General features: G+C 61.8%; 57 protein-coding genes and 1 pseudogene (1 of these 58 running past the window's edge). 18 read left to right on the plus strand and 40 right to left on the minus strand.

Annotation, left to right across the window (positions count from 1 at the left end):
• A partial coding sequence (locus NKH12_RS15100) for a transposase (protein WP_352953857.1) occupies positions 1 to 329 on the plus strand: 329 nt, incomplete at its 5' end.
• 343 nt (positions 330 to 672) lie between these two features.
• Here NKH12_RS15100 and NKH12_RS15105 read toward each other — a convergent pair.
• Both NKH12_RS15105 and NKH12_RS15110 read right to left on the minus strand, forming a co-directional pair.
• The gene (locus tag NKH12_RS15105; RefSeq protein WP_352953858.1) at positions 673 to 3,855 is read right to left on the minus strand and encodes an efflux RND transporter permease subunit; all 3,183 of its coding nucleotides are present in this window, start codon (positions 3,853 to 3,855) and stop codon (positions 673 to 675) included.
• Positions 3,852 to 5,063, minus strand: a complete 1,212-nt coding sequence (locus NKH12_RS15110) for an efflux RND transporter periplasmic adaptor subunit (protein WP_352953859.1) — start codon at positions 5,061 to 5,063, stop codon at positions 3,852 to 3,854. Before NKH12_RS15110 ends, NKH12_RS15105 begins: the two co-directional genes overlap by 4 nt.
• Positions 5,064 to 6,038: 975 nt before the next feature.
• On the opposite strand from NKH12_RS15110, the gene NKH12_RS15115 reads away from it, so the two are divergent.
• On the plus strand, positions 6,039 to 7,544 hold the full coding sequence (locus NKH12_RS15115) for an Ig-like domain-containing protein (RefSeq protein WP_352953860.1): 1,506 nt from the start codon (positions 6,039 to 6,041) through the stop codon (positions 7,542 to 7,544).
• A 264-nt stretch (positions 7,545 to 7,808) separates the two neighbouring features.
• On the opposite strand, the gene NKH12_RS15120 is transcribed toward NKH12_RS15115, so the two are convergent.
• From NKH12_RS15120 to NKH12_RS15130, 3 genes are all read right to left on the minus strand, one after another.
• Complete coding sequence (locus NKH12_RS15120; protein ID WP_352953861.1) at positions 7,809 to 8,060, minus strand: DUF6074 family protein; 252 nt, start codon at positions 8,058 to 8,060, stop codon at positions 7,809 to 7,811.
• Positions 8,061 to 8,699: 639 nt separating this feature from the next.
• A complete protein-coding gene (locus tag NKH12_RS15125) occupies positions 8,700 to 9,116 on the minus strand; it encodes a GFA family protein (RefSeq protein ID WP_352953862.1) in 417 nt (138 codons plus the stop codon).
• A 24-nt stretch (positions 9,117 to 9,140) separates the two neighbouring features.
• Positions 9,141 to 9,617 (minus strand): SRPBCC family protein, encoded by a 477-nt coding sequence (locus NKH12_RS15130; protein ID WP_352953863.1) that lies wholly within the window; start codon positions 9,615 to 9,617, stop codon positions 9,141 to 9,143.
• Positions 9,618 to 9,722: 105 nt separating this feature from the next.
• On the opposite strand from NKH12_RS15130, the gene folP reads away from it, so the two are divergent.
• The gene (gene folP, locus NKH12_RS15135; protein ID WP_352953864.1) at positions 9,723 to 10,556 is read left to right on the plus strand and encodes a dihydropteroate synthase; all 834 of its coding nucleotides are present in this window, start codon (positions 9,723 to 9,725) and stop codon (positions 10,554 to 10,556) included.
• A gap of 94 nt (positions 10,557 to 10,650) precedes the next feature.
• On the opposite strand, the gene pqqE is transcribed toward folP, so the two are convergent.
• Genes pqqE through pqqB form a run of 4 tightly spaced genes read right to left on the minus strand, consistent with a single transcriptional unit; the run spans position 10,651 to position 13,755 of the window.
• A complete protein-coding gene (pqqE, locus tag NKH12_RS15140) occupies positions 10,651 to 11,772 on the minus strand; it encodes a pyrroloquinoline quinone biosynthesis protein PqqE (RefSeq protein ID WP_352953865.1) in 1,122 nt (373 codons plus the stop codon).
• Positions 11,769 to 12,065, minus strand: coding sequence for a pyrroloquinoline quinone biosynthesis peptide chaperone PqqD (gene pqqD, locus NKH12_RS15145; RefSeq protein WP_352953866.1), 297 nt, complete (start codon positions 12,063 to 12,065; stop codon positions 11,769 to 11,771). Before pqqD ends, pqqE begins: the two co-directional genes overlap by 4 nt.
• On the minus strand, positions 12,062 to 12,820 hold the full coding sequence (gene pqqC, locus NKH12_RS15150) for a pyrroloquinoline-quinone synthase PqqC (RefSeq protein ID WP_352953867.1): 759 nt from the start codon (positions 12,818 to 12,820) through the stop codon (positions 12,062 to 12,064). The genes pqqD and pqqC overlap by 4 nt, the downstream gene beginning before the upstream one ends.
• Complete coding sequence (pqqB, locus tag NKH12_RS15155; RefSeq protein ID WP_352953868.1) at positions 12,817 to 13,755, minus strand: pyrroloquinoline quinone biosynthesis protein PqqB; 939 nt, start codon at positions 13,753 to 13,755, stop codon at positions 12,817 to 12,819. The genes pqqC and pqqB overlap by 4 nt, the downstream gene beginning before the upstream one ends.
• A 220-nt stretch (positions 13,756 to 13,975) precedes the next feature.
• Between pqqB and NKH12_RS15160 the strand changes: the two genes are divergently transcribed.
• Positions 13,976 to 14,113, plus strand: coding sequence for a hypothetical protein (locus tag NKH12_RS15160; protein ID WP_352953869.1), 138 nt, complete (start codon positions 13,976 to 13,978; stop codon positions 14,111 to 14,113).
• A gap of 56 nt (positions 14,114 to 14,169) precedes the next feature.
• Here the strand turns inward: NKH12_RS15160 and NKH12_RS15165 are convergent, their stop codons facing one another.
• From NKH12_RS15165 to NKH12_RS15180, 4 genes are all read right to left on the minus strand, one after another.
• A complete protein-coding gene (locus NKH12_RS15165; protein ID WP_352953870.1) occupies positions 14,170 to 14,727 on the minus strand; it encodes a PQQ-dependent catabolism-associated CXXCW motif protein in 558 nt (185 codons plus the stop codon).
• 10 nt (positions 14,728 to 14,737) lie between these two features.
• Positions 14,738 to 15,601, minus strand: coding sequence for a quinoprotein dehydrogenase-associated putative ABC transporter substrate-binding protein (locus NKH12_RS15170; protein ID WP_352953871.1), 864 nt, complete (start codon positions 15,599 to 15,601; stop codon positions 14,738 to 14,740).
• 1 nt (position 15,602) lies between these two features.
• On the minus strand, positions 15,603 to 16,127 hold the full coding sequence (locus NKH12_RS15175) for a c-type cytochrome, methanol metabolism-related (RefSeq protein WP_352953872.1): 525 nt from the start codon (positions 16,125 to 16,127) through the stop codon (positions 15,603 to 15,605).
• A gap of 178 nt (positions 16,128 to 16,305) precedes the next feature.
• Positions 16,306 to 18,204: a methanol/ethanol family PQQ-dependent dehydrogenase gene (locus NKH12_RS15180; protein WP_352953873.1), complete on the minus strand. Its 1,899-nt coding sequence runs from the start codon at positions 18,202 to 18,204 to the stop codon at positions 16,306 to 16,308.
• A gap of 674 nt (positions 18,205 to 18,878) precedes the next feature.
• Here NKH12_RS15180 and NKH12_RS15185 point away from each other — a divergent pair.
• Positions 18,879 to 19,232 carry a hypothetical protein gene (locus NKH12_RS15185; RefSeq protein WP_352953874.1) on the plus strand — a complete coding sequence of 118 codons (354 nt, stop codon included), beginning with the start codon at positions 18,879 to 18,881 and terminating at the stop codon, positions 19,230 to 19,232.
• Between the two features lie 163 nt (positions 19,233 to 19,395).
• On the opposite strand, the gene NKH12_RS15190 is transcribed toward NKH12_RS15185, so the two are convergent.
• The 6 genes from NKH12_RS15190 to NKH12_RS15215 all read right to left on the minus strand — a co-directional run bounded on the left by NKH12_RS15190 (position 19,396) and on the right by NKH12_RS15215 (position 24,143).
• Positions 19,396 to 20,259 (minus strand): quinoprotein dehydrogenase-associated SoxYZ-like carrier, encoded by an 864-nt coding sequence (locus NKH12_RS15190; RefSeq protein WP_352953875.1) that lies wholly within the window; start codon positions 20,257 to 20,259, stop codon positions 19,396 to 19,398.
• Positions 20,260 to 20,379: 120 nt separating this feature from the next.
• Entirely contained in the window at positions 20,380 to 21,339 is a 960-nt protein-coding gene (locus NKH12_RS15195) for a quinoprotein relay system zinc metallohydrolase 2 (RefSeq protein ID WP_352953876.1), read from the minus strand.
• Positions 21,340 to 21,387: 48 nt separating this feature from the next.
• Positions 21,388 to 22,128, minus strand: coding sequence for an ABC transporter ATP-binding protein (locus tag NKH12_RS15200; protein ID WP_352953906.1), 741 nt, complete (start codon positions 22,126 to 22,128; stop codon positions 21,388 to 21,390).
• Positions 22,097 to 22,918, minus strand: a complete 822-nt coding sequence (locus tag NKH12_RS15205) for an ABC transporter permease (RefSeq protein WP_352953877.1) — start codon at positions 22,916 to 22,918, stop codon at positions 22,097 to 22,099. The genes NKH12_RS15200 and NKH12_RS15205 overlap by 32 nt, the downstream gene beginning before the upstream one ends.
• Positions 22,915 to 23,898, minus strand: a complete 984-nt coding sequence (locus tag NKH12_RS15210) for an ABC transporter substrate-binding protein (RefSeq protein WP_502910798.1) — start codon at positions 23,896 to 23,898, stop codon at positions 22,915 to 22,917. The genes NKH12_RS15205 and NKH12_RS15210 overlap by 4 nt, the downstream gene beginning before the upstream one ends.
• Before the next feature lie 35 nt (positions 23,899 to 23,933).
• Positions 23,934 to 24,143, minus strand: a complete 210-nt coding sequence (locus tag NKH12_RS15215) for a hypothetical protein (RefSeq protein WP_352953878.1) — start codon at positions 24,141 to 24,143, stop codon at positions 23,934 to 23,936.
• Positions 24,144 to 24,761: 618 nt separating this feature from the next.
• Between NKH12_RS15215 and NKH12_RS15220 the strand changes: the two genes are divergently transcribed.
• Complete coding sequence (locus NKH12_RS15220; RefSeq protein ID WP_352953879.1) at positions 24,762 to 25,142, plus strand: c-type cytochrome; 381 nt, start codon at positions 24,762 to 24,764, stop codon at positions 25,140 to 25,142.
• Positions 25,143 to 25,290: 148 nt separating this feature from the next.
• Here NKH12_RS15220 and gph read toward each other — a convergent pair whose 3' ends face one another.
• From gph to NKH12_RS15270, 10 genes are all read right to left on the minus strand, one after another.
• A complete protein-coding gene (gene gph, locus NKH12_RS15225; protein WP_352953880.1) occupies positions 25,291 to 25,992 on the minus strand; it encodes a phosphoglycolate phosphatase in 702 nt (233 codons plus the stop codon).
• A complete protein-coding gene (locus tag NKH12_RS15230; RefSeq protein WP_352953881.1) occupies positions 25,989 to 26,546 on the minus strand; it encodes a thioredoxin family protein in 558 nt (185 codons plus the stop codon). Before NKH12_RS15230 ends, gph begins: the two co-directional genes overlap by 4 nt.
• Positions 26,547 to 26,568: 22 nt before the next feature.
• The gene (gene rpe / locus NKH12_RS15235) at positions 26,569 to 27,255 is read right to left on the minus strand and encodes a ribulose-phosphate 3-epimerase (RefSeq protein WP_352953882.1); all 687 of its coding nucleotides are present in this window, start codon (positions 27,253 to 27,255) and stop codon (positions 26,569 to 26,571) included.
• 62 nt (positions 27,256 to 27,317) lie between these two features.
• Positions 27,318 to 28,256: a CbbX protein gene (cbbX, locus tag NKH12_RS15240; RefSeq protein WP_352953883.1), complete on the minus strand. Its 939-nt coding sequence runs from the start codon at positions 28,254 to 28,256 to the stop codon at positions 27,318 to 27,320.
• A gap of 8 nt (positions 28,257 to 28,264) precedes the next feature.
• A complete protein-coding gene (locus NKH12_RS15245; RefSeq protein ID WP_352953884.1) occupies positions 28,265 to 28,699 on the minus strand; it encodes a ribulose bisphosphate carboxylase small subunit in 435 nt (144 codons plus the stop codon).
• An 18-nt stretch (positions 28,700 to 28,717) separates the two neighbouring features.
• Positions 28,718 to 30,211 carry a ribulose-bisphosphate carboxylase large subunit gene (locus NKH12_RS15250; protein WP_502910799.1) on the minus strand — a complete coding sequence of 498 codons (1,494 nt, stop codon included), beginning with the start codon at positions 30,209 to 30,211 and terminating at the stop codon, positions 28,718 to 28,720.
• Between the two features lie 21 nt (positions 30,212 to 30,232).
• Positions 30,233 to 31,312: a class II fructose-bisphosphate aldolase gene (gene fba / locus NKH12_RS15255; protein ID WP_352953885.1), complete on the minus strand. Its 1,080-nt coding sequence runs from the start codon at positions 31,310 to 31,312 to the stop codon at positions 30,233 to 30,235.
• A 30-nt stretch (positions 31,313 to 31,342) separates the two neighbouring features.
• Positions 31,343 to 33,349, minus strand: a complete 2,007-nt coding sequence (tkt, locus tag NKH12_RS15260; RefSeq protein WP_352953886.1) for a transketolase — start codon at positions 33,347 to 33,349, stop codon at positions 31,343 to 31,345.
• 10 nt (positions 33,350 to 33,359) lie between these two features.
• Entirely contained in the window at positions 33,360 to 34,232 is an 873-nt protein-coding gene (locus NKH12_RS15265; protein ID WP_065010922.1) for a phosphoribulokinase, read from the minus strand.
• Between the two features lie 5 nt (positions 34,233 to 34,237).
• Positions 34,238 to 35,284, minus strand: a complete 1,047-nt coding sequence (locus NKH12_RS15270) for a class 1 fructose-bisphosphatase (RefSeq protein ID WP_352953887.1) — start codon at positions 35,282 to 35,284, stop codon at positions 34,238 to 34,240.
• Between the two features lie 123 nt (positions 35,285 to 35,407).
• On the opposite strand from NKH12_RS15270, the gene NKH12_RS15275 reads away from it, so the two are divergent.
• A complete protein-coding gene (locus NKH12_RS15275; protein WP_352953888.1) occupies positions 35,408 to 36,367 on the plus strand; it encodes a LysR family transcriptional regulator in 960 nt (319 codons plus the stop codon).
• 24 nt (positions 36,368 to 36,391) lie between these two features.
• On the opposite strand, the gene NKH12_RS15280 is transcribed toward NKH12_RS15275, so the two are convergent.
• Positions 36,392 to 36,850, minus strand: a complete 459-nt coding sequence (locus tag NKH12_RS15280; protein WP_352953889.1) for a nuclear transport factor 2 family protein — start codon at positions 36,848 to 36,850, stop codon at positions 36,392 to 36,394.
• Between the two features lie 121 nt (positions 36,851 to 36,971).
• Between NKH12_RS15280 and NKH12_RS15285 the strand changes: the two genes are divergently transcribed.
• From NKH12_RS15285 to NKH12_RS15295, 3 genes and pseudogenes are all read left to right on the plus strand, one after another.
• A complete protein-coding gene (locus tag NKH12_RS15285) occupies positions 36,972 to 37,550 on the plus strand; it encodes a TetR/AcrR family transcriptional regulator (RefSeq protein WP_352953890.1) in 579 nt (192 codons plus the stop codon).
• Positions 37,551 to 37,596: 46 nt separating this feature from the next.
• A pseudogene (locus tag NKH12_RS15290) lies at positions 37,597 to 38,401 on the plus strand (beta-ketoacyl synthase N-terminal-like domain-containing protein).
• Between the two features lie 267 nt (positions 38,402 to 38,668).
• Entirely contained in the window at positions 38,669 to 38,869 is a 201-nt protein-coding gene (locus NKH12_RS15295) for a hypothetical protein (protein WP_095518885.1), read from the plus strand.
• 27 nt (positions 38,870 to 38,896) lie between these two features.
• Here NKH12_RS15295 and NKH12_RS15300 read toward each other — a convergent pair whose 3' ends face one another.
• The 6 genes from NKH12_RS15300 to NKH12_RS15325 form a co-directional block, all read right to left on the minus strand.
• Positions 38,897 to 39,526 carry a hypothetical protein gene (locus NKH12_RS15300; RefSeq protein WP_352953891.1) on the minus strand — a complete coding sequence of 210 codons (630 nt, stop codon included), beginning with the start codon at positions 39,524 to 39,526 and terminating at the stop codon, positions 38,897 to 38,899.
• Positions 39,526 to 40,386, minus strand: a complete 861-nt coding sequence (locus tag NKH12_RS15305; protein ID WP_352953909.1) for a lanthanide ABC transporter permease protein PedC — start codon at positions 40,384 to 40,386, stop codon at positions 39,526 to 39,528. Before NKH12_RS15305 ends, NKH12_RS15300 begins: the two co-directional genes overlap by 1 nt.
• 11 nt (positions 40,387 to 40,397) lie before the next feature.
• A complete protein-coding gene (locus NKH12_RS15310) occupies positions 40,398 to 41,186 on the minus strand; it encodes a lanthanide ABC transporter ATP-binding protein PedB/LutE (RefSeq protein ID WP_352953892.1) in 789 nt (262 codons plus the stop codon).
• 101 nt (positions 41,187 to 41,287) lie between these two features.
• Entirely contained in the window at positions 41,288 to 41,782 is a 495-nt protein-coding gene (locus NKH12_RS15315) for a cupredoxin domain-containing protein (protein ID WP_352953893.1), read from the minus strand.
• A 38-nt stretch (positions 41,783 to 41,820) separates the two neighbouring features.
• On the minus strand, positions 41,821 to 42,747 hold the full coding sequence (locus NKH12_RS15320; RefSeq protein WP_352953910.1) for a YVTN family beta-propeller repeat protein: 927 nt from the start codon (positions 42,745 to 42,747) through the stop codon (positions 41,821 to 41,823).
• A gap of 66 nt (positions 42,748 to 42,813) precedes the next feature.
• Positions 42,814 to 44,064: a lanthanide ABC transporter ABC transporter substrate-binding protein PedA1 gene (locus tag NKH12_RS15325; protein ID WP_352953894.1), complete on the minus strand. Its 1,251-nt coding sequence runs from the start codon at positions 44,062 to 44,064 to the stop codon at positions 42,814 to 42,816.
• Between NKH12_RS15325 and NKH12_RS15330 the strand changes: the two genes are divergently transcribed.
• The 5 genes from NKH12_RS15330 to NKH12_RS15350 are packed head-to-tail and all read left to right on the plus strand — an operon-like array spanning position 44,042 to position 48,667.
• Positions 44,042 to 44,293, plus strand: coding sequence for a hypothetical protein (locus NKH12_RS15330; protein WP_352953895.1), 252 nt, complete (start codon positions 44,042 to 44,044; stop codon positions 44,291 to 44,293). The genes NKH12_RS15325 and NKH12_RS15330 overlap by 23 nt on opposite strands.
• Positions 44,290 to 46,131, plus strand: coding sequence for a (5-formylfuran-3-yl)methyl phosphate synthase (locus tag NKH12_RS15335; RefSeq protein ID WP_352953896.1), 1,842 nt, complete (start codon positions 44,290 to 44,292; stop codon positions 46,129 to 46,131). The genes NKH12_RS15330 and NKH12_RS15335 overlap by 4 nt, the downstream gene beginning before the upstream one ends.
• A gap of 3 nt (positions 46,132 to 46,134) precedes the next feature.
• Positions 46,135 to 46,686, plus strand: coding sequence for a flavoprotein (locus tag NKH12_RS15340; RefSeq protein WP_352953897.1), 552 nt, complete (start codon positions 46,135 to 46,137; stop codon positions 46,684 to 46,686).
• Positions 46,679 to 48,073 (plus strand): DUF6513 domain-containing protein, encoded by a 1,395-nt coding sequence (locus NKH12_RS15345; protein ID WP_352953898.1) that lies wholly within the window; start codon positions 46,679 to 46,681, stop codon positions 48,071 to 48,073. Before NKH12_RS15340 ends, NKH12_RS15345 begins: the two co-directional genes overlap by 8 nt.
• Positions 48,074 to 48,076: 3 nt before the next feature.
• A complete protein-coding gene (locus NKH12_RS15350; protein WP_352953899.1) occupies positions 48,077 to 48,667 on the plus strand; it encodes a DUF447 domain-containing protein in 591 nt (196 codons plus the stop codon).
• A gap of 182 nt (positions 48,668 to 48,849) precedes the next feature.
• Here the strand turns inward: NKH12_RS15350 and NKH12_RS15355 are convergent, their stop codons facing one another.
• The gene (locus tag NKH12_RS15355) at positions 48,850 to 49,434 is read right to left on the minus strand and encodes a GrpB family protein (protein ID WP_352953900.1); all 585 of its coding nucleotides are present in this window, start codon (positions 49,432 to 49,434) and stop codon (positions 48,850 to 48,852) included.
• 139 nt (positions 49,435 to 49,573) lie between these two features.
• Here NKH12_RS15355 and NKH12_RS15360 point away from each other — a divergent pair, with 139 nt between their 5' ends.
• Both NKH12_RS15360 and NKH12_RS15365 read left to right on the plus strand, forming a co-directional pair.
• A complete protein-coding gene (locus NKH12_RS15360) occupies positions 49,574 to 50,002 on the plus strand; it encodes a hypothetical protein (RefSeq protein ID WP_352953901.1) in 429 nt (142 codons plus the stop codon).
• A 157-nt stretch (positions 50,003 to 50,159) separates the two neighbouring features.
• A complete protein-coding gene (locus tag NKH12_RS15365; RefSeq protein ID WP_352953902.1) occupies positions 50,160 to 51,239 on the plus strand; it encodes a protein kinase domain-containing protein in 1,080 nt (359 codons plus the stop codon).
• Positions 51,240 to 51,485: 246 nt separating this feature from the next.
• Here NKH12_RS15365 and NKH12_RS15370 read toward each other — a convergent pair whose 3' ends face one another.
• Entirely contained in the window at positions 51,486 to 52,520 is a 1,035-nt protein-coding gene (locus NKH12_RS15370) for a hydantoinase/oxoprolinase family protein (RefSeq protein WP_352953903.1), read from the minus strand.
• A 52-nt stretch (positions 52,521 to 52,572) separates the two neighbouring features.
• Here NKH12_RS15370 and NKH12_RS15375 point away from each other — a divergent pair, with 52 nt between their 5' ends.
• Positions 52,573 to 53,271 carry a HisA/HisF-related TIM barrel protein gene (locus tag NKH12_RS15375; RefSeq protein ID WP_352953904.1) on the plus strand — a complete coding sequence of 233 codons (699 nt, stop codon included), beginning with the start codon at positions 52,573 to 52,575 and terminating at the stop codon, positions 53,269 to 53,271.
• A 251-nt stretch (positions 53,272 to 53,522) separates the two neighbouring features.
• Here NKH12_RS15375 and fae read toward each other — a convergent pair whose 3' ends face one another.
• Positions 53,523 to 54,029 (minus strand): formaldehyde-activating enzyme, encoded by a 507-nt coding sequence (gene fae / locus NKH12_RS15380; RefSeq protein ID WP_127205802.1) that lies wholly within the window; start codon positions 54,027 to 54,029, stop codon positions 53,523 to 53,525.
• 167 nt (positions 54,030 to 54,196) lie between these two features.
• Positions 54,197 to 54,767 carry the 3' portion of a triphosphoribosyl-dephospho-CoA synthase gene (locus NKH12_RS15385; RefSeq protein WP_352953905.1) on the minus strand. Its footprint extends 236 nt past the window's final position, so 571 of the gene's 807 nt are visible here — the last part of the coding sequence; the start codon falls outside the window, past its right edge; the stop codon is at positions 54,197 to 54,199.

Raw genomic sequence — 54,767 nt, forward strand, 5'->3', positions numbered from 1 at the left:
GCCGCGTTCTCGCCGACGCCGGCTATCGCGGCCACAACGCACCGGAGAGCCACAAGTTCAGGGTCTTCACCAGCGGCCAGAAACGCCGTGTCACCCCAGCCATCAAGCGCCAGATGCGCCGCCGCTCCGCGATCGAGCCGGTGATCGGCCACATCAAGGCTGAGCACCGGATGGGCCGCAACTATCTCGCCGGCAAGCAGGGCGATGCCGTCAACGCCATCCTGGCCGCCGCCGGCTACAACTTCTCCCTCCTGCTCAGGTGGCTGAAGCAATTTTTGTGGCTCTTGATCGCCGCGTTCCTGAACCGGCCGAAGCAGCTTGCCGCTTAGCGGTCAAGATTGTTCACGGTCGACTAATTTATGGCCGACGTCTTTCTAAAGTGGGCCACTTGAGCTCCGCTATACCCGCCGTATTCAGGTTGAATGTTGTCGCCTGACCACGATCCAAGGCAGGGGAAGCGGTCTTGCGCCTGTTTCTATCCTCTATTTTTGCTCCTGTTCGTCGGTCGGCCGACGACCCCAGCGGCGATCGGCTCGATGCGCGCTTTTCTACGTGATCCAGACGGCCTGGGCGTGGACGATGCGAAGCGAGCGATACGGCGCGCCGCTCGCGAGATCCAGGAACCCGCCGGTCCGGCTTCAGCCTGAACCCGGCGCCTCATCGGCTCGGCGTCTACTCGGCTGCGCCGCTCTCGGAAGCCAGGGTCGGGCCGGCTTCAGGCCGCCTGCGCCGGAATGTCCTGCGCAGAGCAACGTAGAAGACCGGCGTCAGGAAGAGGCCGAACAACGTCACGCCCAGCATGCCGGAGAACACGGCCGTGCCGAGCGATTGGCGCATTTCCGCGCCAGGCCCGCTGGCGATCACTAGCGGCACCACGCCCAGGATGAAGGCGAATGCCGTCATCAAGATCGGCCGCAGCCGCAGCCGGCAGGCCTCGACAGCCGCCTCGACGGCGTCAAGGCCGCGCTCCTCACCTTGGCGCGCGAATTCGACGATCAGGATCGCGTTTTTCGCCGCCAGGCCGATGAGCACGATCAGCCCGATCTGCACGAGGATGTTGTTGTCGAGACCGCGGAAGGCGACGCCCAAGAGTGCGGCCAGCACGCTGAGCGGGACGATAAGCACGATGGCGAAGGGTGTAATCCAGCTTTCGTATAGCGCGGCGAGCGCCAGAAAGACGAACAGAACCGACAGGCCGAAGATGAAGATCGCCGTGCTGCCGGTCTGTCGCTCCTGGAAGGCGAGTTCAGTCCATTCGAAGGAAGTGCCCTGCGGCAGCGATTCGGCTGCGATCCCCTCCATCAGGTCGAGCGCCGTGCCCGTGGCGACACCCGGCGCTGCATTGCCTTGAAGCGGCACGGAGACATACATGTTGTAGCGTTGCACGAGCGAGGGACCGGTGACGTCGCGGATCTCGACCAGTGTGCCGAGCGGCACCAGGTCGCCGGCCGCCGAGCGCACCTTCAGCTTCAATATGTCGTCGCGATCGATGCGGAAAGCCTGGTCGGCTTGCGCCCGCACTTGGTAGACGCGACCGAAGGCATTGAAATCGTTGACATAGGCGGTGCCTAGATTGATCGACAGCGTCTCGAAGATGTTGGGGATCGGCACGTTCAGCATGCGCGCCTTGTCGCGGTCGATCGCCAGGAAGAATTGCGGGCTGGAGGCCGAGAAGGTGGTGAAGACGCCCATCAACCCGGGCGTCTGGTTGGCCTTGCCGGCGATTTCGTTGGCCAGCGCCAGAATCGGCCGCATGTCGGCGCTGTTGCGCTCCTGGAGCATCATCTTGAAGCCGCCGGAGTTGCCGATGCCCCGCACTGGCGGCGGCGGCAGCGCGATGATGAAGGCCTCCTGGATGCTTTGCAGGCTGCCAAACAGCGTGCCGATGATCTTGTCGGAAGTATCGCCGCTCTCGAGCCGTTCCTCGAAGCTCTTGAATGGCGCGAAGATCACGCCGGAATTGCTGGCGTTGGTGAATGTCGCGCCGTTGAATCCTGCGAAGGCGACGGCGTTGGCGACACCCGGCGTCGCGCGGATGATATCCGACGCCTTCTGGATGATTGCGTCCGTTCGGGCGAGCGAAGAGCCTTCCGGCAATTGCACGACGACGATCGCATAACCCTGGTCCATGTTCGGGATGAAGCCGCGCGGCACCGTCTGCAGCATGTGATAGGTCGCGTAGAGCAGTCCTGCGAAGACGAGCAGCATGGCGGCAAGCGCCAGAGTCGTGCCGACCAGTCTGTGCACCAGCCACGCATAGCCTTCAGCCATCCTGTCGAACCCGTTGTTGAACCCGTTCGCCAGAGCGCGGCCGAACCTTGCCAGGAAGAAGTTCGAATGTTCCTCGATGTGCGGCTTGAAAAGCACGCCAGCGAGAGCCGGCGAAAGCGTCAGCGAGTTGAATGCGGAGATCGCGGTGGAGACCGCGATGGTGATGGCGAACTGCAGGTAGAACTGGCCGGAAATCCCGGGAATGAAAGCCGCCGGAACGAAGACGGAGATCAGCACCACCGAGATCGCGAGGACCGCGTTTCCCACTTCATCCATGGTCTTGTGCGCAGCGGCGCGCGGAGCGAGCCCCAGCCGGATGTTCCGCTCGATATTTTCCACAACCACGATGGCGTCGTCGACAACGATGCCGACCGCCAGCACCAGCCCGAACAGAGTGAGCATGTTGAGCGAGAAGCCGAAGGCTAGCAGCACGGCAAGCGTGCCGATCAGCGAGACCGGTATCGCCACGATCGGTACGATCGCCATGCGCCACGACTGCAGGAACACGATGATGACGATCACCACCAGCAGGATCGCCTCGGCGATGGTGACATAGACCTCGTTGATAGATTCGGCGATGAACTCGGTCGGATTGTAGATGATCTCGTAGGCCAGCCCATCCGGGAAATCCTCCGAAAGTGCCGCGATGGTCTCCTGGATTTCTTCCGCCGAGGCCAAGGCATTGGTGCCCGGCCGCTGGAAGATGCCGAGCGCCACCGCCGCCTTGTTGTTGAGATAGGAATTGGTGACGTAGTCCCTGGCGCCGAGCTCTATGCGCGCCACGTCCTGCAGGGAGATCAAGCGGCCGTCCTCGGTCGACTTGACTATGACGTAGCGGAAGTCGCGCGCGTCTTCGAAGCGCCCTTGCGTGGTGACCGTATACTGGAAGGCCGAGCCGTCGCCAATCGGCGGCGCGCCGATCGAGCCGCCCGACACCTGGACGTTCTGGTCGCGCAGCGCCTGGACCACGTCGCCTGCGGTCATGCCGTAGGCGGACAGCTTTTCCGGGTCGAGCCAGACGCGCAGCGAATATTCGCGCTCGCCGAAGATCTGCACGTCGCCGACGCCGTCCAGTCTCAGCAGGACGTCGCGCACGCGCGAACGCGCATAATTCGAGACGTAGAGCTGATCATAGGTGTCGTCGGGCGACAGCATATGGATGACCATCATCAGGTCGGGCGAACTTTTCGCCGTGGTGATACCGAGCCGGCGCACCTCTTCCGGCAGGCGCGCTTCGGCGATCGAGACGCGGTTCTGGACCAGCACCTGCGCCGCGTCGAGATCGGTGCCGGGGCGGAAGGTGATGGTGAGCGACATCGAGCCGTCGCCGGAGGAATAGGACGACATGTAGAGCATGTGCTCGACGCCGTTGATTTCCTGTTCGATCGGCGTCGCCACGGTCGCGGCGACCGTCTCGGCGTCGGCGCCCGGATAGGAGGCGCGCACCACGATGGTCGGTGGCGCGATTTCGGGATATTGCGCGACCGGAAGCTGCGTATAGGCGATACCGCCGACGAGCACGAGCACGATCGACAGCACCGCCGCGAAGATCGGGCGGTTGACGAAGAAATGGGCGAAGTTCATTGCGTCTGCCCTTCGGCTTCAACCTTGGGCGGCAATTTGGTCATCTCGGACTTGACGGTGACGCCCGGCCGCACGCGCACCAGCCCGTTGATTACCACGGTCTCTTCGCCGGTGAGGCCCTCGCGGATAACGCGATAGCCGTCGATGCGCGGGCCGGTGCGGACCGGCTTGGCCGAGACCAGGCCTGCCTCGTCGACAACGAAGACGATGCGGCGGTTCTGGTCGGCGCCGATCGCCTCGTCAGGCAGAAGCACGCCCGGATGCGGCAGCGAGCCGGGCACGTTGATGCGGCCGAACATGCCCGGCTGCAGCACGCCGTCCTTGTTGTCGAAGCGCGCCCTGGCCCGCATCGTGCCGGTAGCTTCGTCCAGACGGTTCTCGGCGAAGTCGAGTTTGCCCTTGAACGTCGCTTCATCACGGTCGGCGACACGGACGACAACATCGACGCCGCCGGCGCCCTCCTGCATGACGCCGCCGCGCTCGCGGGCGTCGCGCGCATAAGAGAAGTAGGTCCGCTCATCGATGTCGAAATAGAAGTTGATCGGGTCGATCGAGACGATGGTGGTCAGTACGGTCTGGTCGGCCTGCACCAGATTGCCCGGCGAGATGAGCCGGCGGTCGACCCGGCCGGAAAACGGCGCCTTGATCGCGGTGAATTCGAGATCGAGACTTGCGTTTTCAAGTGCCGCCTCCGCGCCGTCCAGTTGCGCTTGGGCAGCGAGATATTCGCGGCGGCGGTCGTCCAGTGTCGAAACCGGTATGTTGCCTTCGCGCGACAGGGTCTCGGCGCGCTCGAACTGCATCTTGCTGAATTCGACCAGGGTCTTGGCCGAGTCGACCTGCGCCTGCGCCTGGTTCAGCGCCGCCTTGAACGGACGCTGGTCGATGGTGAACAGGAGGTCGCCCTGCTTGACCAGCGTACCGTCCTGGAAATGGACCCGGTCGAGATAGCCGCCGACGCGGGAGCGCAGCGAAACCTGGTCGACGGCTTCGAAACGGCCGACGAACTCATCGTCCTCGACGATATCGCGCACCAGCGGCTTGGCTACCGTGACGACGGGCGCGGGAGGCGCTTCCTGCGCCTGTGCGGCCGGGGTCGCGAGCAAGCCGATCGCCGCGAAGGCCGCGGCGGCGAGCCATTTTTCAGGGACGTTTCTGCTGGAGGGGGCGGCCAGAGAATCGTGGCGGAGGCGTGCAGTGTGAACCATGGTTACCCCTCGTAATCGGCCCTTCATGCGAAGTCCGTAACATCTAGGCAGCGGGTGTGCCGCACAAATCAATTTTTTGAACTGACCACCACAACCGACAGCTTGCTATAGAACAAACATCGAACATCATCAACCTTGACAAGGAAGCTGCTAACCGGGGAGCGCGAACGCACATCTCGCGTTTATCCGCTGCGTAGGCATCGCCATGCGCTCGAGCTAAACGCGGATCTGACGAGCCATTGCGCATCCCGACGTGCGGCGGTTCTGTCGGGAGGAAAAGGGCCGCTCTCGCATAGAGGTCCGACCTGCTTCTCATTCTGCGGTTATAGGCGGCGATATAGGCTTCGATGAAATCGGCAGATTGGACATTTGCCACACTCCGAAAACGCTATTGCACCACCCGCATAGCACTGGGACGCGACAATCGCACGTCCGCTCGTCTCTCCTGCAGTTTGGAAAAAGATCGTCGACAAGCGGCGCATGTAGCGCGAACGAGGGTGAGGCCGAACCGGTCAAGCATCCTCCGGGCCCACCGTGGTTTTGTCAATTTTAACTCGGCAATCCGGTCCAGAAGTGCTTCGCTGCCCACCGGCTGCCCCGACGCCGACATTAAATTACGGTGACAGTGTGCACCATTTTCTTCTTCCCGGCCTGCCGCGCTTCCCGATTTCACGGTTTTCCGGTTTTGCTCGGCAATCTAGAAGTACTTCGCTGCCCACCAGCCGCACAGATGCCGAGATCGGCGGGAGCAGCAATGCAAGTCAAGTCATGGGTCCGATCTACACAGTGACGGCCGAGCAGACACAGCAAAAAGTGCACTGTCGTCGTAATTCCGCGCCCGAGCAACAGAATTAACCACCTTCGAAGAAGGCGAAGGGCGGTTGGGTTGTCACCCATCCGTCTCGCGTAACATGTTGCTGTTGGAATTGGGGACATCCGCAGCACGTCCAGGCGAAAAGGCAAGGAAGAGACAGGATGCCGACCTTAAGCAATGGCAGTGAACTTATCGTATGGAACGAATCCGAGAATCCCAATCCGACCCCTGACTCGGTCCTTTTCAGCATTACGGAAACAGACGGCGACGTAATCGGACCGATAGGCGCCAAGCCGGATTTCCCCTTCGGTGGGATCGAACTAGCTTCGGTCGATGTCTTCGACGGCTTCTTCACCATCACCAGCTTCACCCACGAGGGCAGGACCGAAACCTGGACGACAGTGGAAACGCAGGTCTTCGACAACGAAGGCAATTTTCTCCGCACCATATCCGACCAGGCGGCCTTCCAGTCGGTCCAGACCGTCTCGATCAGCGCCGACAGCCCAGACGACCTCACGGTGACATGGATCGGGGCGAACGAATATTTCGGCGGCGAAAACACCCAATACGGTCAGCACCAGATCATCTTGAAAGGGGGCGTGCTTCAGTCCGATACCTTCGTTAATCACGCGCCCACTGTTGCCGACCAGGACTTGTCGATTTCGCAGGCGCAATCGCTCGACGACGTCAAGTTCAGCGCGACAGATGCCGACTACGATCTCTTGAACTTTATCGTCTTGGACGGGCCGGACAGCAGCGCCCTGGAGCAGGAGACGAGATTCGACGGTAACTACTACCCGTTTCACCAGGGTCACTATGGCACTACCCTGCACTATCATGCGGATTTTCTGAGCGGAAACCTGTTCGACTACACACCGGAGGCCGGCTTCATCGGCACCGACAGCTTTACGGTTTACGCCACGGACGGCCAGGGCAACAGCAATGTGGCGACGATTACGATCACCGTCACTCCGCCGGCCGAAACCATTACCCTGACTGACGCCAAAAACATCGCGAGCTACGCAAGCCATGATCATGCGGTGCTCGTCGCCGCGCTGGGCGGGGACGACCGCATCAGCGGCACCCCGTTCAACGATACGCTCGACGGCGGTGCCGGCCACGACCAACTGTTCGGCGGCGCGGGCGCGGACGATATCATTGGAGGCGCGGGCACCGATTGGCTGAAGGGCGGCGCTGGCGATGACGAGATCAGCGGTGGTGAGGGCGCAGACGGCGTCCGCGGTGACACTGGCGACGACGTCCTCGACGGCGGCGCCGGCTCCGACGACATGCGAGGCGGTGCTGGCGACGACATCCTCAATGGCGGCGCCGGCCGCGACCGGCTGGCCGGCGAGGGGGGCAGGGATGTCTTCGTGTTCGACGCACTTGGGTCGGCGAACTACGACAGGATAGAAGACTTCAATGCGCTCGACGATGTGTTCTGGCTCGACAGTTCCGCATTCGTCGGGCTGTCGGCCGGCTCGCTTTCCGCTGCGGTTTTCGTCGTCGGCAAGCACGCCATCGATGACAACGACCACATTATTTACGACAAGCAGACCGGCGATCTGCTGTTCGATGTGGACGGGGCAGGAGGAGCGGCGACTGTCAAGTTTGCCGCCGTTGACCCGAGCACATTCATCACAGTGGACGACTTCTTCGTGTTATAGGCGCGCATGGTGGGGCGCAGCTACATGGACCGGGCGTGATCCGTCCATGCGCAGGATTTACCTCCCCATTGCGCAGGAAGGGGGGTCAGGGCTCATCCGAGCGTTCATGACCCGACTGGCTGGTCTCTGCATCGGTGAGGCATGATTTCGACGAACGCGGCTATCTTTCATCCGCATTGAGAAACCTTAATTTGACGAATGCAGTGGTGCTACGCTTGCGGAGCCCGGTGTCTCCACGCCGCAATTCATGGTCGTGAGCCGATGCTATTGTGCGAGTTTCGCCGCACTGCGGGTGGCTATATCGCCCAAGACAGCATGAAGAAGCGGTCCAACTTCCTGTTCGGCCAGCCCGGGTGCAATTCCTGATTCGGATAGTTGAACGAGAATTGCCTTGGCGGTGCTGCGCCAGAAGGCGTTCGCGTCCTCCCCGTTCTTGGATTCCAGGACCCGGGCGATCCCTTCGACCAATTTCCGCCGCCGATGCAGCGGAAATGCGCTTATGTTTGAATCGCACATCGATCACCTCACCCCTTCAGTTGCGCGAATAAGCATTGGCGGGTTAGAAAATTTGGTTAACAGCGCTCTTTTTGACGGTGGTCAGCAACGGAACAAAGCGTCCACTGGGCTCGATGGACGGTGCCGCGAAAAGGGAGTGGACGCAGCGGCATGGGCGAGTTCGAGTCCCTGTTAAAGAACTCCATCGGCGATGACCCAGCCGCGGGGGATCACGCAGGAAACGATACGGTACAACCGATCAAGCCGCTTTAGGGCAGGCAGGCTTGGAAGTTGTGTGCGTCAAGTTCTGCAAATGGCATGGCATTCAGCGGTGACGTTGGCGTGCCCGCCGCGCAGCCGCAACCCAAGCGGTAGAACTGCCGTCGGAGGTCATAAAGGCCCCTGTCGATACAGACCGTGATCGGGCTGCCAAGCTGGTGGAGCAAAACGGATTGACTGCAGCCGAGCAGGTGACAAGTCCAAATAGCAGTAGCTGCCCGCGACCGCAGCACCGAACTCTCGAGCTGACAACAAGATTAGGCTCGCCGCGTCACGGAGCAGTCATCGAAGTCTGCGTAGCTCACCGGCCGACCCGCGCCCGTGGGGCGCAGGTGATCCGTTTCCCGAAGGTAGGGGCGCGTCCGCTATGACGCCGGGCCGTTAGCCCGATGGCATCTTCTCGAACGTCGTCAGGCCGGTTTCCATCTTGTCCCAGGGGAGGGCCCGGCTACCGTAGGTCACAACGGTCGGATTGAACCGGCCCGGATCGTCAAGGCTTGCGGCATGGACCGTGATCACGTCCGGCATGGCGGCGTATGTCAGGTAGGTCGGCGTTCCGCAGACCGGGCAGAACGAATGGATTTTCTCATTCCCGTTGTCTGCCGCGACACGCCAGTCCGTCGTCACGCCGGTGATCGTCACGTCCGCCCGCGACGGAAACGTCAGGTAAGATCCGTGGCCGGTGCCGCTTCTTTTCTGGCAATCGCGGCATTGGCAGTGGTTCTCGAAGATCGGGGTTGCCTTTGCCTGATAGCGGACCGCGCCGCACGCGCATCCGCCGGTGTAGAGAGTGCTCATCTGCTCGGCTCCTAGTTCCCGGGTTCAGGCCGCCCGTTCGGACACGCGCGGCTTGGCGAAGACATCGATCGCCTGACCCGTTTCGAGGAAGGATTTCAGGCTGGAGAGGACGACCGGCCACCCTTTTTTGATGCCGTTCGCCATCCCGCTGCCGGCCTTGAGTTCGTCATGGGTGACGGTCAGCCTGACCATGGCCTCGTATTCCTCGAGCTCGAAGGTCACCCGGCTGTAGCTCGCCGGATCGGACGCCTGCGAAGCGTTTGCCCAGGTGATGACGAGACGGGTCGGCGGGGAGACCTCGACGACCTTGCCGACGAGTTCGACAGTCCGTTCATCATCGGTGCGGATATGCTCCCAGCTCGAACCGGGCTTCCAGTCGGAGACGTTTTCGTGGCCCCAGTAGCGCCGTGCGAGGTCTGGTTTGGTTATGGCCTCGAACACCTTTCCCGGTGTCGAGACAATATAGGTCGTGTAGGTAAAGCTGATCGTTTCCTTGGTCATTGCAATGCTCCGTTTGTTTCACGAGTACAGGTAGATGGGGAGACCGGACTCGTGTGAGTGACAATCGTGTCGCGAATGGCTTCTAATATGATGGAAGGTTGATGCATGACGCGCTGGCAGCTCGCTCATGGACGGCATCTCGACATTGGCGCGAAATCGTTGCTGATGGGGATTTTGAACGTTACGCCGGACAGTTTTTCCGACGGGGGAGAATTCGCTTGGCCGGAGCGGGCGCTCCAGCAGGCGCGGCGCATGATCGGCGAGGGCGCGGCGATCATCGACGTCGGCGGCGAGTCCACCCGGCCCGGCGCCGGCGCCGTTTCGGCGCGCGAGGAACAATCGCGCATCCTTCCGGTCATCGAGGCGCTGTCGTCAGACGGCGGCAGCCTCGTTTCGGTCGACACCTATCGGGCCGAGACGGCGCGTCTGGCGGTCGCCGCGGGCGCGCATATCGTCAACGACGTGCATGGCCTGCAGCGCGAACCCGACATCGCGCAGGTCGCGGCGGAAACCGGCGCCGGCATCGTCATCATGCACACCGGGCGCGACCGTGAAAAACTGGCGGATGTGATCGCCGACCAGTTCCTGTTCCTGAACAGATCGCTGGAGATCGCGCGCGACGCCGGCATCCCGGATGACCGGATCGTGCTGGACCCCGGCTTCGCCTTCGCCAAGGACGGAGAGGAAAACCTTGAGCTCATGGCGCGCTTCGGTGAATTGCGCGCTCTCGGTTTTCCATTGCTGGTCGGCACGTCACGCAAGCGTCTTGCCCGTCACCTGGTCGGCGGAACTGACGAGGGGCGGGACGTCGGCACAGCGGCGACCAGCGTCATCCTACGGCTGAAGGGCGCTTCGATCTTCCGCGTGCACAATATCGCGGTCAATCGCGATGCACTGGCTTTCGCCGACGCGGTGCGCGAGCGCGAGACCGGGGAATAATGCATGTCGCCCAAAAGCATGCTCTCGGGCTTGAACCGAGGGTGCGCAGCGGTTTTAGGATAACGACATGCATAAAAACAAGAACTTAGGCGCGTCAGGCGGGCTCGGTCACGACGCCGATCCGCCGGTAGACGAATTGTTCGTCGTGCGAAGGAACTGCCGCAGCACGCTGGGCTTCGTCGATCAGCATGGCCATGCGCGCATGGATCGGCGATTTCGCGCAAGCCGGGTCCGTCGCGGCGGCATCGCCGGCGATCGCCATCGCCTGGCAGCGGCAGCCGCCCCAGTCGATCTCACGCCGTTCGCAGCTGCGGCAGGGCTGCTGCATCCAGTCCGTGCCGCGAAAGGCGTTGAATGCCGGCGAATCCGTCCATATCTCGGCCAGGCTGCGCGGTCCAAAACGCTCGAAGCTGAGCGACGGGATGGTCTGCGCGGCATGGCATGGCAGCACGGTGCCGTCCGGCGCCACCATGAAGGCGTCGCGCGCCCAGCCGCCCATGCACGGCTTGGGATAGATGGCGAAATAATCCGGCGTGACGAAATCGATGTTCATGATGCCGGTGAGCCGTTCGCGCGCCGCCGCGACGATCTCCGCCTGATGGTCGACCGCAGCACGCTCGGGCATCAGTTGATCGCGATTGGTCAGCGCCCAGCCGGCGTACTGTACGTTGGCGATCTCAAGCCGCTCCGCGCCCAGCGAGAGGGCCAGATCGATGAATTCCGGCACCTCCTCGATGTTGTGGCGATGGATCGGCGCGTTGATGGTCAGCGGCAGGCCGGCCGCCCGAGCGCGGCGTGCCGTCTCCAGCTTCTTTTCGTGGCCGCCTTTGTGATTGCCGATGCGATCGGTGGTCGTCGGCCGTGCGCCTTGAAAGCTCAGCTGCAGATGGTCGAGCCCGGCTTCGGCAAACGCCTCGATGCGGCCTTCGGCAATGCCGACGCCGGCGGTGATCAAGTTGGTGTAGACGCCGCGCGCCGAAAGCCCGGCGATCAGTTGCTCGAGATCGCGGCGCAGCGTCGGTTCGCCGCCCGACAGATGCACCTGGAGAACGCCGAGATCGGCCGCCTGCGAGAACAGGTCGAGCCAGGTCTGTGTGTCGAGTTCGCGATTGGCCTTCAGCAGTTCGAGCGGATTGGAGCAATAGGGGCATTGCAGCGGACAGCGATGCGTCAGTTCCGCCAGCATGCCGATCGGAGGGAGAAGGGGCTCGCTCATAGCTTCACCAGCAGCTTGTCCGACCATTCCTGCAGGAAGGCGATGACGTCGGCAGCCACGGCCTCCTGTTCGGCATCATAATCCGCGGCAAGGCCGGCGATGATGTGGCCGACCGTGGACCGTCCATCGCAGCGGCGCAATATGTCGAGGCTGATGTCGTTCGGCCAAAATACTTTTTCCGGCGAAAGCACGGCGAAGGCCTGCCGCACGGGGTCGTACTGTATGCGCACGTGCTTCGGCAGCGACGGCACCGACTGCGGCGACACCAGGGCTCTCTCGCGCAGCGCCATCATCGGGCTGCCTCCGGACGGAAGGCGCCAGGCGGGATGTTTCCCGGCTCGCCATAGGCGTGTTGAAGCGCGTCGAGCATGGCCCACAGTATATCGCATTTGAACACCAGCGCATCGATCGCCTGCTGCTGGCGTTCCGCCGTGTCGGCATGGCCGAGCACGTAGGCGAGGGCGAAGTCGGCGTCGCGCGAGGCCTGTTCGGGCCGTCGGGTGAAGTAGGCCAGCGTATCCTCGGTGATGTAATCGTATTTGGCCAGCATCGCCGGGACCCGCTCGCCGATGATGAGCGGCGAGAACATCTCGGTCAGCGACGATGCGACCGCCTCGAACAGCGTCCGGTTCGTGCAAAAGGAGAGGTAAGCGCCGACCGCGAAACGTGTCGCCGGCAGTGCCAGCCTTTCGCTCTTCACGTCATCGGGATCGAGGCCAAGCGAGGTCGCCAGATGCAGCCAGCGCGCAATACCGCCGCTCCAGCCGTCCTCGCCGTCATGGTCCTCGATGCGTTTGCGCCAGGCGGCGCGAAACGCCGGATCTTCGGCATGAGCCAGGATCATGGCATCCTTGCGCGGGATGACTGCCTGGTAGCAGTAGCGGTTCAGCGCCCAGGCCTGCATCTCGGTCCTCGACAGCGCACCGCTGGTCATCCTGTGATGGAAAGGATGGCGGTTATGATAGCGCTCGGCACCGACCTGACGCAGCACGGCTTCGAGCTCGCTGGAGGACAGGCCGTTCCTGGCTACGTCGTGGAAATTACTCAAAATTCCATCTCCATCCCGTCGCGGGCGACTTCCCAGCCAGCCGCTTTGACCGCTGCGTGTTCGCCGGAATTCTCGTCCAGAACAGGGTTGGTATTGTTGATATGAACGAAGACACGGCGGCCGATCCTCACATCGGCCAAGCCGGCGATCGAACCCGCGTCTCCCGACATTGCCAGATGCCCCATGCGCGCACCGGTTTTTTGCCCGACGCCGGCAGCAATCATCTCGTCGTCGGTGTAGACCGTGCCGTCGAACAGAAGGCAGGCGGCATCGGCTAGACGCGTGCGCAGGGTCGCATCGATGCGCGCGCAGCCCGGGATATAGAAGACGGAGCCGCGACTGCCGGCACCAGTGATGCGGACGCCGATCGTGTCGCCCGACTCGGAGCTGAAATTGGCATCCGGCTGGCTTCTTTCCTCGAGATAGAGGGCTATCTTTCCGGGCACGGGAAAGCTCTCCACAATCACGCCGGTGTCGTGGCCGTCTGCATCGCAGATCGCCAGTTCTTCCGCCGACGGCAAGGTGCGTCGCGGCACAAGCGCCGGATCGAGGACATTGAAAATCGAATTCGCCTCCAGCGTCGCCAGAACCTGTGTCGTTGCATAGATAGCGAAGGGCTGCCGCTCACGCAGGCTGAGCAGGCCGGCGACATGATCGACATCGGCATTGGTCAGCACCACCGCACGGACAGGCGTCGAACGCAGCGGCGCATCCTGCGCGGGCTGCAATTCAGGCGTTTGCGCAATCTGCTGGCGAATATCGGGCGAGGCGTTGAAGAGCACCCAGCCGGCCCCATCCACTGACGCGGCGATGCTTGATTGGGTTCGCGAATACACGCCAGCCATCCCGGTGCGAGCCGCGCGGCTCAGGCGATAGTTGCAATTCCATTGCGGAAAGCCACCGCCTGCCGCCGAGCCGATGATTTTCAAGCGCATTGCAGTGCCCGCTCTGCGGCTTGTTCAACCGGCAGCAAGTTTTCGACCGCGAATGGCTTCGCGCCCGCATTGAACGCGCCAAAGCCTTTCCCGAAGACCTCGCGCGGCAAGGCAGTGCGTGCCCCCGTTGCCAGGGACACGCACCTCTGCGGCCTACTTCTTGGGAGGAATTTCAGCAGGCAGATACCGCGAAATTTCGAAGCCCGCAGCAACTTGGCACATGGTCGGTTTTGTCCAGCTCTTCTTCATGGCATTTCTCCTCTTCTACCAGCCCGAAGGGGCCGATCCTTTTTTCAGTCAACCATTGCTGGGCACCTTTGCAATGGCTCGTCCATCAGCTCTCAAAATGGACAAATGAAAGGATAGGTTCTGAAAGTCGAAAAACAAGGCGATTGAAAATAGCAATGCTCATGCTCAATTGCTAATCACATAAGGCTTCCTCTCCTCCAGCGGAAGGTTTGCACGTTCCCATCCATCGGCGCCGAGCGGATACCAGATCACCGAACTGTAGCCCCATTCGACGGCCCGTTTCGCGGCATTCCACGACATCCAGCAATTCGTCATGCAATAGAACAGGATAGCGCGCGATTTGTCGGGACCGGCTTCGGCCGCGAGGCCTTGGCGAAAATAACTGGCGGTCTCCTCGGAAATAGCGCCGTAACCGACATTGGCCAGCCAGGTGCTGCCTGGGATATCCTTTCTGATCGTCTCTCTCCAAATCGTTCCTGCCGGCAAATTGGCCGGCTTCGGCGTGTACGGCATGACGTCGAAGAACACCGCCTTCTTCCCCCGCCACAGCGCCTCCGCCTCTGCCGTCGTCACCACCTTCGCGCCCTGCAGCGTCTGCGGCACCGGCGCCCGATAGTCGTCCATCCGGTAGCCGCCGGGCTCGGCGATATCGCCAGCCCACATCGGTTCGGTCAGAGCCAGAAGGCCCGCAGCGACCAGCAAAATCGTCTCCTTTCCCTTCATACCGGTTTCGTCATTGCGTGATCGGATTATCGTGTTCGTCGATCAGCGGCACATTGTAGTCCAGCAGGATCCTGTTGATCTCCGCCTGGTTTTCCCTGATCACCCGGTTGAGCGTCCGCTTCCATTCCTGGTCGGATGGACGCACGCCCATTGTGATGCGGTAGGACATGCGCGAGCCGGTTTTTTCCTTCACCAGCGGAACGATCGTGAGATCGGCGCCGAGTTCCTTGGCATAGTAGCCTGCCATCGGTCCCCATATGACCGCCGCGTCGATCTTGCCGGCGAGCATGTCCTTGATCATGACCTCGCCCATGGAAGGGGTGAGGCGCGTATCCACCGCCAGCGGATAGATCTTTGCCGTTCGCAGGAGCTTGTTGGCGGCCATGTTGGCAGTCGGCGGCGTGCTTTCGACGACACCGATCTTCTTGCCGGTGAGTTTCGGATCCTCGATCGTCTCGACGCCTTCCATGCCGTTGCCCTTCGGGTGCACCAGCACATAGGAGGAGCGATAGTAGGCGTTGGTGTTCTGCACCAGTTCATCGCCTTGTGCGTAACCCATGATGATGTCGCATCGGTTGGCCGCCAGCGTGTTGCGCACGAAGCCAGCGACAACAGGAAACCATGTATAGGCGACGGACTTCCGGCCGGTTTTCGCGGCAACCAGTTCGGCCAGCCTGTTTTCGAAGCCTTCGCCGCTCTCGTCGGTGAAGGGCATGTTCGAAGGATCGGCGCAGACGCGCAGAATGTCTGGGTCGACCAGTTCTCCCGCGGCACCAAGGCCGGCGTCCTGCGCCTGGGCGTTCGAAGGCAGCAAGGCGAGTGCGCCAAGCATCGGCAGGACAAAGCGCAGCTTCAACGCATCACGGCCAATCATATCATCCACCCATACAGGATGCTTCGGCATCCTTCGCTGCCTGTGGCTTGTCTGTTTTCTTCGGCGGCCTGCCGCGGGGCGCCGCACCGTCGGCGCGGGCACGCAGATAGACGTAGAGATCATCCATATAGCAATAGACGTTCTTGTTGTCGCCAAAGGCAGGCATGACATTCTCCTTGCCGCCGCCGACATTCTTGCGGCCTTCGGCGACGATCGAGAGGAACGTGGCGTAATCCATAGTTTTCAAGCTGTTGACCAAGGCCGGCGCATAGCTCGAACCTGTGCCGTCCGGTCCGTGACAGACATGGCAATCGGAGTGATACCGGCGGTAACCGCTGAACGTGTACCAATCGACGGTTCCGTTTTCGATCTTGTAGGTCGGATTACCCTCCGCGTCGAAATGCTTGCCGCCTTCTTCCGTCACCGCCTTGGCTTTTTCCGCGCTGTCCTGGGCTTGTGCGAGGCTTGAACTTGCCAGAGGCAGCAGCGCCAGAGCGAGCGCGGAAATTACAATGCGAACGGACATTCAGACTCTTCCTTCATTTCGCCTGCACACGGTTTTTGCTGTCGTGAAGCGGCATTGATCGATGTTTGAGTGCGCGGCGAAATTGAGAGCCCGGTCCTGGCTTCCCGGTGATCCGGGCTCTCGCTTTTCAAGCCTTGGTCTTCTCATAAGCCCGAGGCGTGCCTAAGGTTCCCGCGTATCAGTCCGGGAGACCGAAGACGGTGAGCTGGCCGCCCAGCGTCGTGTAGTCGGCAAGTGCTGCGTAGCCACCGACCGCGCCCAGACCAGCAGTCCCAACGACCGCAGTCTCGTCGCCTTGCGCACGGCCCTGATCGACGGCGCCATGCCAGGCAGCGGCGTTTTCGGGCGCAAGCAGTCCGCCCGCCAGACCGATACCCGCCCATCCGCCGACGCCGGACAGAACGGCGATGTACTGCTTGCCGCCATGCTCGTAGGCCGTGATGTTGCCGATGATGCCGGACGGGGTCTTGAACTTGTAAAGTTCGTTGCCGTCATGATCGACCGCCTTGATGTAGCCCTCGAGCGTGCCATAGAAGACGACGTCGCCCTCGGTTGCCAGAGCGCCCGACCACACCGAGAACTTCTCGGGCTTCGACCAGACGATCTCGCCCTTGGCAGCATCCCACGCAATGAAGTTGCCCATGTGATCCTCACCAGGGGGAGGATACATCGACACGGTGGCGCCCACGTAAGGCTGGCCGGCAGTGTAGCTCACCTTATAAGGCTCATAGTCCATGCAGACATGGTTTGTCGGCACGTAGAACAGGCCGGTCTTCGGCGAATAGGCCGCCGGTTGCTGGTCCTTGGTTCCAAGCGCCGCCGGGCAGATGCCCGTCGTGTTGGTGTCTTCGCCGTTCTGCTGGGTCGAATATTTGGCCACGACCTGCGGGCGGCCATACTGGTCGCTGCTGGGGTCCATGTTGACTTCCGTCGCCCAGTTTACTGCCGGATCGTATTTCTTGGCGACGAGAAGTTCGCCATTGGCGCGATCCATGGTGTAGGCAAAGCCATTGCGGTCGAAATGCACCAGCACGTCGCGCTTGGTGCCGTTGACCTCCATGCCGTCGACGAGAATCATCTCGTTGATGCCGTCAAAGTCCCACTCGTCATGCGGGGTCATCTGGTAGAGCCATTTGGCAACACCAGTATCCGCATCGCGAGCCATGATCGTCATCGACCAGCGATTGTCGCCTGGGCGCTGGACCGGGTTCCATGTCGAGGGATTGCCGGTACCATAGTAAACCAGGTTCAGCTTGGGATCATAGGAATACCATCCCCATGTCGTGCCGCCGCCTGTCTTCCACTGTTCGCCTTCCCAGGTGTTCGTGCCGGAATCCTTTCCGACAGGTTTCCCGAGATGGGTGGTCTTTTCGGGATCGATCAGGGTGTCTGCGTCCGGACCTTCCGAATAGGCCTTCCAGGCGAGCTTGCCGTCTGCCAGATTGTAGGCGGCCAGCCAGCCGCGAACGCCGAATTCAGCGCCGGAGACGCCGACGAGCACCTTGTCCTTGACGACCACGGGCGCTGACGTACCGGATTCGCCCTTTCCGCCGTCGGTCTGCTCGCCGTTCTTGACCGACCAGACGACCTTGCCGGTCTTGGCATCGAGTGCCACGACGGTGGTGTCGGCCTGGTTTAGAATGATCTTGCCGTCACCATAGGCGACGCCACGATTGACCGTGTCGCAGCACATGATTCCAATGACATTGGGGTCTTGCTTGGGCTCGTATTTCCAGAGGATCTTTCCGTCATTGTTGAGATCGAGAGCATAGACGGTGTTCGGGAACGGCGCGTGGACATACATCACGTCGCCGATGATCAGCGGCCCGCCTTCATGGCCGCGCAGCACGCCAGTGGAGAAGCTCCACTTGACCTGCAGGTTCTTCACATTGTCCTTGGTGATCTGGTTAAGTTTGGAAAAGCGGGTGTTGGCGTAGTCACCCGTCTGCATCACCCAGTCCTTGGGGTTTTCGGCCATTTTCATCAGTTCTTCATTGGCCGAGGTCATGTGGACCGCGCCGAACGACATGAGCGCCGCGGTCGTCAGTAGGTAGGCAGTTTTCGCAAGTACACGCATCAAAGTCCTCCCAGGGTTCACAATGAACGAATCGTCCGTTGAGCCCACGAGGGCTTGCCCAAGCGATTCATATGGGGGAAGTATTTCCGGCAGCGTGTCACGACCTAAGCCGAATGAGCAGAGGGCACCGTTACTGCCCATCCCACTTGGCCTACGAAAGACTGTCGCCGCTCCCTAATGACGGTGACGCCCTTGAAGCCGGAAACAGGATGAAGCTATGTCATCCCCAGGCCGAAGGCAAGAAAAATCACTTCCGTCTATGTTGCACTGCAATATAGAGAAATAGATATGAAAAAACCCAGACAGAAAGCTATTGGTCGACTGTGAATGAAGCGGGATTTATATAAGTCGCCGAATTTTGCGTATTTTTTGCGCAAAATGTATTGATTTCTATTTGGGAATATTCCTTAGAGCGTATGACTTTAAGTATGCGCGCGTCGCTCCGGGTGCCGATAGTGGAGGAGACATGAAATGAAGGTCAGCACCGGGATTCGGAGCGGATATTCGTGCTGTCGGGGAGGCCTTTTGCCGGCCGGTACGGCCCTGCTCCTTTGGTACTATATGGCCTGCATGAGAACTTGACTGGCGTGGTGGCACGAGGCCAACTGGTGCGGTGATCTGTCTCGATCCATCGGGCTCGATCTGTCAGGTCCGAGCCAATCGGAGGGTTCCCCATGATCAAATATGTCGGCTTTTCGACCTTGCCGCTGTTGCTTGCATCGGCCCTGGCCTTCGCCAATCCGGCCGGCGCCGCCGGCGATTATCCGACGGCGACGATTGTCGACTATGTGCTCGGCTGCATGCAGACGAATGGCCAGACACGTCAGGCGCTGGAGAACTGTTCCTGCTCGATCGACGTCATCGCCTCGATCCTTCCGTTCGAGGATTATGAAAGGGCCGAGACCTTCAAGAGCATGTCCCTGACGACAGGGGAGCGTTCGGGACTGTTTCGCGAAAGCGCGCCAGCAAAAGCCGCAGGCACGGAACTGAAGCGCGCGCAGGCGGAAGCCGACGTGCGCTGCTTTTAATGCATGTCGCGCAAAAGTGTGCAGCGGTTTTGCGATAACGACATGCGTAAAACAACAACCTAAAGCGCGTCGCATGAGGCCGGTCAAACGCGACGCGCTTTAGAGCGTGCCCTGGTAAGAGCCCCGACGGCGGGAGACAACCGCCGTATGCGGTTTCGAGGCTTCAGAGTCCCGTAACCTCCAATGGCCATTGATTGCGAAATATCTTGCCATCCGTATCGATCGCTTCGACCTGGATATCGCCAGTGCCGTGCGCGGTGAAATCGAACCGGAAATTGGGGTCTTCCGAAATCGATATTCCACCTTCCATCGAGAGGATCGGCCGGTCTGCCTGCGAGATCGACAGTTTCTGAACGAAATGCGCGGGGATGAAATACTGGGTCAGTGGATTCCGCTGCAGGCCCGAATTGTTCGGGTGCCGGATCATCAACTGCAATTCCTGCGCCTTTGTCATCGTCTCTTGCGGCGGGAACTGGCGCAGCTTCATCTGCCCCATCGTCGCTATCGCCTCGTCCTGGTTCTTGACCGCCGGGGCGGAGCATCCGCCTGACGCCTTGACGAAGGTCTGAGCCATGTGGAGTTCGCCGCCCTGCGTCTCTGCGATGGCACGCAAATAGGAATAGTCGTTGACGCGCACGCGCGTCGACAGATGCGTCACGCCGGCGTCCTTGCCGATCTGGAATGTCGCCGCCACCGGTGCCGGATTGACGTCGATGATCAAGGTGACGGATTTGATGCCGTCGGGCGCCTTAGCCGGGTCGATATAGATGTCGACGGGCACGATGGCGGCATCCTGCGCCCGCTTCGGCGCCTCGACCCGGACGACGCCGGTATCGACCAGAATTGCCCGATCGCCGAACACGTCGCCTTTCAAATCCTGCCAGATTCTGTCTGAGGATGCGGTTGTCTGCTGCGCGTGGGCGGCTCCGGAGGAGCCAAAGAGCGTGCCGACGGCCAGGATGATCGCGGCGAAGATGGCTGCGAGCGGCAAGGCGAGCTGCCGGCTCCGGTAAGCGTGGTCTTGCATTTCGATGCCTCCACCAATGTCAGAGAGGGGTGGTGCCTAGGCCGATGTCGAAGGATAAGCCCTCGACGATGTGTTGGCAAATCGATCCGCCTGATCACGTCCAGCGCTTGTCGGTGTGATCTATTCCCATTCGAGTTCGGCAAAGGCAGCCGTTGCATTGCGCTCGTTGTAGTCGTCGAACAGATGCCAATTGCTTCGTTCGCTTCGGCCGGCGGTCCTGACGGCCTCGCTGAGCGGCACCCCGTCGGCGATCGCCTTGCGAATATCGCGCGCCAGAACCTCGAAATAGCGCCGCTCCGCTGGCAGCGCCTGCGGCCAGTCGGCCGGCACCGGGCCATGACCCGGCACGACGCGCGCAGCGCCGATCGCAGCGAGTGTATCCATCTGGCGGAGCCAGCCGAGCAGCGATCCGTCGAGCGTCGGCAAAGAACCTATGAACACGAGATCGCCGGCAAAAAGCGTGCTGGTCGTGGTGTCGAAGACGGTCAGATCGTTGTCGGTGTGCGCCGCCTTCCACGCCTGCAATTCGAGCGTGCGCCCGCCGAGGTCGAGTTGGATGCGATCGTCAACCAGTATTGTCGGCGGGACGATCTCGACCCCCTTCATGAGCGCATCGCCGACCTGTTCGCGATAGTTGTGCAGGTAGAACGCACCGCGCGCCGCGTGGGCGCGCGGGAGATTGGGATGGCCGACAAAAGTGGCGCCGATGTCCCGGAACGCCGCGGTGCCGAAGAAGTGGGCGGGGTGCATGTGGGTGTTGATCAGATAGCGAACCGGCTTGGCGCTCATTTTGCCGATCGCGGCGATGAGGGCGTTCGCCTCGATCAGGCTGCCGCCGCTGTCGATGACGGCAACGGCGTCGGTGCCGACGACGACGCCCAGGTTCGAGATTGCGCCCTGGTTGGCCGCGCTCATAAATTCATCGACGCCCCGGAAAGCGAAGACGCCGTCGGCGATTTTCCTGAGCTTGAATTCAAGCCCGCCGGCAGCGGCGAGAGCGGCCCGCCCGAGGCAACAGGGCAGCATCGCGGCGCTGACCGCGGTGCAGGCGAAGCCGTTCACAAGGTTGCGTCTTGTCATATCGATCGGCACGGCTTCCCCCGTTATGCATTCCGAATTGCAAGGCGATCAGGCCGCGCCCGGAAATTTTTGGTAGAACGACCGCAGAAGATCGCTCATCACCTGTGGATTGCGATATTGCCGCGGCAGCCTTACGTCGAACATGCCGAGCACATGGGCTGGCCGCGGCGCGAGCACGATGATTCGGTCGGACAGCATCAGCGCCTCGCGCAGATTGTGGGTTACCATCAGGGCGGTCGTAGGCCGCGCCGACCACACGGTCAAAAGCAAGTGCCGAAGCCGCTCGGCGGTTCGTTCGTCGAGCGAGGCAAAGGGCTCGTCCAGGAAAAGCACCGCCGGTTCGGTGGCGAACGCCCTGGCAAGTGCTGCCCTGCGCGCAAGGCCGAGCGAAAGTTCCGCCGGATAGAGCGAACGCATGCCGGCGATGCCGAGTGTGTCGAACAGCCCGTCGAGGTTCTTCGTTCTCAGGCTTTTCGGCAGCGCCAGCCTGACATTCTGCTCCACCGTCCGCCACGGCAGCAAGGTCGGCTCCTGGAATACGGCGGCGATCCGGTTGGAGCCGCCTTTAGGCAGTTGGAAGGAGCCGGAAAAGTCTTTGTCCAATCCAAGCAGGATGCGCAGCGTCGTGGTCTTGCCGCAGCCGGATGGCCCCAGCAAGCAGGCGAATTCGCCTTGCCGGACCTCGAAGGAAAGGTCCTGGAGCGCCGTGATCGAGACGCCTTGCGCGGACCTGAAGGTCTTTTCGGCGATGTCGACCCTAAGCGGGACGACGGCGCCAACGGGTTGCATGTCGTTCAACGGGCTGCACCAGAAGGAGTTCGATGACAAGCATCACCGCCACGAAAGCCAGCGTGTAGGCAAGAATGGCGGCGACGTCGAAGAGCTGGAAATAGAGATAGATCTGGAAGCCGACACCATTGGAGCGGCCGAGCAGTTCGACCACCAGGACGATCTTCCAGATGAGGGCGATGCCGGATCGTGAGGCGGCGGCAAGATAGGGCTGCAGTTGCGGCAGCAGGACGTGGCGGACGCGATCGAGAAGACCGAAGCGGTAGACGGCGGCCATTTCGGCGTAACTCGGATCAAGCGCCCTGGCGCCTTCGCGCATCGTCACTACGACATTCGGGATCTTGTTGACGGCAACCGCGCCAATCGCCGCGGCTTCGTTGAGGCCGAACCAGATGTAGGCGAGCACGATGACGACCAGCGCGGGAATGTTGAGAAACAGGATCAGCCAGGGACTGAAGAACCGGTCTGCGCTGCGGTGGCTGCCGAGGAGAACGCCGATGACCGAGCCAACGACCATCGCGACGATATATGCCGCGGCAACCCGGCCGAGTGTCGCGCCGAGATGATAGAAAAGGTCGCCGTTGGCCGCCTCTGCGAGCAGCACCTGCCAGACCTGTCTCGGCCCTGGAAAGGCACGGCTCGGCCAAGCATTGGCCGCAAGACCCCACAGCAGGCAAAGCCCGAGCAGAGAGACCGCGACCGTCAGCACCGGTGTCAGCGCCGTTGCAAGGCTGGACTGGCTGCCGGCCGCAGCGCCAGGCGGGCGATCGCCGGTGTCAGGTGCGCTCATTTCGGCAGCTCCTGCCAGAACGTGCCGGGCGCCATCTCGGGCGCGCGGCCGACCAGCCTTTCGCCGCCGATCTCGGCCAGCACGCGGTAGAGCTTGCCCGCGTCGGCCGCATCCTCGGCGACGGGGCGTCTGGGAATGCCCTCGCGATAGCGGTCGCGCAGTTTGGCCAATTCCTTGCCTTGCGCGCGGATAATCGGCGCAAGGCGCAGCCACTCATCGTCGGATATGGCCAGTAAGTCCTTGGACAGCGCGGAAGCCTTGATGAAGCCCCTGATAGCGGCCGGATTTTCGTTCGCCCATTTGTCATGAAAGACATAGCCGAGCGCCGACACGGCGCCCGAGGCCCCGAGCGCTTTCGCCGCATCACCGGCGCCGATCAGCCGACGAAAGCCGTTGGCCTCGAGGCGGGCGCAAAAATGCCAGAAATTGAGCACCGCATCGAGTTCGCCTTGCATCGCCTTTTCCGAAATCAGCGGCGGCGCGCCAAAGACGATGTCGCTGGTTGCCGGCAGGTCGAGGCCGTGATCGCGTCTGGCCAGCGCCTGGATCAGCAGCCAGCTTTTATCGAGAGGCCCGCCGGCGACGCCGATCTTTTTTCCCTTGAGATCGGTGATCGTGCGGATCGGCGCCCCCTCCTTCACCATGATCGCCCCGACGGCGGTCGAATAGGGGACCAGTGTGAGATCGACGCCTTCCGAGCGCTGGCGCGAGACCCACAGCCAGTCGGAGACGATCATGTCGATCGCGCCGGCCAGCATGGCGACGTTGGTTGCATCCTCGCCGGCGAAATCGATGACCTCCAGATCGATGCCGTTGGCTGCGTCGAACTTGTGGTGCTTCATGGTGTCAAGCGCCCAACTTACGGTGCCGAACTTCAGCGCGCCGATGCGAACCTTGCTCGTGGCGAAGGAGGGTTTTGAGACAAGCGCTGCGGCCGTTCCAAGAGCTGCCAGACGGAGCGTTCCTCGACGCGAAATCATGATGATGTCTCCTCCCGGGGAGGCCGGGGCGCCGATCAGATGGCACGGTCCTTGTTCGGGAAAGCGCATTTCCAGCGCTTGACCTTGAGGGTCGGGTGTTCCTGCGACCATTTCGCGATTTCGCTGGGCGCCAAGACCATACATTGGACGAGAGAGCCGCGGCTCTCGAAATAGAGATGTTCGTCTCGGCAGCTGCCAGGATTGGCAATCAGGCAAACCGTCAATATGAGGTCGACCATATCCATTCAGCACCTCTTGCGCGCTTAAAGACGCCCGCTTTGACGAGATCCGGCCCGATCTGCGAGCCTGGACAAAATCGCCAACTGCCGGAGTCCCGAGGTGCCCATGGAAAACCGGAATGGTTTAAGGCTACGCGTTCGCCCGATGGCCGTCAACAAAGTCGAATGGATAGGGGCGGGAGGGATGGCGCCGAAACCTGAAAACAAAAACCCGCCTCGGCAGCGGGTCGTTGGCGCAAATCAGCACCGTGAATAAATTCCTAGCATAACTGCCATCACAAAGCAATGAAAATATGAGGGCAATCGCTTCAGGTTGCACTCCCCCTTGCCCAGTCTTCCAGCGTTGGCGCTTGGCGAAAGCCGAAGCGGCATCCAATCTCCCCCGCAAGGGGGGAGATCGGCAGCTTCGCCGACTGCGCCACGATCGGCAATTGGTCTGAAGCGATTGCCTTGAACTCGGGTAGCGGTTGACATCCCTCATCTGCCGGGTAGCTTCCAAGATGCAGGCGCCGCAACTCCACAAGGGAGAAGCTTTCGCTCTGCCATAAACGACGCATGCCGATGATCACACAAAGGCGTGCGCAAAATCGTCCAGGGCACCTTGACGATCAATGAGGAAATGCCATGCGTGCAATCGCGTTTTTCGCCGTCGTGTCCGTTGCGACGTTCATCACAAACCAATCGCAGGCACAGGATGCCGCCGCGGGTGAGAAGGTCTTCGCCAAATGCAAGGCCTGCCACGTCGTCGACGAGGACAAGAACAAGATCGGTCCGTCGTTGAGCGGCGTCATCGGCCGGACGGCCGGCACGCATCCGGGGTTCAAATACTCCAAGCCCATGACCGAGGCGGGTAAATCCGGCGTCAAATGGGACGAACCCACGCTGACGACCTATCTTCGCGATCCCAAGGCCATGATCAAAGGCACAAAGATGGCGTTTCCCGGTCTCAAGAAGGACGAGGATCTTGCCAACGTCATCGCCTATCTGAAGCAATTCTCCAAATAACCCGGTTTTTCCGTTAGGAAATAGCCCGGCTTTTCCGCAGGAAATAACCCGGTTCTTCCGCAGTAGCCCGGTTCTTCCGCAGGAAGTAACGCGACTTCGCCGGCCGTTCGAAACTGCGTTCGGCCGGCGCCCCCCCTGGCGCCGCTGGTCAAGCGGCGTCTTGCAGCCTCTGCATGGCGGACGGCAGGTCGAGCAGACCGTCGCAAACGAGGTCGGCGCCAAGCTCTTCAACGGCAATCTGGGTGTAGCCGCCACGCAGCAGAATGACGGGCATGCCGGCGGCGCGCGCGGCGGCCACGTCGGCGCTGCTGTCTCCGACCATCAGCGTGTCACGAGGCTCGACCTGAAGCTGGTCGAGCGCCAGCAGCAGAGCGTCGGGCGCCGGTTTCAAGGATGTCACCGCATCTCCGCCGACGATCGCGCCGAGATAGTCCGTCAGCCCAAAATGCAGCAGGATTTCGCGGGCCGCCAACTGCGGCTTGTTGGTCACCACGCCCATGGCTATTCCACTCAAGTGGAAGTGCGTGAGAACCTCCCTGACGCCAGGCATCAGCCTTGTCAGGCCAGTCAGATGTCTGCGGTAGATCGGCGCCATGGCGCGGTTGGCCTCATCGAGCGCGCTGCCGAGAAGCGGCGTGCCGGAAGCCGCGAAGGCTCGCTCGATCAGTTTCCTGACGCCGCCGCCGATCATGGCCTTGACCTGATCCAGGCGCAGCGGCGGCAGATCGCGGCCGGCCAGCAACTCGTTGACGGCGGCCGTTATATCAGGCGCCGAATCGACCAGCGTGCCGTCGAGATCGAATAGGATTGCCTTCGGCGATCGAAACGGCCTGCCCATGGCGACGTTCATGCGGCGTCCTTCCACTTGATCGAGCAGCCGATCGAAGCGATCTGGTCGAGCGGTCCGTCGCCGGTTCGGGCAATTTGCTTCATCGCCTCGAACAGGTCGCGTCTCAGCCCGGGCGGTCCGGCGTCGCGTCGCGCCGCGTCCAGCCGGCCGCGATATTGCAGCGTCAACTCGCTGTTGAGCCCGAAGAAATCCGGAGTGCAAACGGCTCCATAGGCACGCGCCACGGTCTGGCGTTCGTCGTGGAGGTAGGGGAAAGTGAAGCCGTTCGTCCTGGCGAAGAGCTTCATGTTGTCGAAGGAATCATCCGGATAGGCGTCGGCATCGTTGGCGTTGATCGCGACAAAGCCGATACCTTGCGCCTTGAGGTCGTTGGCGTCGCGGACGATGCGTGAAATCACCGCCTTCACATAAGGGCAGTGGTTGCAGATGAAAGCCACCACCAGCCCGTTCGGGCCGGCGTGGCTGAAGATCGAATGCGATTTGCCATCAACGCCGGGCAAAACGGCATCGACGGCTTGCCAGCCGAAATCGCAGACAGGTGGGATTGCCGCCATATTTGCCCTCCGATGAGACGGTTTACGCGGCTTTCCGGATCGCCCCGTCGGCCGCCTGCCTGATGGTGCCGATATTGGCGCGATAGGCGGCCTCGGTGCCACCCCTAAAGATGGCCGAGCCGGCGACCAGCACATTGGCGCCGGCCGCGGTGACCAGCGGAGCGGTTTCGGGCGTGACGCCGCCGTCGATCTCGATGTCGATCGGGCGGTTGCCGATCAATGCCTTGACCCGCCTGACCTTATCGACGACCGCCGAGATGAAAGCCTGGCCGCCGAAGCCCGGATTGACGGTCATCAGAAGCACCAGATCGAGCCGGTCGAGCACATATTCGATGACGCTTTCCGGCGTCGACGGGTTCAGCGACACGCCGGCCTTCTTGCCGAGGTTCCTGATCGCCTGCAGCGAACGGTCTAGGTGCGGCCCGGCCTCGGCATGCACCGTGATGATGTCGCAGCCGGCATCGGCGAAGGCGGCGAGATAGGCGTCGGCCGGCGCGATCATCAGATGGCAGTCGAAGATCTTATCCGTTCGATCACGGATCGCCTTGATCACCGGCGGACCGAAGGTGATGTTGGGCACGAAATGGCCGTCCATCACGTCGAGATGGATCCAGTCGGCACCCGCCCGGACGACCGTTTCGACCTCGTCGCCAAGCCGCGAGAAGTCCGCAGAAAGCACCGAGGGCGCGATGATTGTCTTAGTACCCATGGTCGTCGGCTCCCATTCTATCTTCCGTTTTCGGTCGCTGCAAACCAACCGGCGTCGTCTTGTCAGCGCGCCTTCGTCTCCGGTTCGCCTTCGAGCTTACCTTCCGCGAACACGCGGCTGCCGCGAATATCGGATTCCTCAATGGTGATAAGGTCGGTCTTCGTCAACGCCCGGTCGCGCGACGCGAAAAGCCGGTTGGCCTGGCGAAGCCGCGCCCGGTCGAGCCCATTGCGGACCGAGCGGGCGTTGGAGAAATGCGGCAGCCGCATGCGGATCGGGAGATACTCTTCGAGCGCCTTGGCCGCCGCTTCGCTGAGACGGTAATTCTGTTCCGCCAGCATGATCTCGGCGATCGATTTGAGCTCGCCGACGCCGTAGTCGGGAAAATCGAGGTGGTGGGCGATGCGCGAGCGCATGCCGGGATTGCTGTCGAAGAAGCGGTCCATCTTGTTCTTGTAGCCGGCAAGAATCACAACCAGATCGTCACGGTTGTTTTCCATGCATTGCAGCAGGATTTCGATCGATTCCTGGCCGTAGTCGCGTTCGTTCTCGGGCTTGTAGAGATAGTAGGCCTCGTCGATGAAAAGCACACCGCCCATGGCGCGCTTGATCACCTCGCGGGTCTTGGGCGCGGTGTGGCCGACATACTGACCGACGAGATCGTCTCGCGTCACCGCAACCATGTGGCCTTCGCGGACATAGCCGAGACGATGCAGGATTTCGGCCATCCTCAGCGCCACGGTGGTCTTTCCGGTGCCGGGATTTCCCGTAAAGTTCATGTGCAGCGTCGGCGCGCCCGAGGTCAGCCCGAACCTGCGGCGAAGCCGGTCGACCAGGAGCAGCGCCGCGATCTCGCGGATGCGGGTCTTGATCGGCTTCAGGCCAACGAGTTCGCGGTCGAGCTTGTCCATCACCTCGTCGATGTTGGACGCCTCGAACTCGGCCTGCAGATCGACCGATTCGTCCTGCGCGGCAGCGCCCTTTGCTATCGAGTCCAGCATGGCTTCGGCTAGCTCCGCTCGCCTTCGGGCCTGTCGGTCGCATAAGGCACGATCGAATAGCCTTGGCTGCGGCCGTCGCGCTCCTGGCGCAGCAGCCGGAACCCGGGTTCGCTGGGCGGCCGGTTGACGATGAACGACATGCGCGGCGCTTCCCAGCCCTTGGTCGAATCGAAGGCGGTGACCCGGACATACATGTTGGGCATGGCTTTGCGGCAATTGTTGACTTCAAGCAGGATGCCCGCCGGGTCCTTCAGGTCGAACATCGGGTTGCCGTACATTTCCCAATAGGTGTTTCGCGGATGCGGATCGTCCGTGTACTCGACGCTGACCGCCCAGTGGTTTTTCAGCGCGTATTTGATCTGCGCCGAAATCTGCTCATCGGTCAGGTCGGGCAGGAACGAAAACTGTCCCTGCGTGACCTTGTTTCCCGGATTGGTCATCATGGCGACGGTTCCTTTCGTCTAGAAGCTGGGCGTTGCGGTTGGCACGAAGTCGGCCGTGTCGGTCGATTCGTAGTTGAAGGTGACGTCCTTCCAGGTCTCCAGGGCCGCCTTCAGCGGCGTGCACCATCTGGCCGCCTGTTCGAGGATTTTGGTCCCTTCGCGCAGATAGTCGCGGCCCTCGTTGCGGGCTAGGATCATCGCTTCCAACGCGACGCGATTGGCCGTGGCGCCGGCCTGGATGCCGTCCGGATGGCCGATCGTGCCGCCGCCGAACTGCAGGATGACGTCCTCGCCGAGATAATGGATCAGCTGGTGCATCTGGCCGGCATGGATGCCGCCCGAGGCGACGGGCATCACCTTGTTGAGCGAGGCCCAGTCCTGATCGAAGAACAGCCCGGTTTCGAGGTTCTGCGGCGTGCGCTCCTCGCGCAGCGTGTCATAAAACCCCTTGATCATCAGCGGGTCGCCTTCCAGCTTGCCGACCACCGTGCCGGCATGGATGTGATCGACGCCGGCCATCCGCATCCATTTGCAGATGACGCGAAAATTCATGCCGTGGTTCTTCTGGCGCGAATAGGTCGAGTTGCCGGCGCGGTGCAGGTGCAGGATCATGTCGTTGCGGCGTGCCCACTTGGCCATCGACTGGATCGCCGTGTAGCCAATGACCAGGTCGATCATGACGATGCAGGAGCCAAGCTGTTTTGCGAATTCGGCGCGCTCGTACATTTCCTCCATCGTGCCGGCGGTGACGTTGAGATAATGGCCCTTGACTTCGCCGGTGGCGGCCGACGCCTTGTTCACCGCCTCCATGCAGTAGAGGAAGCGGTCGCGCCAGTGCATGAAGGGCTGCGAGTTGATGTTCTCGTCGTCCTTGACGAAGTCGAGGCCACCCTTCAGCGCCTCGTAGACGACGCGGCCGTAGTTGCGGCCTGACAGGCCAAGCTTCGGCTTCGTCGTCGCGCCGAGCAGCGGCCGGCCGAACTTGTCGAGCCGCTCGCGCTCCACCACGATGCCGGTCGCCGGGCCCTGGAAGGTTTTGAGGTAAGCCACCGGGATGCGCATGTCCTCGAGCCGCAAGGCCTTGACAGCCTTGAAGCCGAACACGTTGCCGATGATCGATGCCGTCAGGTTGGCGATTGAGCCCGGCTCGAACAGGTCGAGGTCGTAGGCGATGTAAGCGAAGTACTGTTGCTCGGTCTTGGTGCCGGGACCGGTGTTCGGCACCGGCTCGGATCTGAACGCCTTGGCGCGGTAGAGCTCGCACGCGGTCAGCCTGTCGGTCCACACCACGGTCCATGTCGCGGTCGAGGATTCACCGGCGACGGCGGCAGCCGCCTCCTCGTGGTCGACGCCGGGCTGAGGCGTGATCCGAAACATGGCGATCAGGTCGGTTTCCTTGGGCCGGTAGTCCGGCTCCCAGTACCCCATCTTCTTGTAGGGGATGACGCCCGACTTGTAGCGTTCCTTGCCTTCCTTGAGCGTGCCCGCTGACGGCATGTCGATCTTGTTCATGACAGGTCTCCTGTTTGCCGCTCAGGCGGCTTTCGCGGTTGCGATTTGCGGGTCGAGTTTTCCCGCGGCGTAACGTTTGGCCATCTCGTCCATGGCGATAACCCTGATCTTCGAGGCGTTGCCCGCGGTGCCGAAGCGTTCGAAGCGATCGCGGCAGAGGTCGCGCAAGGCGTCCATGGCCGGTTTCAGGAATTTGCGCGGATCGAATTCGCGCGGGTCCTCCGTCGCGACACGGCGGAACTGCCCGGCCATGGTCATACGGCAATCGGTGTCGATGTTGACCTTGCGCACGCCGTAGCGGATGCCGCGCTCGATCTCCTCGACCGGGACGCCAAAGGTCTGGGGCATCTCGCCACCATACTTGTTGATGATGTCCTGCAGTTCCTGCGGCACCGAGGAAGAGCCATGCATGACCAGATGCGTGTTGGGCAGCTTTTCATGGATCGCCTCGATCACCTGCATGGCGAGGATGCCGCCGTCGGGCTTGCGGCTGAATTTGTAGGCGCCGTGCGAGGTCCCGCAGGCGATCGCCAGCGCGTCGACCTGGGTGGCGGTCACGAAGTCGACCGCCTGATCGGGATCGGTCAAAAGCTGGTCGTGGGAAAGCGCACCTTCGGCGCCGTGGCCGTCCTCGGCCTCGCCCTGGCCGGTTTCCAGCGAGCCGAGCACGCCGAGCTCGCCTTCGACGGAAGCGCCGACCCAATGCGCCATTCGAGCGACACGTTCGGTGATGGCGACGTTGTAATCGTAGCTCGCCGGCGTCTTGGCGTCCGCCATCAATGACCCGTCCATCATCACCGAGGTGAAGCCGTGGCGGATCGCCGAAAGACAGGTGGCTTCGTTGTTGCCGTGATCCTGATGGATGCACAGCGGAATGGCCGGATGCATTTCGGTCAACGCCTCCATCATCTTGGCCAGCATGATGTCGTTGGCATAGGAGCGGGCGCCGCGCGAGGCCTGGATGATGACCGGTGCATCGCAGGCCTTGGCCGCCTCCATGATGGCAAGGCCTTGTTCCATGTTGTTGATGTTGAATGCCGGAACGCCGTAACCGTGCTCGGCGGCATGGTCGAGAAGCTGGCGAAGGGTGATGCGGGCCATTATCGGGTCCTCTTAGCTGCGGAAGTTGGGCTAGACGATGAGCTTCAGCGCCGCTGCGGCGACGGCTTCGGGCGTGATGTCGAAATGCCGGTAGAGATCCGGGGCAGGGGCGCTGGCGCCGAAACCGGCCATGCCGACGAAAGCGCCGGTGTCGCCGATCCAGCGGTCCCAGCCGAGACGGGCGGCGGCTTCGACGGCAATGCGCGGCGCCGAGCCGAGGACGGGCTTGCGGTAGTTCGCATCCTGTTCCTCGAAGAGCTCCCAGCACGGCATCGAGACGACCGCCGTGGCGATGCCGTGCTCAGTTTCCAGCCGTTCGGCGGCGGCAATGGCGATCTCGACCTCCGAGCCGGTGGCGATCAGCGTCACAGCGCGGTGCTCGGCTGGCTCGCGCAGGACGTAGGCGCCCCGGCTCGACCGGTTCTCGTCGCTGTGTGCTTGGCGCAGCATCGGCAGGTTCTGGCGCGAGAGCACCAGCACGCTCGGCCGGTTCTCGCTCCTCAGCGCCAGTTCCCAGCATTCCGCCGTTTCGATGATATCGGCCGGACGGAAGACATTGAGGTTGGGTGTGGCCCGCAGCATTGCCAGATGCTCGATAGGCTGGTGGGTCGGGCCATCCTCGCCGAGGCCGATGGAATCATGGGTCATCACATAGATGACGCGCTGGCCCATCAGCGCCGAGAGCCGCATCGCGCCGCGTGCATAGTCGGCAAAGCACAGGAACGTGCCGCCATAAGGCACGAAGCCACCATGCAGTGCGATGCCGTTCATGGCCGCGGCCATGCCGTGCTCGCGGATACCGTAGTGGACGTAGCGGCCGGCATAGTCGTCAGGCGCTATGCGATCCATGCCCTTGGTGATCGTCAGGTTCGAATGCGTCAGATCGGCGGAGCCGCCGACGGTCAGGTCGGTTGCGGCGTTGATGGCGCCGAGCGCCATTTCGGAGGCTTTTCGCGTTGCAACCTTGGTCGCCTTCTCGACATGCTCCTTGCGGAAAGCGCCGAGCGCTTCGAAGACCGCGTCGGGCAGGTTGCCGGCGACCGCGCTCTCGAACGCCTCGCGCCGCGGCGAGGCGGCAAGCCGCTGCTCCCAGGCGAGCCGTGCCGCTTGGCCGCGGCCGGCAATCTCGCGCCAGGTGAAAAGGATGTCGTCCGGCACCTCGAACGGCGCGTAGGCCCAGCCGATGTTTTCGCGCGTCGCGGCGATCTCTGCATCGCCCAGCGGTGCGCCATGCGTCTTCTCCGAGCCGCCCAGATTGGGCGCGCCCTTGCCGATCACCGTGCGGCACGCGATCAGGGACGGCCGATCCGACTGCTGTGCTGCTTCGATTGCCGCAGCGACGGCTTCCATATCGTGGCCGTCCACCGACTGGACATGCCATCCAGCGGCTTTGAACCGTGCCGGCTGGTCCATCGATGTCGACAGCGAAGTCGGTCCGTCGATCGAGATCGCATTGTCGTCCCAGAAGACGATCAGCCGGGAGAGCTTCAGGTGACCGGCAAGGTCGATCGCCTCGTGGCTGATGCCTTCCTGCAGGCAGCCGTCGCCGGCGATCACGTAGGTGAAATGGTCGACGAGGTCGGCGCCGTGGCGGGCAGCAAGCATGCGCTCCGCCAGCGCCATGCCGACTGCGGTCGAAATGCCTTGTCCAAGCGGACCGGTCGTCGTCTCGATGCCAAGCGCGTGGCCATATTCCGGATGTCCGGCGGTGCGGCTGCCCAGTTGGCGAAACCGCTGCAATTCCTCGATCGGCATGTCGTCAAAACCGAGCAGGTAATGCAGCGCATATTGCAGCATCGAGCCGTGCCCGGCCGAAAGCACGAAGCGGTCGCGATCGGGCCAGTGGGGCGCCGACGGATCGATGTTGATGAAGCGGCTGAACAGCACCGTCGCGACGTCGGCCATGCCCATCGGCATGCCTGGATGGCCGGAATTGGCCTTTTGGACGCTGTCCATCGCCAGTGCGCGAATGGCGTTCGCCATGTCCCGCTCCGAGACGGCGGCGACGGGCTTCAATGCTGCTGCTTGGCTGTTCATGGCGTCCTCCTCACGACACACGGTTCTTGCGTTCGATCAATTGCAGGATCAGCGGCGTCAGGATCAGCTGCATGGCAAGGTCGAGCTTATTGCCGGGCACCACTATGGAATTCGGCCGCGACATGAACGAGTCGTGGATCATCGAAAGCAGGTAGGGGAAATCGATGCCGCGGGGGTTGGCGAAGCGGATGACCAGCATCGATTCGTCGGGCGTCGGAATCCAGCGTGCGATGAACGGGTTGGACGTGTCGACGATCGGCACGCGCTGGAAGTTGATCGCGGTCTGCGAGAACTGCGGGACGATGTAGCGGACATAGTCCGGCATGCGGCGCAGGATGACGTCCATCACCGCCTCGGTGGAATAGCCGCGCGTTGCGCGGTCGCGATGGATCTTCTGGATCCATTCGAGATTGATGACCGGCACCACGCCGATCTTGAGGTCCGCGTGCCGGGCCAGGTTGATCTTGTCGGTGACGACGCAGCCATGCAGGCCCTCGTAGAAGAGCAGATCGCTCGGCGGGAATTCGCGCCATTCGGTAAATTGTCCCGGCGGCGTGCCGTACTGCTTCTCCTCATCCTCGTCATGGATGTAGGTGCGGGTCTTTCCGGTTCCCCGGCGGCCATATTCCTCAAACACCTCTTCGAGGATTCCGAGTTCGTTGGCGGCGGCATTGAAGTGGGTGAAGTTCGGATTGCCGGCCTTCTCCTCCTCGGCCACCTTCACCTTCATTGTGGCACGGTCGTAGCGATGGAAAGCGTCGCCTTCGATGAACGCGGCCTCGATATTCTCGCGCCGGAAGATCAGATCGAAGATGCGCTTGACCGAGGTGGTGCCTGCGCCCGACGACCCGGTGATGGTGATGATGGGGTGCTTTGCCGACATGATGCTCAAGCCCTGAACAGGCCGCGGCGGCTGAACAGCGGTGCACGCTCGCCGATGGCGCTGGGCTCGGTGTGATAGCGGGCGATGCGCCCGACTTCCCGCGCCGATCCGAACACCACGGGCACGCGCTGGTGCAGGCTCTCGGGTTCGATTTCGAGGATGCGGGTGATCGTATCGGTGGCGGCGCCGGCGGCCTGTTCGATGAGGTAGGCGATCGGGTTGGCCTCGTAGACGAGGCGCAGCCGTCCCTGGCGATAACCCTTGCGCTTGTCGCCTGGATACAGGAATACGCCGCCTCGCATCAGTATGCGATAGCAGTCGGCGACTAGGGAGGCGATCCAGCGCATGTTGAACTCCTTCTCTCGTGGGCCTTCGGTGCCTTCGAGGCAGTCGTCGATGTAGAGCCGCACTGCCTCGTCCCAATGCCGGTAGTTGGCGGCGTTGATGGCGAACTCCTGGGTGCGCTGCGGGATGATCCGGCTCTCGTAGGCCTGGACGAAGGTGCCGAGCCTGGTCGAGAGAACGAAGACATGCGTACCGCTGCCGAGCGACAGAACCAGCGCCAGCTGCGGCCCGTAGATGAAGAAACCGGCACCCAGCTGGTTCACGCCTGCCTGCAAAAAAGAGGCGGCCGGATTTTCGTCCGGCGCGCCAGTTGCAGGGAGGAGCGAGAAAATCGTTCCAATCGACACGTTGGTGTCGATGTTGGAAGAGCCGTCGAGCGGATCGATGGCGATGGCGAGAGGCGCTTGCCTGTCGAGCAGGACCGGCTGCTCCAGTTCCTCGGAGGCGTAGAGCGCAACTGGAGCGTGGCGCATGGCGTCGAGGAAGATGTCGTCGGCGAAGATGTCGAGATCTTTCTGGATGTCGCCATCGGCATTGGCGCCGCGGGACCCGGCAAAGGCGGTGCCGAGCACCCCCTGATTGATGGTGTTGCGGATCTTGGTGGCGGCCTGCGTCAGCTGGCGGACGGTCGCGACGACCGCAGAGCGCAGTTCGTCTGGCGGGCCGAGATAGGAATTCAGAAAAGCGTCGAGCGTTGCCGCTGGCATCGTAACCTCCCGATCCAGCCGCCTCTCCTCGGATCGGCCGGATAGGGGAATGAGAACAAACGGAACGGGATAAGTAAAATTCAATAACTTTACTTTCGTACTAAAAAAATTTTAGTATGACGCATGAGAAACCTCACGCTCAAGCAATTCAAGACCGTTCAGGCAATCATCAGCCACGGAAAAATCGTCAGTGCGGCCAAAGTGTTAGGCCTGTCTCCTCCAGCGGTGACGATCCAGTTGCGGCAAGTCGAGGAGGAGTTCCAGCTGGCCTTGTTCGACCGGACGTCGGACGGCATGCGTCCCACTGCCGCAGGTCTGGCCTTCGTCGAGACGGCGCAAGCCATCGAGGAGCGGCTTCGTCTGCTCGAAGACAAGATGGATGCGATCAAGGGCGTGCGCATCGGCAGCTTGCGGCTCGGCGTCGTTTCCACCGCCAAATATTTCGCGCCGCGGCTCATGGCCGGCTTCATGAAGGAACATCCCGACATCGACATGCGGCTTGCCATCGGCAACCGGGCCGAAACGATCGACAGTCTGAAGAACCACGACATCGACATCGCGCTGATGGGACGCCCGGCGAAGGAAGTCCCGGTGCGCGCCTCGGTGTTCGGCGATCACCCGCTGGTCATCATCGCGCCGCCCGATCACCCGCTGGCGTCGGCGCGCGAGATATCCAAGGAGCGGATCGCTGAAGAGCATTTCCTCATCCGCGAGCCCGGCTCGGGCACGCGCATCTCGCTGGAGATATTCCTGAGCGACGTGCCTGGCCGCATCGACGACCTTGGCGTCGAGATGGGCTCGAACGAGACGATCAAGCAGGCGGTAATGGCCGGGCTCGGCATTGCCTTCATCTCTGCCCACACCATCGCCGCCGAAACCGAAGCCGGCCGGCTGGTCATCCTCGACGTCGTCGGCATGCCGATCCGCCGGCAATGGTTTTCGGTGATGCGCAGCGATCACGCGATCTCGCCGGCGATGGCGACGTTCCACGATTTCCTGATGCGCAAAGGCGCGATGTACCTGCCCCTGTTCGGCAAACTCTATCCGCACGAAGAACCGAACACTGGAGGTCGCGCGAGTTAGGACGCGCGGCCCACTGCGCTTCTGCTAGCCTACAATTGGTTCGGCGACAGCTTCTTCGAGGCCAGCTGCCGCTTGGGCGGCAAGACCGCGGGCCGCTGCTTGTGAATCGTAAAATTCCTCAAGTGCATAGACTCTGCCCCACCGCAGGGTGAACACGTGGAGACCACGGTTGAGGTACGACGCGTCGCCGTTGAGCAGCGTTGCGGTGCCGTCCCACTGGGCAAACACGGTGGTATGCCACGGCCAGCCCTTCACCCAGATGTGGTTGACCGTGAGGTGGAGATTGGGCAGGACGCGCCCGAGGCGCTCAAACCAGTAGCGCACGGCTTCTTTGTCGTGGCGCTCACCACCAAGCGCGTGGGTGCCGGAAACGCGGTGATGGACATGCGGCACGAGTGCTTTCACCGCCTCATCCCAGCGATGTTTGTTGACGTGGTCGAAGCTCTCCCGGATCGATTTCTCGACAAAATAACTGTAAAGCATTTGACCTCTCCTCCAAATTTTCGATGGCGTGTCGTGGGCACCCGTGCGCAGCCAAATTGGATTGCGTTCGAACTCTATATCTGCTATAGATGTCGAACGCAAGCTAATTTGGGAGATGACGATGCGTGTGAGTCGCATTCAGGCTGCGGAAAACCGCGAAAACGTGATCAATGTGGCAAGCCGGCTTTTCCGGGAGCGCGGCTTTGACGGCATCGGCCTTAAGGACCTGATGCAGGGTGCCGGGCTGACCCAGGGCGCGTTTTACAAGCAGTTCGCATCCAAGGACGATCTGGCGGCGCAGGCGTCCAAGCGGGCGATGGAGAGCGCCACGCTGCGGTGGTCGGCCGCGACTGCGGCAAAATCCGAGGATCCGCTTAGCGCGGTGATCGCGTTCTATCTCAGTATGGACCATCGCCGAGAAAAGATGGACGGCTGCCCGATCGTGGCGCTCGGTTCGGATGCCGCCAGGCAGGGCAGCGACGTGAAAGCGTCGTTCGAAGCCGGGATCAAGGAGCATCTCGAAATCCTCGGTCGTTTCATTGCCGAGGCCAATGGTGAGGAGCCCCATGGAAAGGCTATGGCCATTCTCTCGACGATGGTCGGTGCGCTGACCTTATCGCGCGTCGTCAACGACCCGGACCTTGCCCAGGCCTTTCTGGACGCGGCGACCGAACAGGTTCGCGAAGCAGCCGCCGCCTAGACGGCGTGCGCAACGCTGGCAGCGCACCAAATTGATAGGAGAATAGATGCGACGGATTGTCGTTACAGGCATGGGAGCGATCACGCCCCTTGCTGCCGATGTCGAAGCGTCCTGGTCGCGGCTCCTGGCCGGTCGCTCAGGCATCCGCAGGCTTCCGGACGACATGGTGGGAGAGCTGCCAGCGAAGGTTGGCGGCGTGGTTCCCTCGCTGGCAGAAGATCCGGACGCTGGCTTCGACCCGGATGCCGTGCTGCCGCCGAAGGATCAGCGCAAGGGCCGGCATCCTGGTCATCGAGGAATTGAGCCACGCGCTTGCGCGCGGTGCGAAACCGCTCTCCGAGCTCGTCGGCTACGGCACGACGGCAGATGCTCATCACGTCACCTCCGGTCCCGAGGACGGAGACGGGGCGCGCCGTGCCATGGCGATCGCGATTGCCCAAGCCGGCATTTCGCCGCGTGAAGTTCGCCACCTCAATGCGCACGCGACCTCCACGCCGGTCGGTGATCTCGGGGAAATCACGGCGATCAAAACACTCTTCGGCGCAGATTCCGCCATCGCTGTCAGCGCAACGAAATCCGCGACCGGACACCTGCTCGGAGCCGCGGGCGGGCTTGGAGCCATCTTCGCAATCCTGGCGCTCAGGGATCAGGTGGCGCCGCCAACCCTCAATTTGAGCGCGCCGGATCCAGCCGGCGACGGGATCGACTTCGTCGCAAACCAAGCCCGCCCGATGGGAATGGACTACGCGATCTCCAATGGCTTCGGCTTTGGCGGAGTGAATGCCAGCGCGCTGTTCCGGCGCTGGACGGACGAGCTGGCCGGTACGAGCACCAGATGGGCCGGCGATTAATAACCCTGCCTCTGGCCGCCTGGCAGCCCGACTTGCGATCGCGCCCCCCGTTTGGATTGGCGCAGTGCAAACCTGAAGCGATTGTCCTGGAAAACGCCCGGCGATCGTTGGCGTTAGATAAGCGATATGTTATGTTGCAGTGCGAAAGAGCGGGGGCCACGTCCTTTCACACCCGTAAGCGATCTGTATGTGCGACCCCTGCAGACTGGTCGGTATCACTGAAACCTCCCGGGCATGGGGTTCGGGATTCGATGGGGACAAGGGGTAATGCTTTACACCCTGGTTATGATGGTCTGCCTGACGGATGTGCCGCAGACCTGTGAACAACGCGAACAGATGGTGGACGGCCTGGCGATGAATCCCGGGACCGCCTTCATGCAGGCGCAGCCGCTGGTCGCCCAGTGGATCGAGACGCATCCCGGTTATTTCGTGCAGCGCTGGCGCGTGCTGCCCGGCCGGGGATCGTGAGATCCGCCGCGAAGATCGAATGAGGTTCTACTTCTTCGCGGCGAGCGTTTCCGAAACGGCCTTGGACAATTGATAAAGCCGCTGCTCGATGATCGTCGGCACTTCACAGACGTAAGTCAGTGATTGGACGCGTTCATTGAAAATTCGCGTTGCGAATTTCAGCTGTTCGGTTCGCCGTTCGATCTCATTTGGATCTGCATCGGGCTTTGCCCGCAACGCATCGACGTCGGACGCTTCCTTGCGCAACGCGGCGGCCATTTCGAGCTGCTTGTGGGCGTAACGGGAAATGCCTGAGATCACGTGAGAACGCTCGGCGTCCATGTGATCGAACATGCCTTGCACCAGCATCGCCATTTTCGGCGCAAGCTGCTCGGCCGGCAAGGAGGCGGCGAAATCCTTGATCTTCTTTTGCGCTTCTGCAATCGGTATTCGCCGGGCTGCCACCTCCTCGACCAGCGCGGAGACGGCGGGGTCCTTCGACAAATCCTTTGCCGCTGGCGGCAGCTCCGGCCCGTTCCAGATCTGGCCGAGCGAGAGTTGCGGCACCTTGCGCTGTATGCAAGGCCAGTCCGGATCGGTGTTCGCCGCCATGGCGTTCACGCCCGGCGCGAGCATGGCAACCACAGCCAGGCTGCGAACAAGGGTCATTCGTGCCATCAGGCATTTCCTCCCGTGTCCTGTTTGCGGGTCATCAGGCCGCGCGAAGGGTCGTAGGCGATGATTGCGGCGGCAAGGAACAGCAGCGTGCAGCCGGCGACGACGCCCAGCGACAGCCAGTTAATCTGACCATAGAAGGCGAAGCGGATCAGTTCGACGGCATAGGTGAACGGATTGGCGAGGCAGATTTTGTAAAGCAGCGGGCTCGCCTCCTGGATGCGCCACAAGGGATAGAGCGCCGGAGAGGCGAAATAGCCGGGAAAGATGACGAAGTTCATGATGCCGGCGAAATTTTCGAGCTGCTTGATCATCGACGACAAAAGCATGCCGAGCGCGCAAAGCATCATGCCCGCCAGGAACAGCGCCGGCAGCACCATGAGATAGCCGATCGGCGGCGCCTTGACGCCCCAGAACCAGGCAACGATCAGGAACGCGTAGACTTGCGCGATCGATACGGAGACGCCGGCGAGCATCTTCGACACCAGCAGGAACCAGCGCGGGAAGGGGCTGACCAAAAGGGTGCGCATGTTGCCCATCTCGCGGTCATAAACCATCGACAGCGAAGACTGCATGCCCGAGAACAGCAGGATCATGCCGCACAAGCCCGGCGTGATGTAGACCTCGTAGAGCACGTAGGTCTTATAGGGCGGGATGATCGATACGCCGAGCACCTGCCGGAATCCGGCGGCAAAAATGAACAGCCAGATGAGCGGCCGAACCAGCGAGGATATGAAGCGCTCGCGCTGGTGCAGGAAGCGTAGGCACTCCCGCAGGACGACGCCTTTGAGGCAGACGAGATAATGGCGCAGGCCGAATTTTTCGAACTTCACCGGGATGATGCCGGCGACTTTCTCGGGCATTGCGGGAGCGCTCATGGCGATATCTCCGCGATGCCGGCTGCCTCGATGCGGCTGAGCCTCGAAAAGGCGTCGCGAATCGAACCGGTGCCGCTCGTCCTGACGACATCGGCAACCTTGCCCTTGGCGACCAGTTCGCCCTGCCGCAGCACGACGACATGGTCGCCGTCTTCAACCTCATCGATCAGGTGCGTCGCCCACAGCACGCCAATGCCCTCGGTTTCGACAAGCTTGCGGATGGTGGCGAGAATGCCTGCGCGCGACTGAATGTCGAGACCGACGGTCGCCTCGTCGAGCAGCAGCAGGGAAGGGCGGTGGAGCAGCGCCCTGGCGATCTCGATGCGCCGCATCTGGCCGCCGGAAAGACTGCGTGCCTTGTCATGCTGCCGGCCCTGCATGTCGACCGTATCGAGCAGCGCGGCAATACGCTGCCGGGCCTCGCGTCCGCCGATGCCATGCAGCGACGCATGGTAGGAGAGGTTCTGGTGGACGCTGAGATCGAGGTCGAGCGTGCGTGCCTGGAACACGATGCCGACACGCCTGAGCGCCTCGCCCGATGCGCGGCTGACGTCATGGCCGAAGATGCGGATCGATCCGCGGCGCGTGTCGTAAAGATGGCTGATCAGCGAGAACAGAGTTGTCTTGCCGGCGCCGTTGAGGCCGAGAAGAACGGTGAAAGTCGCCGGCGCGATCGAGAATGAGACGTCGTTGAGCGCCCGCTTCGGACCATAGGAATGGCTGACGCCGGCGACATCGAGCGCCGCCGCCTCATCTCCTGGTCCGCTTGTCCTCACATGCTGCACGCCGGCTGGCTCCTTGTCGTCGACGATAGTCTAGCGCACCTAAGCGCACCAGGAGTCTAGCGCACCGGGCCCGATCGCGCAGGTCCTGCTTTCCGGTGATCCTACTTGATCGTGATCGTGCCTTTCATGCCCCTGTCGGCGAGATCGGGCACCGACCATGTGTAAATGCCGGGCCTCACGGTGGTGAATTGTACCTGGATGGTGCCGTCGGCGTCGAATTCGAGCCATGCGGGTGCGCCGTTCATGTGCACCTCAAGGTCATTGATGACGATCTGGTTGTTCCACACATTGCGGAACAGGTCGGTATGGAATTTGTACTCCAGCCCGCCCGCCGCGGTGATCTTCCAGCGATAGCCCTGGCCGGCGATCAGCTGGAAGTCCTTCTGATTGGCGGTGAACTGGTCTTCCTTGCTGCCGAGGATAAGTTCCGGCACGTCCTTGCTGGCCCGGGTTGCCTTTTCGGCTTCGGGACTGGCGTCCGTTTTGGTGGCCGCGCCGGCGGCTGCGTCGTCGTCATTGTCCTGCGCCCAGACCTGACCCAGCGTGAGTGCCATGCCTGCCAGCACAATGAAAGCGACTGCCCGAAATTTCCGCATGATTTCCTACCTTTGTGCGATTTTTTTATCTGTTTGATTCAATTGGGCGAGACGACAACGCCCCACGGCAGCTGGCCGACGGTCACCGACTGCACCGGCTCGTCGGTCTCCACGTCGATGAAGGTGATGTCGTTCGACACGCCGTTGGTCGAGATGATGGTTTTCTGGTCCGGGGTGAAAGCAAGCTGCCAGACGCGCTGGCCGACCAGCACGTATTTCTCGACCTCGTATGTCTGCGTGTTGATCACCGCGACGCGGTTGGCCGGTCCGAGCGCCACATAGGCTTTTTTGCCGTCGGCGGTGATGCGCACACCAACCGGCTGGATGGATTCGGCCCTCAGGCCTGATATCTCGAAGGTAATCTTCTGGACAACTTCGCGCGTTTGATTGTCGATCACCGAAACAGTGCCACCGATCTCGGCGCTCACCCAGGCCTGCTTGCCGTCAGGCGTGAACTCGACGAAGCGCGGGCGCGCATCCACCAGCACGTTGTCGGTGATCTCGTGGGTCGACGTATCGATGAAATGCGCCATGTTCGTCGTTTCCGACGTGTTGATCATGGTCTTTCCGTCCGGGCTGACGCCCATGCCTTCCGGCTCGACGCCGACCGGGATCTCGGCCAGCACCTTCTTGCCCTCTATGTCGATGACGGTGACGAGGTTGTCGTCCTCATTGGCGACATAAAGCGTCTTGCCGTCAGGCGAGAGCACGAAGAGCTCCGGGTCAGGCCCGGACGGCAAGGTATCGGCGATCTCCAGCGACGCCGTGTCGATCACCTCGATCGAATCGTCGTCGCTGGCGCAGAGATAAATGTGCTTGCCGTCATGCGAGATGGTGATGCCGCGCGGACGCTGTCCGACATTGACGGTCTTCACCACCTGCATCGTCGTGGTATCGACGACGGACATCGTGTTGTCTTTTTCGTTGGAGACATAGGCCATGTAGGCCGACGCCGGGTCGGCCATGAAGCCGGTCGCAACTATAGCGAGTGCGCAAGCTCGTCTCTGCACTGAAATTCCTCCCGATCTTTTCTACTCAAGCACGCATTTTGTTTCCGGCTCATCGACCCCGAGCGTATCGAGCTCGGAAACCTGGTGCAAAAAACCTTCCTGCGGCGATGTCGAGACGACCGATCGGCCGTCGCCCAGGAAAATCGGCTGCCGCAACTGCTGGTTCCACTTGCGGAAGGTCAGTTTCTGTCCCTTGAAGGCGGCGATCGAAAAATCGTCGGAGCGGATGAAGTCGGCCATCTTGCGCGGGTCGGCACCCTGCGTGCGGGTCGCCGCCTCGCCGAGGATGCGCACCGCCGTCCATGCCGCCATGTCCTTCGACATCATGCGGCGGCCGTTTGCCTTGGCGAAGCGGTTCTGAATCTGGGTGCCGCCCCATTGCTCGCTGGCCGGATGCCAGGCCGACGGGGTGAGGCCGGCGGTGCCGGCGACCGGCCGCGGAGTCCAGGTGCGGAACGGAACATAGGTGCCGAACACCTCGCTTTCGTCGGCGACCAGCAACACGTCGTGCTCCGGCAGGTCCTGGGTGAAGACCGGCATCTGCCGCTGGATCTGGACGACGCCGGAATCGGTCCGCCGTGCCGTGCCGGTATCCTCGAACAGCTTTTCGCCGACGATCTCGCCGCCGAAGCGCGTCGCCGCCCGGCGCAGCGCCTCGGCAAAAAGCTGGTCGCGCTCGTGCGAGCCGTAGATCAGCACCCAGCGCCGCCATTGCTTCCAGATGAGATATTGCGCCAGCCCGTCGGCCAGCATGCTGCGCGTCGGGATGGTGTGGAAGACGTTGGCGCGGCATTGCTCCTCGCGAAGACTGTCGTCGGTGGCGCCGGCATTGAAGATCAAAACGCCGTTGTCGCGGGCAAGATCGGCGATCGACAGCAATTGCCTGGCCGAGACGTCTGCGACCACATAGCGGTTGCCTCTGGCGATCATGTCCTGGAAGGCGGGAACGACATCCGCGTCCGGCTTTACCTCGGTCACGTCGAGGCTGAATTTCTGGCCGAGGAAGCTGCCGGTCGTGTTGTTGTCGGCAATCGCCACATTGCCGCCGGCAACGCCTTCATCGCGCGGCGGGACGTCGAGAACCGACAGGGCCAGCTGCGGCGCATAGGCGCGCAAATAGCCTATCTTGATTTCGGTTAGCTTTTTTTCCGGCTTGGCCGCTGCAGCCGGTTGCCCGTCCGTCGCTTCCTGGGCCAGCGCCCCCGGAACGTTGACGGTCAGGGAAAAAAAGCACAAAAAGGCCGCGAGAGTGCCCGGCACCGCGCTCGTCATCGATAAAATTACCCGTTCTTGCGCTAAAGTCCGATTGTTGTCCGACCGGCGCGAAGTCAAGGTGCCCATCATGAGCTTAGCTGAGCGGCAAAATTTATCAAACCCTGAAAGTGGACTTCTCGCGTCTGCTTTGGTGGCATGCCTGCTGGCCGGAATGACAACCGAGCGGATGTCGGTATTCGGGCCCGAGAACGTCCTGTCCCTCATGCCGAAGAAAGTCCTGCAATGACCAGAATGCTGGCCAGTGTCACCGGCGTCGAAGAAGCGGAGATCGCGCTTTCAGGCGGCGTCGACATTGTCGACCTGAAGGACCCGAAGGCGGGAGCGCTGGGCGCGGTATCCACTGAAACCATCCGCCGGACGATTTCGTTCATCGCCGGCCGGGCGCCGGTCAGCGCGGTCTGCGGCGACCTGCCGATGGAACCGGAGACGATCCGCGCCAAGGCCGAAGAGATCGCTGCGACCGGCGTCGATTACGTCAAGATAGGCTTTTTTCCGTCGGCAAATGCCGCCGCTTGTGCGGAGGCGCTCGCGCCGCTCGCCGCGCGAACGAAGCTGATCGCCGTGCTTTTCGCCGATCTGGCGCCGGATTTCGAGCTTCTGCCGATGCTTGCCAAACATCGCTTCCATGGCGCCATGGTCGACACTGCGATCAAGGCAAACGGGCGGCTGCTCGACCATCTGCCGCCCGAGCGTATCCCGGGGTTCATCGATCGAACGAAATCGCTCGGTCTTATGGTCGGCCTGAGCGGATCGCTGGAAGCGCCCGACATTCCGCGCCTGTTGCCATTCGCTCCCGATTTTCTCGGCTTTCGCGGGGCGCTGTGCGGCCAGTCCGGCCGCGTCGGTTCGATCAGTGCCGAGGCGCTTTCGCAGATCCGGGAGCTGGTCCCGGAAGCATCCCGGGCCGGCGGCGCGTCGAGCGTCGACTACCGCCTGCTGGCGGCGAGGGGCTATTCGCCGGGCACCGACCCGACACTCGGCACCGACAAGATATTCGTGCGGGACTTTGTCCTGCCGGTCCAGATCGGCGCTTACAGTTTCGAGCACGGCCACACACAGAAGGTGCGTTTCGACGTGACCGCCGACGTGCTGCAAGTCACCGACCATCCCGAAGACATGCGCCATGTGTTCTCCTACGACATCATCATGGATGGCATTCGCACCATCGTCGCGCGGGGCCACATCCAGCTTAGCGAGGCCTTGGCCGAGCAGGTGGCGACCTACATTCTGGAGAACCCGCGTGTCGTGCGCGTCACGGTAAGGGTGGAAAAACTCGAACTCGGCCCAGGCGGCGTCGGCGTCGAGATCGAACGCAAGCGCCAAGCGGCAGGCCGCGGCGTTGCCTCCGGCCCTGCCGGCCGAAAAGAGCAAAGCGCTGCTTCCCAGCCGCGACAGGAAAGGCCGGAGGTCGTGAGGCGAGCCGCCGTCAAGCCAGCGGTCGTCAAGCTTGGCGGCAGCACGGTCCATGCGGCGGAAATGGAAAGCTGGATCGCGGCGCTGGCGGGTTCCAAGCTGCCGATCGTCATCGTGCCCGGCGGCGGGCGCTTCGCCGACCAAGTGCGTGAGACTCAGTTCCGCATGGATTTTTCCGATACCGCTGCCCACGCCATGGCGATCCTCGCCATGGAGCAGTTCGCCCAGGTCATCCTCGATCGTGACGAAAGGCTGGCGCCGGCACGGTCGCTGGAAGAAATGCTGCGGACGTTGGACGCGGGGAAGGTGCCGGTGTGGCTGCCGTCGTCCTTGGCCCTGTCGGCGCCGGACATTCCGGCGTCCTGGGACATTACCTCCGATTCCCTTGCCGCCTGGCTTGCCGGCAAGCTCGGCGCGAATGCGCTGCTGCTGATCAAGCAGACCGGCGCCTTCCTCGGCAGCGACACGATCGACAGCCTGGCAGTCAGAGGCATCGTCGACGCCGGTTTCGCCGCCATGCTGCCCGACGGTGTCGATTTCCATCTCGCCGGTCCGAAAGATGCAGCCGAAGCAGGGGTGCTGCTCGCGTCGGGCAGTCTGCCCGGCATCCGGGTCGCGGCTCCGATCCGGTCGGCAAGAAAAGCAGGGTAGGCGATGGCGACGCTGCATACGCCGCGCTGGGCATGGGTTTTGACCGGTTCCGGTCATTTTTTTACGGAGAGCTTCGCACTCATTCACCAGCTAGAGCATTGCGATGTCTTTGTGTCGAAAGCCGCCAACGAAGTGCTGCGCATGTACAAGCTCAGACTCGATTTCCCGGAGACGACGCGCGTGCTGCATGACAAGACGGCGAGCGCGATCCCGGTCGGCGAATTCTATCACGGCGTCTATCATACGGTCGTGGTGGCGCCGGCCAGTTCCAACACGGTCGCCAAATGCGTGCACGGCATTTCCGACACGCTCGCCACCAATGTCTTTGCCCAGGCCGGAAAATGCCGGGTGCCGGCTATCGTCTTTGCTTGCGACACCGCGCCGGAACTCGAAACCATGGCGCCGCACGGGCTGGTCAAGGTCTATCCGCGCAGGATCGACCTGGAGAATACCAGCCAGCTGAAGAGTTTTGAGCGGACCCAGGTGGTCGAGTCGCTTGCCGATCTCGAAGCCTCGGTCAGACGGCGCCACGCCGAACTCGCAAGCCATGGCTGAGCGGCTGGTCTTTCTTACCGGCCATCTGGCCAAGGTCCGGCTGGAAAGGCTGCTGGCCGGACTGGGCGAAACCGAATTTGCGTGGGAGATCATCGACATCGGCGTCAAGGTCGCCGCGCTGATGAGCGAAGACATCATCAAGCGGCGGCTCAGCCTGACAGGCGCCATCGACCGCGTCATCCTGCCCGGCCGCTATCGCGGGGACCTCGAGCATCTGTCGAACCATTTCGGCGTGCACTTCGTACGTGGTCCTGACGAGATCGCCGATCTGCCGGCCTTTCTCGGCCGGACGGGCGAGCCGCCTGACCTTTCGCGTCACGACATGCGCATCTTCGCCGAAATCGTCGATGCGCCGATGCTGTCGATCGAGGCGCTGGTGGCGAGGGCACGGACGCTGGCTGCGGCCGGCGCCGACGTCATCGATCTCGGCTGCCTGCCGGAAACGCCGTTTCCGTTGCTGGAAGAGGCGGTGCGCGAACTGAAGGCACGGGGGTTTCTGATCAGCGTCGATTCCGCCAGCACGGACGAACTGTCGATCGGCGCACGCGCCGGTGCGGACTATCTTCTCAGCCTCGATGAGAACACGCTGCCGCTGGCCTTCGACCACAAGGCTGTACCAGTGCTGATCCCGTCTACGCCCGGCGACCTGGATTCGCTCGGGCGGGCCATCGAAGCGGCGCAAAAGGCCGGCGTCGCTTTCATCGCCGATCCCGTGCTCGACCCGATCCATTTCGGCTTTGCGGCGTCACTTGCGCGCTTCATCGAGGCGCGGCGGCGCTGGCCCGACGTCGAACTGCTGATGGGCACCGGCAATCTCACCGAATTGACCGACGCCGACAGTTCCGGCGTTACCGCGGTTCTGGCCGGGCTCTGCTCGGAACTTCAGATCAAAAACGTGCTTGCCGTGCATGTCAGCCCGCACACGCTGCGAACGATCGAGGAGCACGATATTGCCCGCCGAATCCTGTTTGCCGCGAAGAAGGACGGTGCGCTGCCGCGGAGTTACCATCCAGGGCTGCTGCAGGTTCACGACCGCAAGCCGTTCACGGCCTCGACCGAGGATGTCGCAGCACTCGCGGCCGAGGTGCGCGACACCAACTTCCGCATCATGACTGCCGAGGACGGCATCCATGTTTTCAACGGCAAGGGGCATGCGGTTGCCACGGATGCGTTTGAACTCTTTACCGGGCTTGGCGTTGAGGCGGATGGCGCACACGCGTTCTATCTCGGCGCGGAACTGATGAAGGCCGAGATCGCGTGGCGACTCGGCAAGCGCTATGTGCAGGACGAGCCGCTCGCATGGGGCGTTGCTGCGCCGGCTCCCGAAACCGACCGCACCCGTCTCGCGGAAGCGGGCCACACGCTTCGCGCGAAGAAAGAGCGCTAAACCATGCCCTACATTCGCGAATCGATCATCACCACCGTCAACAAGACCGGGGATGTCCACATCGCGCCGATCGGCATCATCGCCGAGAAGGACGGCTGGATCATTGCGCCGTTCCGGCCATCGATCACGCTCGACAATCTCGCCGAAGTGCCGTTCGCCATCGCCAATTACACCGATGACGTGCGTATCTTTGCCGGCTGCCTGACCGGGCGCAAGGATTGGCCAACCGTTGCGGTCGACGGGTGTTCGGTGCCGCGGCTCGAGGCGGCGCTCGCGCATTCTGTCCTCGAAGTCCAAAGTGTCGATGACGACGCTATGCGGCCTCGCCACTTCTGCCGCGTGGTGCGGGAGGAAACGCATGCGCCGTTCACCGGCCTCAACCGCGCCAAGGCGGCGGTGCTGGAGCTGGCCATATTGGTCAGCCGGCTCGGCATGCTGCCGCGCGACAAGATCGAGGCGGAAATCGCCTATCTTTCCATTGCCGTCGAAAAGACCGCAGGCGAGGGCGAAAAGGAAGCCTGGGGCTGGCTGATGCAGCGCGTCGGCGATCACCTTTCAGCCGAGGATGCCAGCGGCGAGGATGCGCGGGGCTGAACGAGATATGGCGCCCAGTGTCTCAGTTTGAATTTTCGGAGACGCGGTTTTGTTACCTTTGAGACAGTCTTATTGACCTATCCCTATGACCAGCCATCCTAACAGACGTAGTAGGGAGTGGGATCGAGCGCTTCTGCGGCTTTCAGGAACGGCAAAGTTTAGAACCAAAACTGCCGCTAGGATTACAGATTCAGTGTTGCCTTGGCTGCATCTATGAAGTCCCGCTTGAGGTCATTGTATCTTGCGCGACCGACCGGTGCTTCAGCTATGGCAGCCTCTTTCACCTCAACGTACGCTTGGCGCAGGGTCGCATCGCGGCGCAAGGCGTCGCGCAGAGCCAAATTGGAGCGCCAGGACTCTCCTTCGTATTCTACGACATGCACCAGATGGGTTCGTTCGGTCGCATCTCGACCTTTCCCGAATATGTAGTGGCCCGGGACGCCAGCGTGTTCGGCATAGTCATAACCAAGTTTGATCAGTGGTTCACAGCACAGCTTCCAATCCGACAGCGGGCAGACTGCAACGAGAATATCGATTATCGGCTTTGCGCGCATTCCGACGACTGCTGTCGACCCATAATGCTCGATACTCTTGGCAGTTTTCCCAGGGCTGCCGCGATCCGATCTCGCTCCGCAGCGAAGTCGGTTTCCCAGGGCGGATCGTAATCGACCAGTGTGTTCTCGCCGTGTCTTAAGCCTAACATCGCGAACGCTCCCTCCTCGGGTCCCTTGATCGTACAAAGCAAAAGACCGGACCGCATGGGTCACTGAAAACGCAACTCATTCTATTCACGTTTGACTTCACGACAAACGACTGCTCTCGACCCTATTCGGACCTTCCCGGCTGTGGCCGACCTCTCCTTTCTAAAGTAAGCTGCGCTTGGACAATTTTGAGAGGACGACGCCAATGGTTGACTTGGAGGGGATGGCACGGCAGTTCTCGGGCAGACGTGTGGCCGAACTCGTTCTTCACCATGTGAACGAGCAAGATTTATACCAGTGCAGGGCTGCACTGCTGGGCCTACGCGCAGAATTGCGCGAAGAATTAGCTGCGCCGGTATTAGATTTGGTAGACTTCTTCGTCGCGATGCCGCAGCCCGAACAGAAGCAGTTTTTCTCGGCCGACTTGGGGTTTAAGTTCCCAGAGATTGTCGATGTCACTAAGGGTTTTCTCGAAAAGCGGCACGGCGTCTTGATTACGCCTGATGAGGCGTTCACCATCTTTAATTTGCTAATTTTGAATTGGGCTCTCGCGTGCCACGCGAATGCCGAGACTAAGGCTGCCATGAAAAAGGCCGCTGGAATTGGCTTCCTTGGCCGCTTGTTCGGAAGTTGAGCTGAGCCGGCCGAGCTCTCTCAGGAGGAACGCGAACAATCGGCTGCGGTCACTGAGATTGTCCGCATTGAGAACTGACCCTGCAGATTAGTTTGCAAACATCGGTACGGTGACGGCACGCTGATCAAATCACTCGCTGTTCTCAGAAGAGCTCATAATGGATGAATTATCTTTCCACGAACTTGACGATGAGAATCTTCGTACACTCTTGCTGACGGGGCAGCGGGACCGCGGCGAGTTTGTCCGCAGGTGCGGCGGTTACTCGGGCAACATCTATGTGTTCAGATATTCCCCTCAGACCTATCCGTCACACATTTGTGCGAAGGTTCCGAAGACGTCACGTAGCGTCGATCCTTTGGAAGCGGCGCAGCGCTTCCTGCGTGAGATGAAGATTCAACGACGCCTTTTCTACCAACAGTTCGTGCATTGGCCGTTTGATTTCGACTTCATATTGGATGCGCCTGTCGCCTGGTTCCGTCTCTGGGATGGCGACCTATCGCAACTCATCGAGGATCCGTCCTTCACCGTTACAGGCCGTCTTTCCATGCTCGCCTACATTACCGCCGGCATGATGCACTGCCATCGAACGGGCTTGGTTGCTCATCAGGATTTCAAACCTGAAAACATTTTCGTGCGCGATCTCCGACAGGCCTTCCGCGATGTGCCCGAAGTGGATGTGTTCCGAATTCCGAAGATTGCAGATTTTGGAAGCGCGAACCTCGCGGCGGAGAAAGGGATATTCCGAGGCACGAGGCCCTATATGGCCGTCGAGCAGTGGGACAAAAAGCCATTGGGACAACACACGACCGTCTGGTCCATTGGTGTGATGACCTATGAGCTTCTCAGCTATGGCAGGCATCCGATAGGTGAACCGTCGCGGCCTTGGCGCGACGAGGAACCGCATGTGATCCAGCGCTGGCAGGATGATCGCATGTGGAAGCGCTGGAGAGAGACCGGCATGGTTCCGGCCACTCCCCTCGCCGATTCTGACATGGACGGCTTTGTACGCGAATGCCTTCGCAGCGAGCCGGCGACCCGCCCAACCTTGGACGCGGCACTCGAGCGGTTGCTGCGGCGGCTGCGTTCCGAATCCCCGGAGGCCTACGACCAAGCTCGGTTTCGGATCACTCACGCCGAACACGAGGCCAAAGATGACTACGTTTGGCCATATTTGGATGAGCGATACGAGTGGCTTGTGGACCAGGTAACAAGGTACTTCGAGAAGAAAATCGCCTAACTAAGCAAGCGGAACCACTACGTCCTCTTACCAATCTGACGCAAAAGGCCAAGTCTCAGGTGACCGGGCCAGCTTCGTGTTATGGTGCTCTCGTCTCGTTCGAACGGTACAAATGAATGTCAGTAATCCACCCTGTTGCGACCTTGCGCGCGGTCCGATTTTTGATGCGCTGGTACGGGTCGAGATCTTTCAAACCGGGAGCAATATCTCATCTCCCCGATTGATCGGATGGCCATGATATAGCGCCTACAATTGAGATCCCGCCAACAGCGCCACCGCTGATGCAGGTGCCACGCTGCTCGCTTCGCCGCGAACGGCGTCATCTGCGGGGATGATCTCGGCAAAATCGACGAAGCGGCGTTCCATGCGTTCGGCCAGCCGCCTGATCTGCCAGCGGCCGGTTCCGGCGCCGACGATCGGCGCGTCCTGGGCAAGGGGGCCGGCAACCAGGGATGCTGCATCGTGGATCTTGCGCAACTGCTGCTCGCTGAACCAGCGCGCGACTTCACGCCATTCGGGCAGCGTCAGGTCGGCGGCGTCGCGGCCGATCATGCGCGCCAGCCGCGCGGTCGAACCGTCGATCGTCTTTTCCTTGCCGTCGGCGGTGGCGTGCCTGTCGTCCTTCTCGTCGAGCACCCCCAGGATCCGGTGCGCGTCGGCGATCGAGGCGAAATATTCGTTCATAAGCGGTGTCAGCCTGCCACGGACCGGGGCCGACGAGGCCACACCGAACAGGAACGTCCTGGTGAAGCCGGTATAGACCAGTTCGCCGGTCAGCAGCCGTCCGGCATCGGTGTAGCCGTCATTGGCGACGGAGCCATTTTTGACGGCGATAATGTCGGTGGTGGTGGAGCCCATATCGACGAACAGGGCATCGCCGGCGCGTTTGGCCACCAGCGAGGCTGTCGCGTGCCAGTTGGCGGAGGCGACATCGGTGCTCAGCTGCGCTGCCTGCTCGACCCCGACAAAGCCGAACGGCCCGGCATAGATCAGTTTTTCGCCTGGGAAACGGCTTGAAATTTCATCCAGCAGGGCTGCGACGCCGGCATCGCGGGACGGAAAGATGTCAGCCAGTTCGCCGGTCATGGTGAATGCGTTGAGATCGGCGCCCGCATAAATCGGCGCCGCTTCCTCGAATGCCGAGGCCAGCTTGTCGAGTCCGAGCCAAAGCGGCGTGGCAATCGTTACTGCCTCGACGATGCGGCCGTCTTCTGCACGCGTCACCTTCAGATGCGCGCCGCCAATATCGAAGCCGGCAACGATGCTCTTTCTTTTTTCCACACTTCAAGCTTTCATCACAGTTGGACAGGGCAGTTGGTCAGCGAGAAAAGCGTTGCGTATCATTCCGGTTCTCGACCTGAAAGGCGGCGAAGTGGTCCGCGCCCAAAAGGGAAAACGCGATCGCTACCGGCCGATCGTCACGCCGCTCAGCCAAAGTTCCGATGCCGTCGCGGTCGCTGAGGGCCTGCGCGGGCTTTACCCTTTTCCGACCTTCTATATCGCCGACCTCGATGCCATCGAAGGCGGAACGCCAAACAGCGGCGCGCTTGCCCGGCTGAAGGCGATGGCGGAGCCGCCCGAGCTTTGGGTCGATGCCGGCATCGCCGACGAGAAAACCCTTGCGGCAGCATTTGCCGAGCCCTGGCTTTACCCGGTCCTGGGTTCCGAATCGCAGCAAGACGACGCGCTGTTCCGGCGTTTTTGCGATCATCCCGACCTTATCCTGTCGCTGGATTTCTTTGACGACGGGTTTCGCGGTCCGCCATCATTTCTCGACGAGCCGGAGCTTTGGCCGCAAAAGGTGATCGTCATGACATTGGCAAAGGTCGGCTCCGCCTCCGGTCCCGATTTTAGGCGGCTGGAGGCGATCAAGGCGAAGGCTGGAAGCCGCTCCGTGATCGCGGCCGGCGGGGTGCGCAACGAGGCCGACATTCGCGCCCTTTCGTCACTTGGTATCACTGCTGCGCTGGTCGCAACTTCGCTGCATGACGGCACGCTCACGCCGAAGCACCTCGCAACGCTTGGCGCCTGACATTCGCGTAATCTCGAACTTCGGCCTCTGAAACTGAGCCTGATAGAGCGGCGGACTCTCAAGTCGATCGTCTCGCCGCTCTATCTCATTGCTGGAGCATCGGATTTCCCAAAACCGGTTCCCAACCCTCGGGTCGATTCCGAGGGCAGGTTTTGGGGTCCAATGCTCTATAGGCCCAGAAGTTTTTTCAGGCGGCGCAACAGACCATCCGGCTCAGCGGAGGGTTTTGCCTGTGCGGGGCTGTCTCTTGTCTAAGCCGCGAACGGATGCTTCACCTGGTCCCGCTTATCCGTGGCTTCGGCGGCTGTCGGCGTTCCCGAGACGGCGCGTTGGATGGCTTCCTTTGTCGCTTCGTAATTGTACTTCTGGATCTTGGCGTCGTCCGCCGCGTCCCAGTGGATGAAAACGCCGACGCAGATGAACAGATCGTCCGCCTCGCTGGCAGGAATGATCCCCTCGGCGACGCTGTCCTGCACCGCCTTTGCGACCGCATGCTGGGCCGGGCCGAACATCTGCACGGCCTGCTTGGCGCCCTTGATCGTGACCTTGTTGAACATCACGGTGTTGGGCTTGCACTGAAGATTGGGCGCGATCACCGCCAAAAGGGAGGTAAAACCGTCCTTGTTGTTGGTAAGCGCGTTGCAAAATGCTGTTTCGACTGCGCTCCCCCGTGGGCCGATAAGCAGGTCGACATGCGCCACTTCGTTGCCGTCTCCTACCAGCGATTCACCGACCATTACTTTCGAGATTTTTGCCATGCCAATTTCCTCCAAGACACAGTTATGGTGTCCAAAGACGCCGCAAACCGAGCGAGCGCTCGATGGACAGCTATCCTTGTTGGCAGCGCCCGGACATCCGGACCGGTTGGCTGGATAGCCGCGGAAGCCCAGCTTCCGCTCTTGAAAGTCAACCACCAACGTTGGGATTATGCAAGCTGAACGCCGAGGGTGTGGACTAAAAGAGTAGCCACGGTCAGGTCGGCCGAGGTGCCGGGGTTGACGTTGTCGGCCTTCAGCCGGCGGTCGAGCTCTATCAGCAGACGAATGCGTGACGCCTCGTCGCCATTGGCATGCAGCGCTGCCTCAACGGCAAGGGCTTCTTGCCGCGCCTGATTTGCGGCTTCAGCTCCATGGTTGCGCACCACATGACTGTCGGGGAACCCTGCGAGAAACGCCATATAGGCGAATACCGTCGGCCACATGCCGCCTTCCCCGCGTGCCAACGCCGCTTTCAGAGCCGCAAGCCCGACGCCGAATACGTCGTCGAAACAGGTAACATACTGGCGGGCGATCATGTCGCGGTTGGCCGCTTCCCGCATGGCTTCGAGCAGATGAACCTTCGGCTCCTGCCGCACATCGTTCGCGGCCTCTCCGAGGCCGCCCGGCGCGGCCGCGACGATCGCCGCGAACACCGCCCTGGTATCATCCATGCTCATCGCGCGCAGTACCGCGTCAAGATTGTCGTGCAGCCGATTGTCATGGGGTCGGGCGCCCGCC

It is taken from the genome of Mesorhizobium sp. M1322 (genome assembly GCF_040318085.1).
Lineage (GTDB): Bacteria > Pseudomonadota > Alphaproteobacteria > Rhizobiales > Rhizobiaceae > Mesorhizobium.

What these genes read in the sequence shown, in the direction of transcription:
- NKH12_RS15105 (WP_352953858.1), bottom strand. Translation starts at nt 3,855, where the DNA reads ATGAACTTCGCCCATTTCTTCGTCAACCGCCCGATCTTCGCGGCGGTG.
- NKH12_RS15110 (WP_352953859.1), bottom strand. Translation starts at nt 5,063, where the DNA reads ATGGTTCACACTGCACGCCTCCGCCACGATTCTCTGGCCGCCCCCTCC.
- NKH12_RS15115 (WP_352953860.1), top strand. Translation starts at nt 6,039, where the DNA reads ATGCCGACCTTAAGCAATGGCAGTGAACTTATCGTATGGAACGAATCC.
- NKH12_RS15120 (WP_352953861.1), bottom strand. Translation starts at nt 8,060, where the DNA reads ATGTGCGATTCAAACATAAGCGCATTTCCGCTGCATCGGCGGCGGAAA.
- NKH12_RS15125 (WP_352953862.1), bottom strand. Translation starts at nt 9,116, where the DNA reads ATGAGCACTCTCTACACCGGCGGATGCGCGTGCGGCGCGGTCCGCTAT.
- NKH12_RS15130 (WP_352953863.1), bottom strand. Translation starts at nt 9,617, where the DNA reads ATGACCAAGGAAACGATCAGCTTTACCTACACGACCTATATTGTCTCG.
- folP (WP_352953864.1), top strand. Translation starts at nt 9,723, where the DNA reads ATGACGCGCTGGCAGCTCGCTCATGGACGGCATCTCGACATTGGCGCG.
- pqqE (WP_352953865.1), bottom strand. Translation starts at nt 11,772, where the DNA reads ATGAGCGAGCCCCTTCTCCCTCCGATCGGCATGCTGGCGGAACTGACG.
- pqqD (WP_352953866.1), bottom strand. Translation starts at nt 12,065, where the DNA reads ATGATGGCGCTGCGCGAGAGAGCCCTGGTGTCGCCGCAGTCGGTGCCG.
- pqqB (WP_352953868.1), bottom strand. Translation starts at nt 13,755, where the DNA reads ATGCGCTTGAAAATCATCGGCTCGGCGGCAGGCGGTGGCTTTCCGCAA.
- NKH12_RS15160 (WP_352953869.1), top strand. Translation starts at nt 13,976, where the DNA reads ATGGTCGGTTTTGTCCAGCTCTTCTTCATGGCATTTCTCCTCTTCTAC.
- NKH12_RS15165 (WP_352953870.1), bottom strand. Translation starts at nt 14,727, where the DNA reads ATGAAGGGAAAGGAGACGATTTTGCTGGTCGCTGCGGGCCTTCTGGCT.
- NKH12_RS15170 (WP_352953871.1), bottom strand. Translation starts at nt 15,601, where the DNA reads ATGATTGGCCGTGATGCGTTGAAGCTGCGCTTTGTCCTGCCGATGCTT.
- NKH12_RS15175 (WP_352953872.1), bottom strand. Translation starts at nt 16,127, where the DNA reads ATGTCCGTTCGCATTGTAATTTCCGCGCTCGCTCTGGCGCTGCTGCCT.
- NKH12_RS15180 (WP_352953873.1), bottom strand. Translation starts at nt 18,204, where the DNA reads ATGCGTGTACTTGCGAAAACTGCCTACCTACTGACGACCGCGGCGCTC.
- NKH12_RS15185 (WP_352953874.1), top strand. Translation starts at nt 18,879, where the DNA reads ATGATCAAATATGTCGGCTTTTCGACCTTGCCGCTGTTGCTTGCATCG.
- NKH12_RS15190 (WP_352953875.1), bottom strand. Translation starts at nt 20,259, where the DNA reads ATGCAAGACCACGCTTACCGGAGCCGGCAGCTCGCCTTGCCGCTCGCA.
- NKH12_RS15195 (WP_352953876.1), bottom strand. Translation starts at nt 21,339, where the DNA reads ATGACAAGACGCAACCTTGTGAACGGCTTCGCCTGCACCGCGGTCAGC.
- NKH12_RS15200 (WP_352953906.1), bottom strand. Translation starts at nt 22,128, where the DNA reads ATGCAACCCGTTGGCGCCGTCGTCCCGCTTAGGGTCGACATCGCCGAA.
- NKH12_RS15205 (WP_352953877.1), bottom strand. Translation starts at nt 22,918, where the DNA reads ATGAGCGCACCTGACACCGGCGATCGCCCGCCTGGCGCTGCGGCCGGC.
- NKH12_RS15210 (WP_502910798.1), bottom strand. Translation starts at nt 23,898, where the DNA reads ATGATTTCGCGTCGAGGAACGCTCCGTCTGGCAGCTCTTGGAACGGCC.
- NKH12_RS15215 (WP_352953878.1), bottom strand. Translation starts at nt 24,143, where the DNA reads ATGGATATGGTCGACCTCATATTGACGGTTTGCCTGATTGCCAATCCT.
- NKH12_RS15220 (WP_352953879.1), top strand. Translation starts at nt 24,762, where the DNA reads ATGCGTGCAATCGCGTTTTTCGCCGTCGTGTCCGTTGCGACGTTCATC.
- gph (WP_352953880.1), bottom strand. Translation starts at nt 25,992, where the DNA reads ATGAACGTCGCCATGGGCAGGCCGTTTCGATCGCCGAAGGCAATCCTA.
- NKH12_RS15230 (WP_352953881.1), bottom strand. Translation starts at nt 26,546, where the DNA reads ATGGCGGCAATCCCACCTGTCTGCGATTTCGGCTGGCAAGCCGTCGAT.
- rpe (WP_352953882.1), bottom strand. Translation starts at nt 27,255, where the DNA reads ATGGGTACTAAGACAATCATCGCGCCCTCGGTGCTTTCTGCGGACTTC.
- cbbX (WP_352953883.1), bottom strand. Translation starts at nt 28,256, where the DNA reads ATGCTGGACTCGATAGCAAAGGGCGCTGCCGCGCAGGACGAATCGGTC.
- NKH12_RS15245 (WP_352953884.1), bottom strand. Translation starts at nt 28,699, where the DNA reads ATGATGACCAATCCGGGAAACAAGGTCACGCAGGGACAGTTTTCGTTC.
- NKH12_RS15250 (WP_502910799.1), bottom strand. Translation starts at nt 30,211, where the DNA reads ATGAACAAGATCGACATGCCGTCAGCGGGCACGCTCAAGGAAGGCAAG.
- fba (WP_352953885.1), bottom strand. Translation starts at nt 31,312, where the DNA reads ATGGCCCGCATCACCCTTCGCCAGCTTCTCGACCATGCCGCCGAGCAC.
- tkt (WP_352953886.1), bottom strand. Translation starts at nt 33,349, where the DNA reads ATGAACAGCCAAGCAGCAGCATTGAAGCCCGTCGCCGCCGTCTCGGAG.
- NKH12_RS15265 (WP_065010922.1), bottom strand. Translation starts at nt 34,232, where the DNA reads ATGTCGGCAAAGCACCCCATCATCACCATCACCGGGTCGTCGGGCGCA.
- NKH12_RS15270 (WP_352953887.1), bottom strand. Translation starts at nt 35,284, where the DNA reads ATGCCAGCGGCAACGCTCGACGCTTTTCTGAATTCCTATCTCGGCCCG.
- NKH12_RS15275 (WP_352953888.1), top strand. Translation starts at nt 35,408, where the DNA reads ATGAGAAACCTCACGCTCAAGCAATTCAAGACCGTTCAGGCAATCATC.
- NKH12_RS15280 (WP_352953889.1), bottom strand. Translation starts at nt 36,850, where the DNA reads ATGCTTTACAGTTATTTTGTCGAGAAATCGATCCGGGAGAGCTTCGAC.
- NKH12_RS15285 (WP_352953890.1), top strand. Translation starts at nt 36,972, where the DNA reads ATGCGTGTGAGTCGCATTCAGGCTGCGGAAAACCGCGAAAACGTGATC.
- NKH12_RS15295 (WP_095518885.1), top strand. Translation starts at nt 38,669, where the DNA reads ATGCTTTACACCCTGGTTATGATGGTCTGCCTGACGGATGTGCCGCAG.
- NKH12_RS15300 (WP_352953891.1), bottom strand. Translation starts at nt 39,526, where the DNA reads ATGGCACGAATGACCCTTGTTCGCAGCCTGGCTGTGGTTGCCATGCTC.
- NKH12_RS15305 (WP_352953909.1), bottom strand. Translation starts at nt 40,386, where the DNA reads ATGCCCGAGAAAGTCGCCGGCATCATCCCGGTGAAGTTCGAAAAATTC.
- NKH12_RS15315 (WP_352953893.1), bottom strand. Translation starts at nt 41,782, where the DNA reads ATGCGGAAATTTCGGGCAGTCGCTTTCATTGTGCTGGCAGGCATGGCA.
- NKH12_RS15320 (WP_352953910.1), bottom strand. Translation starts at nt 42,747, where the DNA reads ATGGCCGACCCGGCGTCGGCCTACATGGCCTATGTCTCCAACGAAAAA.
- NKH12_RS15325 (WP_352953894.1), bottom strand. Translation starts at nt 44,064, where the DNA reads ATGACGAGCGCGGTGCCGGGCACTCTCGCGGCCTTTTTGTGCTTTTTT.
- NKH12_RS15335 (WP_352953896.1), top strand. Translation starts at nt 44,290, where the DNA reads ATGACCAGAATGCTGGCCAGTGTCACCGGCGTCGAAGAAGCGGAGATC.
- NKH12_RS15340 (WP_352953897.1), top strand. Translation starts at nt 46,135, where the DNA reads ATGGCGACGCTGCATACGCCGCGCTGGGCATGGGTTTTGACCGGTTCC.
- NKH12_RS15345 (WP_352953898.1), top strand. Translation starts at nt 46,679, where the DNA reads ATGGCTGAGCGGCTGGTCTTTCTTACCGGCCATCTGGCCAAGGTCCGG.
- NKH12_RS15350 (WP_352953899.1), top strand. Translation starts at nt 48,077, where the DNA reads ATGCCCTACATTCGCGAATCGATCATCACCACCGTCAACAAGACCGGG.
- NKH12_RS15360 (WP_352953901.1), top strand. Translation starts at nt 49,574, where the DNA reads ATGGTTGACTTGGAGGGGATGGCACGGCAGTTCTCGGGCAGACGTGTG.
- NKH12_RS15365 (WP_352953902.1), top strand. Translation starts at nt 50,160, where the DNA reads ATGGATGAATTATCTTTCCACGAACTTGACGATGAGAATCTTCGTACA.
- fae (WP_127205802.1), bottom strand. Translation starts at nt 54,029, where the DNA reads ATGGCAAAAATCTCGAAAGTAATGGTCGGTGAATCGCTGGTAGGAGAC.